Here is a 44,912-nt window from a genome sequence, read left to right on the forward strand (position 1 = left end):
CCTGACGCCGCCGACGAACAGATACCAAATCCTGACGCGCTAAACCCCATTGTCACCGGGGAAGACGCCCACATCGTCACCCCGGGAGACGTTCAACACCTGGTGAACGGATGGCGGGCCAGCTTCTCAAGTCCTTGACGCCCATCCACGAGTCCCGGCTCCAGCTGTCCCTACGTGTTCGTAAGAGGATCGTTCAACGAATGCCACAAGTTGTTTGCGCCGGCTCCGGAAACACGGGCCTTAATGCGGTTCAGTAAGGCTGTCCTTTAAGAATCCCGTAGAGGGGTGCCTATCTGATACTCTCTCAGGAGAGTGAGTAAAGAAAGTTAGGGGAGCGCACCGTGTTGGTTGGTTATGCCCGTGTATCCACGGTGATGCAGGATCTTGAGACGCAGATCGGAAAGCTCACTGCGCTTGGTGTCGACCCGAAGCGGATCTATACCGACAAGGGCTTCACCGGCAAGAATATGACTCGTGATGGGTTGGAAAAGGCACTGGCTGCCTGTCGCGCCGGCGACACGCTTATCGTTCCTAGCCTCGATCGACTCGCACGCAACGCGCTCGACACGTTGGAGATCATCAAGGAGCTTGGTGAGCGCGAAGTTATCTTGAGCAATAACGGCATGGTTTATGACCCGAAGGACCCGATGGCGAAGATGATCTTCACCATGCTTGCTTCCGTTGCCGAGGCTGAGGGCGGGTGGATTAGTCTCCGCACGAAGGAGGCCATGGCTAGGCCGAGCGTTCGGAGGAAATTGCGGGGGAGACAGCCGAAGCTCACGCCGAAACAGGATGCCGCTGTTGCGCTTCACTTCGCTGACCCGAAGACTGATATTTCGGAAATTGCGACGATGTTTAATATCTCGCGGAGCAGTGTGTACCGGGCAGTTGAACGGCACACCCGCCGGGAGGCAGCGGCCATAGACGCCATTGTCGAGCCTTCGAAATCGGGGGCATGATCATGGGCGCCGCGTGCCCGCGGAATCTCGCGGGTCTTGAGTGCTCTCGAATTGTTGAGTTGTTGCCAACGCTGTTAACCTCCTCGAAGCGCCCGTTTGGGGTGCAGGGGAGTGTCTTATGGCTGGCAAGGGCTCAAAGAGGAAAGTTTCAACCGCTCAAATCGAGTTCGACTTGTGGGGTGTCGATGAGAGCAGTGCGGATGCGCACCTCGAGGCTGTACGAACCGCTGAGCCGTCGCCGGTTGAGGTTGCCCTGGTCAGTGGCCAGCTGAGTTTTGATGACTTTTGGAATGAACAGGATGGTGGGACCGATGAACAAGTACGGGGCGCAGGCCAGGGATCACTGGGTCAAGGTGGCCCCGAGCCGGTACGCGGCGTTGCCGAACCCGGAGCAGTTCTTCGAGGAACTGGGCGAGCAGGTGCTGAGCCAGGTCGACGCCCTGAGCCAGACGATCGCCGGACCGGACCCGGCGGGGGAGAACTACCTGGAGAAGGCGGGCCGACTCACGATGGCGCAGAAGCAGGCCGAGGAGATCGTGCTGGCCGATCTGGTGTGGATCACCCCGGAGCTGTCGCCGAGCCAGGAACGGGACGAGTGGGAAGCCACCCGGCCGATGGACTCGGCACTGGCACGATGGGCGGACAGCGTGCAGGACAGCCCGGAGGGGGCGACCTCGACCTACGAGGAGGAGCTGGCGGCGGAGGAGTGGGCCGTGCCGGTGACCTTCATCCAGCAGCTGCTCGCGGCGGCGAACCCGAGCCGGTTCTTGACCGCGAACGCCGACACGATGAAGCGGGCGGCGGATATCCGCTACGAGAAGATCGCCCAGGCGCACCCGGAGTAGCCGCACCGAGCTTTACCCCGGGGAGTCAGGAGAGCCTCGCCCCCTCGGGAGCGAAAGCGCGTTTCGGCGCAAACGTCGCCGCGATCCGGCTCTCCCAGCAGCTGCGCGCCGAAGGCCGGCCCGCCACCGGAGACGAGCACCAGGTGCTCGCCCGGTGGTCGAGCTGGGGCGCCGTGCCCGACGTCTTCGACGAATACAAAGACAGCTGGGCGAGCGAACGCACCGAACTGAAATCTCTGCTCAGCGACGACGCCTACGCCGAAGCGCGCCGCACCACGATCAATGCCCACTACACCGACCCGGCCTACGTGCGCGAAATTTGGGCGGCCCTCACCGACCTCGGCTTTGACGGCGGCCAGGTGCTGGAGCCCGGTGCGGGATCCGGCACCTTCATTGGCTTGGCGCCCGAAGGCGCCCGGATGACCGGAATCGAACTCGATAGCACGACGGCCCTGATCGCGAGCGGCCTCTATCCGCAGGCGGAGATTCGCGCCGAGTCCTTCGCCGACAGCCGGTTCCCAACCGGATACTTCGATGCCGCGGTCGGCAACGTGCCGTTCGCGGACGTGCGCCTGCACGACCCGGCGCACAACGCCGGCCGGCACTCGATCCACAACCACTTCATCATCAAGGCCTTGGCGCTCACCCGTCCCGGCGGGCTGGTCGCCGTGCTGACCAGCCACTACACGCTCGACGCGCAGAACCCGTCCGCCCGCCGTGAGATGAACGCGATGGCCGATCTCGTCGGTGCCGTGCGGCTGCCCTCCGGGGCGCACCGCCGCGCCGCCGGTACCGACGTCGTGACCGACCTGCTGGTCTTCCGCCGCCGGGAGATCGGCGAGCCGGCCGTCTCCCAACTCTGGGAAACCGTCACCGCACAGCAGGTCGATGAGCGCATGGTGAAGATCAACTCCTATTTCGACCAGCGTCCCGAAAACATCCTCGGCGACGTGCATGTCGGCACCGGAATGTACGGCAACGACACCCTCACCGTGACAGCCGCTGACCTCGCAAACACCCCGGTCGACCTCCGCACGGCCCTCAGTGGTGTCGTCGCCGATGCGACCGCAGCCGGCCAACGGATGACGGCGCGCAGCGCTCACTCGGAGCGCGCGCTGGCGACCTACCGGCCCGCGGAACCGACCCAGTGGGATGGCACCATCGTCGACCAGCACGACGGCACCTTCACCGTCGTGCGCGCTGGCGTGCACACCGCGCTCAAAGTTCCGAAGAATGCGGCCACCGAACTGACCGCGCTGCTCGGCCTTCGCGACGGCACCACAGCCCTGCTGGCCTTGGAAGCGGCGACGGTCGATGACACCGATGAGATCGTCGACACCCGCGCCATCCTCCGCACCCGGTATGACGACTACCAGACCCGCTACGGCCCGCTCAACCGCTTCACCCTACGTTCCACCGGCCGCGACGACCCGGACACGGGCGAAGCGGGGACGGCTCGCATCACCCCTACCCCGGCCCGTTTGCTGCGCGCCGACCCGTTCGGGCCCCTCGTGATGGCCTTGGAACGCTTCGACGAGGAACGGCAGACCGCGTCGCCGGCCGCGATGCTCAAACAGCGTGTCGTCGCCCAGCGTCTCATCGCCCAGGGCGCCGATACCCCCGCCGAGGCGATCACTCTGAGCCTGGATCGCACCGGCCGCATCGACCTCGACTCGATCGCGCACCTGCTCGGTCAGACCGAAGCGGATGCCCGGGCCGGCCTTGGCGAGATGGTCTACGACGACCCCACCACCGGAAACCTGATCCACGCTCCCGAGTACCTCTCCGGGGACGTACGGATCAAGCTCGACGCCGCGCAGGCCGCCGCTGAGACCCAGCCCGAGCGGTTCGCAGTGAACGTGGCGGCCCTGCAGGCGGCCATGCCGGAGAAGCTCACCATGGAGCAGATCCAGGCAAGGCTCGGCGCGGTGTGGGTCGACGCCGACACTCACCAGCAGTTCCTCCGGGAGCTCCTGCGCGATCGCAGCATCCGTGTAGAAAACCCGATGCCGGGAATGTGGGAGGTGCGCGGCAACCGGCAGACACTGCGCGCCACCAGCGAGTGGGGCACCGTGCGCCGGCCGGCGACCATGCTCACTCAGGCGCTGATGGAGCAGAAGCCCATCACCGTCTTCGACGAGTACGAAGAGATGGGCTCGAAGAAACGGGTCGTGAACGCCCTGGAGACCACGGCGGCGCAGGAGAAAGCCGACCAGCTGCAGGAACGATTCGGCGAGTGGGTCTGGGAGACCCCGGAGCGGGCGGAACGCCTCACCGATGAGTACAACCGCCGTTTCAACTCCATCGCGCTCCGCGACTACAGCCATGAAGGCGACTACCTGACGTTGCCCGGGGTTGCGTTGAACTTCGTCCCGCGACCACACCAGCGCGCCGCGGTGGCGCGGATGCTCTCCGAACCCGCCGTCGGGCTGTTCCACCAGGTCGGAGCGGGCAAGACCGCAGAAATGGTGATGGGCACCATGGAGCTGGGCCGAATGGGCCTGGTCACCAAACCGGTGGTCGTGGTGCCCAACCATATGCTCGAGCAGTTCGCCCGCGAGTGGCTGCAGATCTACCCGCAGGCACGCATCCTGGCCTCGTCGAGTGACGACCTCGCCGGCGACAAGCGCCGCCTGTTCGTCGCCCGCGCGGCCGCGAACGACTGGGACGCCATCATCATGACGCGCACCGCGTTTCAACGCATCCCCCTGTCGCCGATCGCCGAAGCCGGTTACATCAGCCGGGAACTCGACACCCTGCGTGCGGTGTTCGAGGAGGCGACCGGCGAGGACGCGATGAGCGTCAAGCGCATCGAAAAGAAGCTGCTGTCACTGGAACAGACCTACAAGGACCTCACGGACAAGCCCCGCGATGCCGGAATCACCTTCGAGTCGACCGGAATCGACTACGTCGTCGTCGACGAGATGCACGACTATAAGAACCTCGCCACCGAGTCAAGCATTCAGGATGCCCGCATCGCCGGTGCGGGCCGGGCCACGGACCTGCACATGAAGCTGGAGTACCTGCGCTCCCGGCACGGTGACCGCGTCGTGACCGTGGCCACGGCCACACCTCTGGCCAACAGCATCACCGAGGCCTACGTGATGCAGCGCTACCTGCGCCCGGACCTGCTCGAGAACGCCGGCATCGGCCACTTCGATGCCTGGGCGGCAACGTTCGGACAGACGGTCACCGAGATGGAGATGGCACCCACCGGCGGCGGCAACTTTCGGCTGAAGACCCGGTTCGCGAAGTTTCAGAACGTGCCCGAAATGCTCCGGATGTGGCACGTCTTCGCCGACGTGAAAACCGCCGAAGATCTCAAACTGCCCACCCCGTTGTTACGGGAACGCTCCGACGGGCAGCGGGTGCCCGAGAATCTCGTTCTGCAGCCCGGGCCCGAGCTTGAGGCCTACATCGCCGACATCGGCGAGCGTGCCGAACGGGTGGCCAACAAGTCGGTGCGCCCCGAAGAAGACAACATGCTCAAGATCTCCACAGATGGCCGGAAGGCCGCCCTGGACGTGCGGATGGTCGGCGGAGACCGTCCGAACGGGCCGACGAAGATCGACGCTGTCGCGCACCAGGTGCTGCGCATCTGGAACGAGACGAAAGACCTCTCGTATCTTGATGACGTGACGAAGGAGCCGTCACCGACGCCGGGCGCGTTGCAGCTGGTGTTCAGCGACCTGGGCACGCCGAAACCCGACCGGTGGAATGCGTATGACGAGCTGCGACTGAAGTTGGTCGACGGCGGGATGCCGGCCGAGGCCATCCGTTATATACACGAAGCGAAAACCGACCCCGACAAGGCGCGGCTGTTTGCGGCCGCGCGGGCCGGCCATGTGGCCGTACTCGTCGGGTCGACGGCGAAGATGGGCGTCGGGACGAACGTGCAGGCGCGCGCGATTGCGCTGCACCATATGGATTGCCCGTGGCGGCCGGCCGACATTGAGCAGCGCGACGGGCGCATCGTGCGGCAGGGCAACCAGAATGCCGAGGTCGGGCTGTACCGGTACGTCGTCGAGCGCAGTTTCGACAGCTATATGTGGCAGACGGTGGAGCGGAAGGCGAAGTTCATCTCCCAGATCATGCGCGGTCGGCTCGACATGCGCGAGATCGAGGACATCGGCGATGTTGCGCTCGGCGCGGCGGAGACGAAGGCGCTGTCGTCGGGGAACCCTCTTCTGATGGAGCAGTCCGTCGCGAACAATGACGTGTCGAGGCTGCAGCGCCTCGAGCGGGCCTGGCAGCGCAACCAGACCAACCTGGTGAGCATGCGCGTGAACGCGAGCAGTCAGGTCGGGGCGCTGGACCGCGACATCGGCCTGCTGACGGCCGCGCTTCCGAGCGTCGTGGACACGAGCGATGACCTGTTCCGGATGACGGTGGCCGGCCGGCAGTACGGCAAACGCGCTGATGCTGGAATCGCGATCGGGGAGTGGGCGGCCCGGAACGGCGTGCGGTACCTGCCCACGAACGCCGATCGGAAGCTGGGCGAGTTGGGCCAGGTTGGCGGATTCCCAATCGACGTGGCCTCACGTACGTCGCTGGGTCAGGTGCACATTGTTGCGGAGCTGCGCGGGGTTCCGGGGGCGAGCGTGACCGTGCCGAGGAACCAGTTCGCCGAGGCGGGGGTGGGTCTCGTGCGGCAGCTCGAGAACCGGGCCTCGTCGTTGCCCAAACTGATCACCGAGACCCAGCAGAAACGGGTCGATGTCGAGGCGACGATCACCGAGGTGGACACGCGTGTTGGTGACCCGTTCAAGCACGGTGCCGACCTCCGCGAGGCGCAGGAGCGGCAGGCCCGAGTGGTGGCAGGTCTGGCGGCCATGGCCACTGAGCAGAACCTGCGGGCCGAGGGGACGGATGCGCCGGGTGTAGATGGTGCCTCGGCTGCGCGCGAGCGCATCAAGGAACTCGCCGCGCGAACCCGTGCTCAAGCCGACGAGTATCACGTCGACCCGGATTCGGCACCGCGCATCGGGCCGATCTCGCAACGACCGCGGGTGTAACCGCCGAGCGTTATCCCCACCGCACGCGCCCGGCCCGGCGCGTCACACATCAGTGACGTCCGGGCCGATAGACCTACGAGGTTGAAGTCTGGGGGAGAGCGGGAGCCGCTGGTGTCGCAGTGGCGAGGGCGCGTATCCGCTTTACTTCTTTGGCCGGGAGGGCCGTGAGATCGGCGACCCGGCTGGCGTTTTCGCCCAGATCGAAGAGACTCGTCAGGGTGTTGCCCATGGTGTTCTCGAGGGCGGCGAGTTGGACGATCAAAGCCTCGCGCTCGTCACCGGCGGTGAAGAACTCCGCGAGCGTTGCTTCGATCTTGTTGTCCCGCTCTGCGCGTACCTGGTCGACCCGGGTGCGGGCGAGGCGTGCTCGCTCCCGAGCGTCAATCTTCTTGCCAGTCTGTCCAGTTGCCATATCAAGCACTCCCATCGAACGTCACGTAGATCAAACTTTTCACAGATCTCACTAGCTCCAAAACGACACGCCAAAACCAAAGCAAGTAGACACACCTCTTGCACTAATAGTGTCTGGAGAGGATTCAGGCATTAACCTGTCTGAAAGGAGGTGGTTTCGCCATGATGACCGTGCATGTTCTTCACGCCGGTGATGGCTACACCTACCTGACCCGCCAGGTCGCGGCGGGGGACCATTCCGTGCGCCGCGGTGAGGATCTCACCGAGTATTACACCGCCGAGGGCAACCCGGTCGGCCAATGGCTCGGGTCGGGTTTAGCCAACCTCGGCGTCTCCGGTGTGGTCTCTGAAGAGCAGATGCAGGCCTTGTTCGGCGACGGACTGCACCCCGATGCGGAGGTCGCCATTCGGGCCGCCGTCGCCGGGGGAGCGACCCCGGAAGACGCCGTGCAGGCATCCCGGCTGGGCCGCCGGTTCCCGCGCATCCAAGCGATAGCGGACGGCTGGGATGACGCCGTCGCCGACGCGTACACCGAGTTCACGGCCACGAACGGGCGCAGTCCCGAACCCGGCGTCGAGCGGGATCTGATCCGCTGGAACATCGCTGCCGACCGGGTCGCCACCACGTTGAAGAGGGCGGCAACGGATGCCGAAGTGGCCACGCATCTCTCACACATGGGCAAGGCGCCGCGGCAACCCGTCGCCGGATACGACCTGGTGTTCACACCGGTGAAGAGCGTGTCCGTGCTCTGGGCGCTCGGCGACTTGGAGACCTCCGCGCGAGTGCGGGAGGCCCACAACGCCGCATGGCAGGCCACCGTCTCCTGGCTCGAAACTGAGGCTGGCGTCACCCGGGTTGGTGCTGGCGGGGTAGCCCAGGTCGACACCCACGGCTTTGTCGCGACTGCATTCGAACACCGCGATTCCCGCACCGGGGACCCCAATCTTCACACCCATGTCGCCGTGTCGACCAAGGTGCAGGGCCTTGATGGGAAGTGGCGTTCGCTTGACGGGCGGGTGCTGCACGCGCTCGGTGTTGCGGCATCCGAACGGTACAACACCCTCGTCGAGCAGGAGGTTCGGAACCGTCTCGGGGTGACCTTCGTGGATGAGACGCGGGGCCGGAACAAGCGCAGCGTGCGGGAGATCGCCGGCATCAGCCGGGAGCTGCGCGACTCGTTCTCCTCCCGCCGTGCGGCCATTGAAGACGCCTACGAAACCCTCGTGCAGGAGTACGTGGCCAAGCACGGGCGCACCCCGCCGAAGCCGGTACAGCTGAGCCTCGCCCAGCGCGCAACCCTCGAAACCCGGGAGGGCAAGAGCGCTCCGAAGAGCCTGACGCGGCAGCGCGCCGAGTGGCGGCTGGCCGCGATCAGGATCATCGGCGAGGTCGCCGTTGACACGATCGGGACGACGGTCCTGCAACGACAGCAGCTGTCGGTGCAGGACGAGATCCTTGCGGCGCTGAGTGTCGACGAACTGGCCGATCGGGTGCTGCACACGGTCGAGGACAGCCGGGCCACGTGGCGTCGGTCGCACGTCGCCGCGGAGGCCCAACGCATCGCCCGGGCGTTCGCGAACGTGCGCCCCGGCGTCGACGCGCAGCAGATTGCCGATGCGGTCGCGCACGCCGTCATGGTCCGCGTGATCGCCGTCACCGCGCCGACGCTCAACCCGGTCCCCGAGGCTTTGCAGCGTCAAGACGGCGAATCCGTCTACCGCGTACACGGGACGGAACGGTTCACTTCGGCGCGCATCCTCGCGATTGAAGACAGCCTGATCGACGCGGCCCGCACCGTCGCCGGCTTCACCGTTGACCCGGCCACCTTCGCCGCCACAGTGGAGACGTTGAACGCTTCGAGCTCATATCCGTTGGATGCGTCCCAGATGGAGCTGGCCCGCCGTTTCGCCTCCGGTGGCCGCCTCCTCGAGGTGGGAATCGGGCCGGCAGGAACGGGCAAGACCACGGCGATGCGGGCGTTTGCCCGCGCTGTCGAAGCCGGCGGTGGCCGGGTCCTGGCGTTGGCCCCGACTGCGGCCGCATCGACGGTGCTGGCCGAGGAAATCAAGGTAGAAGCGGAGACGGCGCACAAGCTCGTCGACGTGCACCGTAACGGGTCACCCGAGCAGCAAGAGTCCGACCAGTTCCGCATCGACCGCAACACCGTGCTGCTCATTGATGAGGCCGGTATGGCCTCGACCCCGTTGCTGGCCGACGTGCTGGCGCTCGCCCAGCAGCACGGAGCCACGATCCGCCTCTTGGGGGACCCGGCGCAGCTGGCCGCAGTCGAATCCGGTGGTGCCCTGCGCCTGATCGAGCAGCGCGTGGGCGCCAGTTACCTCGACCACGTGCACCGCTTCATCGACGCCGACGAAGCGGCCGCGTCCCTGCTCCTGCGCGAGGGGGCCAGCAGCTCGCTGGACTTCTATGTCACTGCGGATCGCACGCGGGGCGGCATCCGTCAGAGCATGCTGGAAGAGATCTACGTGGCATGGGCGGCCGATCGCGCCGATCACCAGCACTCCATCATGGTCGCGGGCACCAACGAAGAGGTCGCCGCGCTGAACGCGCGTGCTCGCCTGGACTTGATCGGCCAGGGCTCTGTCGGAAAGAGTGGGGCGTTGCTGCATGACGGGAACAAGGCCGGCCTGAATGATGTGATTGTGACGCGGCAGAACGACCGGAAGTTGCGCTCCAACCAGGGCAAGGACTTTGTCGCCAATGGTGATCTGTGGACGGTTTTGGGCGACGAGGGCGGCGACCTGAAGGTGAAGAGCCTCCGGCACGGGGGAGTGCTGACTTTGCCGGCCGAGTATGTGGCCACGCACGTTGAGCTTGGTTATGCGGCCACGATCAACCGGGTGCAGGGCATGACCGTGGATACCTCACACATTCTTGTGGACCCGCAGTCGACTTCTCGCGAGCAGCTGTATGTTGCGGCGACTCGGGGTCGTGAATCCAACCGGATGTATGCGGTTGTGGAAGAGACTCTCGAGGTGGATGCCCACGCTCCCGACCACCTGCGCACTTCGATCATCGATGCCCTCACCGCGGTGCTCGCGCGCGAGGGTGCAGAGAGGTCTGCGACCGAGGAAATCCAACGCGAGCAGGATGCCGCGGCGAGCCTTGCCACGTTGTTGCCAGCGTATGAGGATGCGCTTGTTCGGGTCTACGACCCGGATCAGATTAGGCGGATGGAAACGGTCCTCCGCGAGGTGCTCGACGCCGATATAGCCGAACGCATCGTCAACGACGATGCGTGGACACATCTCGCGAGCCGGCTCGCGGCACACGAAGCGCGCGGTGCCGACGTGCGCGCGCAGCTGGCCGCGGCCGTGCGGGCCGAGGATACAGAGCTCGACTCGACCGTTGAATCGTTTGCGAAGATTTATCATCACCGCGTCGGAGTGCCCGTGGCTACGAAGGGCGATGGTGCGCTGCCAGCATGGGTGGCCCCGCCGCCTGCCGGGGTCGCCGGGGACAACCGCGAGGTCCGCGACTGGCTGCACGCCCAGGCCGGCCTCATCCAGGATCGAACGGCGGCGCTCGTCGATGCTGCGGTCGCGGCGCCGGAACCGTGGAGTGCGACCCTTCGACCCCAGCCAGATGATGCTTCTCTGCTGAGAGCGTGGCGGCGTGACCTCGGTAACGTGCTCGCCTTTCGCGACCTGAACCAGGTCGCGGATGCCGAGTCACCGCTCGGTGCGGTCCGCCCCGACGACGATGCATATGCGGTCGCGGCCGTATCCCTCGAGCGCCTTCGCGTGATTGATGACCATGCGGCAACCGAAGCAAGGCATCGAACCGCCGAACTACGGCAGCGCCTGTCCGGATCCAGCACTACAGAGGGCAACGTTGATGCCGCCGAACGCGTCCGGCGGATTCGCCAGCGCGAAATTGACCCCGACGAGCAACATGACGTGCACGCTGCCCGGTTACGGCACGGACCCAAGATTTAGTCCGAGTCCTGCGGCTCCTCAGATTTGTAAGAAAGTTACCCCTTCGGGGGGAAACTGTCATCGCCATACGTGTTTTTCGCCCCGATCGTGCCGTCGAGTTTCGTGATCACGTGTTCGACCCCTCGGTCTATGGCCATGTCACGGCCCACAGATTGTTGCTCCGCTTTTGTACCCCCAGAGTGAGCGGCGCGCGAACTGCCCTCGACCTTGCTCTTCCACACGCCGTCCTCGTTGTAAGTGCGAATGTCGCCTTTTGCCATTTTCAGAACCAATCTGTTCGAATCCCGGACGGTAAAAGTTTGCCGATTCCATGATGGCATCCGGGTCCGACAGTGCTCTGACCTCGACGAGCGTCGTTGGGTGTTGTACGTGTCCCGGGGTGACGACTTAGGCGTCTTCCCTGTTAGGGCGTGTCTCCTAATGTGTTTAGCCGGAGTAATGGCCCGGAGGACGAATCCGCCTCCGCTCTTACTCCTTGGGGAAAGCGCATTGCCGGAGTCCGCATCCAGCCCCTCTTGACTCGATACGTGTCATGAAAGATATGATATAAATATCATTTATCGACTCAGAATGGAGACAGCGATGCCACGAACTCCCGGCGCGACGAACAAGACCCCGAGAGAACTCAGGGCAGAGGCGAAGCGTCTCACCGAGAAGGCCAAGTACATCGAGAAGCTTGCCGCATCGAAGAATAAGAAGTAAGCCATCCCGCAGCAACTCGGAGTGCCGGAAGCGGCCGTGGTACGCTTTCAATATCACGATCAGCCCGCTCGCCTCACGGCTCGGGCTGATTTTCTTTAACTGGGGGACTCGTGGCTGAGTACACAAAGAAATGGTTGTCGGTCGACGAACAGGTGGACAAACTCAAGTCACGCGGCGTTGAGGTGCGAGACCTGGAGAGCTGCCGCGGGCTACTTCAGGCCGTGGGGTACTACCGCCTCACTGGCTATCTCTACCCGTTCCGCGAATCGGAACCATACGTGGATGACGCAGGTCGGAGCCGTTTCCATATCCTCAACCGCTATCGCGCGGGCACGTCGGTCGACGATGCAGCTGCTCTCATCGATTTTGATCGTCGTCTGCGGATGCTCGTCCTCGAGGGTATCGAGAGGATTGAGATCTCTTTTCGCATGCAGGTCGGGTACGTGCTGGGCAGGCAATCGGCGTTCGCGCACGCTGACCCCGCTAACTTCGTCGATTCGTTTACGGAGGCGCCGATCGACAGTGTGACGGGCGAAACTTTGCCGAGTAAGCATGAGCAATGGCTCGAGCGCGTAAAAGCGCGCCAGGCAGAGTCTGACGAAGCGTTCGTCGCCCACTTTCGCCAGAAATACAACGACGAGATGCCGATCTGGGCCTTGACGGAAATCTTGGAGCTCGGGCATCTGGGCCGGCTCTACTCAGGGTTGAACAACTCGTTCGCGACGGAGATCGCGGCAGCTTACGGGGCGCCTTCGAAGAAAGTGATGGGCAGCTGGATCTCCAGCCTGAACTATGTCCGGAACGTCTCTGCACATCACGCCCGGCTCTTCAATCGCAAGTTAGTCAGCGCGCCGGCCCGCCCCAGTCATGGACAGGTTCCTCTTCTCGGCCATCTCAAGGATGCGGCGTCCGCGAAACAGGTGTTTGGCCTGTACAACGCTCTGGCGGTGATGTCGTATCTGCTCCGGTCGATCGACGCGAATAGCGGGTGGTCGGCCCGCGTGGTCGACCTCATGGGTTCATTTCCCAGTTCCGCCTATCTAACTACCGAGTCGATGGGGGCGCCTGAGGGCTGGTCGGACCTCGAGCTCTGGCGCGCGCAGTAGACGGCGCTAGCTAACGAGCTGCGACACACCAACCTTGTTCAAGAATCCCATCCTCAATCGAGGTAGACTTTATTGAACCCAGGCGAGGAGTTTTCCCATGACCGTTATCCACGAACCGCGTTCGCGCGAGGAACTCGATGCTCTCCTCCTTCCGCGACATCTAAACAGCCACTGCGTCGAGGTTGCGCTCGGACAGGGCGCCGCGGAAGCTAGTACGTGGGGCGCTGGCGCTCCAGCATCCGCTCCCGAGTATGCCCGTTGGGCACGCACCGTCGAGCACCTGCATAACGAGCTCATGGCAGCCGGAATGAAAGTCCAGCGCCGCAACCCTCAGAACCTTCCGGTGTGGATCCATGTTGACAGCGGTCACGGGCTTGTTGTCAGCAGTGGGGACCCCTACACGGGGCTGTCCGAAGGCAAGTCGCCGAAGACACGTAATCCAAAGGGGGCGCGGTTCCTGCAGTCTGTCAGCCCGTCTGGGCAGGCATCTTTCTTCAGTGTGGTCGCAGAAAGCGGCGACACCGTGGACCTAGACGACATGTGGGTTTTGCTCTATCACGAGGCTGGCGGACGGGTGAACGCCGAGCTCTCGTCTCCAATGGGCGTTGAGGGTGAGCGCATCGTCAGCTGGACGACCCGAATCCTGATGCCACCCTACGACCTCGCCACGAACGCATTCTCATTCGAGGATGGTCGAGACGAGCAAGACCTCGGCTTCATCGTCACGCGCCGCGCTTAGTCACGCATCCCCCTCCCCCGACCTCTCCCCTTACGGACTTTTATCGTGTCACGCAATTTTCAACACGAGCGCCTCGCGGCAGCTCGTGACATCCGAGGGCGAACAGGCAAGAGCATTGCCGAAGCCGCCCAGATCTCCGACGAGTGGTTCTCGGCGATCCTTCGAGGTCGTAAAACCCCTCAGCCAGAAACGGTCGCCGCGTTCGCCAAAACGTTGGACTTCCCCGAAGACTTCTTCTTCCGCCCGATCGAACTCGAACCGCCAGCGGATGCCTTCCATTTTCGTGCCTCTTCGCGTCTTGCCAAGAAGGACGAAGGCGCAGCGCGGGGCCTCTCGGTCATAGCTATGGAACTGTGCGAGTGGATGGATGAGACCTACAACCTGCCCACAGCGGCCGTTCCGGAGCTTCAGGATCTTGTAGGCGGCGACGTACCTCTTGAGCCCGAGCAGGCTGCAGAAAGCCTTCGCCTTGAATGGGGCCTCGGCTACCGCCCCATCAAGAATCTCCTCCAGCTCATGGAAGCTAAGGGAATACGCGTCTTCTCTGCGGGCGGCCCGATCAAGGCGATCGATGCGTTCTCCTTCCGCAACGGGGCGACACCAGTCGTTTTCCTGAACGTGCACAAGAGCCTGGAGCGCATTCGTTTCGACCTCGCTCACGAACTGGGGCACCTGGTTTTGCACAGTGGGTCGTTCAATGTGGACGCGGGGCGCCAGAAGGAACAGGAAGCGAACGATTTCGCGGCTGCATTCCTTATGCCGCGAAGCGACGTTTTAGGTTCCGTACGCGGGAATATCTCAACCGAGCGGGTGCTTGACCTGAAATCGCGGTGGGGGGTCAGCGCGATGGCACTTACCTTTCGCCTTCACAAGCTTGGCGTTCTGTCCGAGTGGGTTTACCGCATGCAGTGCCAGCAACTTGCGTCCCGCGGCTTCCGCAGCGGTGAGCCGACGTCCATCCTGCGCCCCGAGCAGTCGAGCCTCTTGACTCAGCTCCTCGACGATCTCCGAGGTCGCGGAAGCGGGTTTCTCGAGATCGCACAAGCAGTCAACGTGCGAAGCCAAGATATCCGGGATCTCACGCTCGGATTAGTGCCGCCCAGCACTGGGCGACCGGAACAAGCCCCAGGTATCGTTCACCTGAGCGCCGTGAGAAATCTCGCCTAGATCGTTCCGACGCGCGGATTGTTAAGAAGCTCCAGCCGTTCGGGGTCAACCGAACCCGTCGAATTCGCTTTCGACAGCAAAATCGACGTTTCGTCTGCGGGTGTCAGCTTCGACAGCCAGAGCGTGGGAGTGATCAGGTGACGTACCGCAGGTAGTCCTCGGTTACCTTGAACGCGGCCGGGCCGGCGTGGGGCTCGCGGTGGTCGTCGCGGTCTCGGCAGCCGGCCAGGCCGGCGTGGAGCTTCAGAGAATCGAGGGTGGGCCAGAGGGCTCGCTGATGCCAGTCGACAAGGGCAGAGGACGCCTTGGCCGATCGGGTGTCGTAGGCCGCGCGGTGCGCGACCATAAGGGCGGTGAGCTCTTCGATGGCGATCGGATGCCGGTACCAACAGGCGGGCAGCCTGTAGCTGGGATCGGAGAGATTGGTGAGATACCGACCGTCGAGCCAGGTCACAAACTTCCCGAGCTCCTCCCAGAGCTTCACGGCCTGGTCGTGAGGCAGCGTCGCCCAATAGTAGGGACCACCGGCGGCGCGGAGCTCGTACATGTCGAACAGATCGGGCAGGATCGTCTCGACGTTCACCAGCCGGGCGTCGAGACCCTCGATGCTCATCGGGTCGAGCTCATCCTCGCTCATGCCGTGATCCCCTCGAGGCGCAGCGACCAGCTCTGCGACTCGCGCAGCTCGTCGGCATCTGGGCGGGTCCACCAGGGGGTGAGCTGCACGACGGCTTCCTTCTCCCTATATAGAAGGAGTGCTTTTCCCTCGGGTATTTTGCGGATGTCTTCCACCTTCATCCGTCGTTCCTCACGTTCGCTGGTGGAGGTGGAAGACGTGTCCCGACCGGTGCCGCGCTGCACGGACGTGCTGGTTTGCGTGGTGTGGTGGGTGCCGATCAGCCGGGAGATTTTCTCCAGGAATGACTCGTCGGCGAGGCCACCGAAGATGATTTTCGCGGCCGACGATTCGAAGATCGTGGTGGCCGCTTCGGGGCCCCACTTGCCGACGAGCTGGGACATCGACTGGGCGAAGATCCAGGTGTGCAGGCCGCGGCCGCCACCGTCGCTCATCAGGTTTGGTAGCTGCGGCAACGGCGACACGTTAGCGACCTCATCGAGCACGAGCGTCATCGCCGTGGGCAGACGGCCGCTTGTTGTGTGCTGGGACACAGTCTTGGCCTCCTCGATGATCGCGGAGACCAGCGCGGTGATGATCGGCGCGGTCGAGGATTCGCGGGAATCATCGATCAGGCAGTAGACGGTGTCGGTGGAGAGCACGAAGTCCTGCGCCCGGAACGGGGCCACGGGTTTCGTGTCGTCGCCGTCATCCGTGGACCGAGCCGGGCAGAGCAGGTCGAGCACGCGCGCATCCGTCAGGGATGCGGTGATGCGCGAGAGGGTGGTTTTGGTGTTGCCGATGGTTTCGGGGGCGTCTTCTCGGCACCACTGGTCGAGTTCGCGGGCCCAGATTGCCCCGTTGGGTGAGAGGTCGCGGAGAATCGCGGAGGGTTCGTGATCGTTGAAATCCTGCGCCCAGCGCACGACGTCGCGCATGTCTCCGCCAGGGATGAGCGCGGCGGCATGCAGGAGCGACCGGAGGATGATCTTCACCCCTTCGACGAAGTGCGCGGAATCCTTCATCCCGGCGGATCCGGCCGGCCGGGCGTTGACGATCGCGGCGGCCCGGGACTGGGCGGCGTCGGGCCGGTCGCAGCCAGCGACCATGTCCCAGCGAGCCTGGTCGGGCCAGCGGGTGATTCCGTCGAAGTCAAACACGAACACACGCCCAAGCTCGCTGCGCTTCTTCACGGTGACCCGGAAGACATCCGCTTTGGTCGAGGTGGCCACGACGGCGCCGGCGGCGTCGACGATGCGCCCGATCGCGAGGTACGCGCTCTTGCCGGCGCGGGGTGGGGCGATAGTGCAGGAGGTGTCTTCTTCGCGGATGGTGACGGGCTTCCCGTCGAGGTGGGCGAACGGGGCGACCGCGGGAACTCCGTGACCGGTGACGCGCTTCCGCAGCTCAGCGCCGGTCGAGAGCTCGGCCTTCTGAACGGTCTTCCGGCGGTCCCACAGGATGAAGGAACCACCGAGTACCACGCCGATGATGACCGTCCAGGCACCCACCCAGATACCGAGCAGCTTCAGGTCGGGCGCCGTCAGCCCGCGCTGTTGGAAGCCATCGTCGTTTCCCGTCGTCGTTATGACCAGGGCCTGCAGGGTCTGGTCCAGGCGCAGCGCCCCGATCCCGGTGCCCGCGCAGAGAAAAGCGAGGTGCACGATGAGGATCATCGCCAGGATGATGCCGAGCAAGGGCCACGGCGGCTGGTTCTGCTGAGCGGTGCGCGCCATCTTTAGAGCCCGTCGGCGACGGCCGCGCCAGCGCTCAGCCACGCGGCGCGCGTCGCCGGTCGCACCGCGTCATAGCGCAGCGCTCCCCCGTGCAGCGCTCGGTCGAACGGGATCGTCACCGCGATTCGGGCCAGCCCGGTGAAGCCGCCGGCGACCCGTTTCGCGTCGGACAGGGTGCTGTTGCGTTCCGATTGCAGCACGACGACGACGGCATTGCGGGCCAGGGCGGCCGAATGTTCATCGCGCTCCGACAGCGCCTCCAGCAGGAGCGCACCGGACTCGGCGGACTCCCCCAGGGCGGTGGTAGCCACGACGAGCTGGTCGGTGTGGTCGATCATCCGTAGCCACCGGGGCGCGGACTCGTCGTTGCCGGAGTCGAAGAACACCAGACGAAAATACTTCGCGGCCACCTCGTGCAGAGCGTCGAAGTCGTCCTGGGTGATGCGCTGTTTGGTCGCTAGCAGCTCCGGGTTCGAGCGCAGCACGTCGTATTTGTCGCTGGTCTGGTGGTGCACGAATCGGGCCAGATCGGAGATCTGTGCTGAGGGCGACAGCAGCTTCACGGTGTCCGGGAGGAGATCCTGCACGGTGGCGTCGTGCGGGCCCTTCTCGGTGCGCCAACCGAGGGTTCCGCGGGTGTCGTTGTTGTCCCACGCCAGTACACCGGCACCACCGTGCCGGGCGAAGACCGCCGTGAGCATGGCTGTCGTGAGCGTCTTGCCGACGCCGCCCTTGCCGTTGACTACAGAAATCTTGCGGGGCCCGGGCCAATGCTGGCTGACTGTCTGCACGTGTCGGCGGCGCTCGCGTTCCAGAACGGATGCCGGGACCTGCAGGCCGGTCGTGCGGGCGAGCAGCCCCCGCCATCCGTTGGTCGCCGCCGGCTCGCGGCGCTCATCGATGATGAAGGATGCGCGTGCTGCCTTGCGGGTGGGTAGCTCCTCTCCCGAGACTTCCGCAGTCTCACTTGCCTCCGCGGTAGAAGCGTCATGGAGTGGCGAAACGGCCGCAGTCGCAGCCGCAGCCGCTGTCGGCTCGGAGAGGTGGGGGGACAGCTGCTCCGCCGGGAGGGAGGGCGACTCGATCTTTTGGGCGACCGGTGCAGGTTCCTCCTCCGTCAGCGGGAGTGGTTCGTCTTCGCGAAGGTGCCCGTCTGGACTGGCCACGAGGTGCCACTGACCGGCGTGGTCGTGCACCTCGAGGCGCACGTCGGTGCCGAGCCCGCTGGCGAGCTTCACGACTCGGCTCATGATTTTGGTGCGTAGCTCGGCGGAGGTCGAGGCGGTGATGGTCTCGGGGTTGCCGAGGACGCTGAGCTCCACGGTCGTGTCGGTGACGACGGCGCGCACGTCGGGAAGAGGGACGGTGGTGGTAATGCTCATTCGCGGTGTCCTATCTGTTGTACCAACTGGGGGTCGCCGGTGGGCCAGAGCCGATCCAGCATCGATTCATCGAAAACGGGTTCGTCCTGGTTCGGCATGAACTGGGGGAAGCGTTGGTCGCTCGCGGAACCGGCTTCCACGGCCTCGTCGGTTTCGAAGAGGTCGCGTTCCCATTGGGTTGAGGTGGCGAACGCGTCGACGATGTAGGAGAACCGGCCGACGTAGGCGAGGAACACCCCCGACTGCAGCGTGAGCGACAGGCGGGCGTGCGCGGGCGAGAGCTTGAGCCGGGCGGTCAGATTGTGCTCTTCCTGGGTGTTCTGGCGGAAGATGAACTTGTTTTCCATGTCCCCGGCGATCGAATATGCGAGGGTGCGTTCCTTGGAGCCCTCGTCGCCGACGGCGTCGAAGTCGCTCATCTTGTGCAGGATGACGATGTTGGACACCCCGTAGTGGCGGGACAGCTTCAACCACTGCTGGTAGGTGCGGAGGGCCTGTTCGGTGGCCATGTCGCGCCACCCTTCCTCGCGCACGAGGTAGCGGGTGCGTTTAGCGGAGCGGTCCGAGATGACGGCCTGGATCCAGCTGGAGGTGCAGATCTGCGTGAGCTGCGCCGCGAGTTCGCTGCGGTCAAAGAGAGCGGATGTGTCCACGACAACCATGGGGGCATCCGGGTCGAACGCGACCGTGCTCTCCCCTTCGAACAGGCCCTGCAGGTCTCCGGCGACGAACCGTTCCAGAACGTGCCGGGCTCGTTCGCCGTTGCTGGCCATCTCCGGCCGGTAGCCCTGGGCGCTCTGGTCCGGGGACACGAGCGCCTGCCAGACATGGGTAATGGTAGGCCGGTCTTGGGTGACCATGATCGCGTGCTCGAGAGCCCAGTTGATGGCGGTGTGTTCCATCGGGGACAGTTTCGCCTGCCCCTGAATGGTGGCTTCGATGACGCTCGTGAGGGTCGCCCGGCGGCGGTCACGAACCATGATCTCGTCGACGTCGTCGGACACCCCCGTCTGCCGTGGTCCCCGGTCGAGCGGGTTCAGCCGTGCGGTGGTGTTCTCGCCGCCGATCGCGATGACCTGGCCGCCGACGGCTTCGGCCACGATCACCCACTCCCCCTTGGAATCCGAGGGGACCACAACCTGGTGGCCGAACGCGAGCGACCGGGTGCACAGCTGTTTGATCGTGCCTGACTTGCCGGAACGGTACGCGCCGATGACGAGGATATTCGTCGACAGGGCCGCCTTCGCGGTCGTGTTCATGTACAGATCCCAGGGCGAGAAATGCCACAGCACGTCGGCGTTCAGATCAACGCCGAGCAAGGGCCCCTCATGACCGAGGCCATCATCGGCGACGAACGGATAGATGCCGGCGAGGTTGTGGCTCGTGGCCTGGTGCGGCGGCTGGGCCAGCTGCATCCAGTTCCAGTACTCCCCCGTTGAGACACCCGGGCCGAGCGGGCCGGCCGCGGCGGCGGGGAATCGAGTGTCGCAGTCTGCGGTGTTCTGTCCGTCACGGGGCTGTCGGAGCTGGCTGACCTGCTGGCGCAGCTCCTTACGCTGGCGGCGCGTGCGCTTCCCGGGCGGGGTGACGTTGAAGACTTCCTGAGCCATTACTTCATCCCCTGTCCGAGCGGGAGAGCACTGACCATGAGCGCTTCGGCCTGCTGGCAGTACAGAATCTGCGGTTCCATCCCGGCGCGGGTGAGCGCGTTGCGCATCCCGGCGAGCGATGAGTTCAACTTCTCCTCGCTGGTTGCCGACACGGTCAGGTAGGCGCCGTACCGATACTCGCCCTCACCCGCGACGATGCTCTGCTCCTGATCGATCAAGGCGTCCCAGTCGGCGTTGTCGGCCGCGCTGTCTTGCTGGTTGCGTTTGGCCTTGACTCGTTGGTTGGTGCGCCAGGTGCGCTTTTCGTCGTCGATGCGCTTGAGCGCGGAGCGGGTCTTCACCGGGGTGAGGACCAAGGAGAAGATGTGGGTGACGGCCTCGCCGGAGTTCGGGTGCCGGGCGAAGACCAGCGGTTCGATGAAACCGACGTGAGTTTCGGTGCGCGGCCATTCGTGGATCCACATGGTGGAGTGCCAGCCCGAATCCGAGCGGACGATGCCGTTCTTCCCAGCCGGTTCATCGAGGGCCATCGGTCCGATTGCAGCCAGGTCGACGCCGGCATCGTCCTGCAGGCGACTCTGCGTCGCGGAGAGGTATTCCGGGTCGAACGCGGTGCGTCCCAGCGCCGCCCATTCGCGCACGCTGAGCCACTTGCGCACGTCGAACCGGGCCGAGCGGAGGGCGTCCGTCACGTTGGCGGTCTCGATGCGGGCCAGCGCGAGAATGCCCGACTTGCCGCCGCCGAGGTTCTTGATCTGGCCTTGCAGCTTGACCAGATCGAAGGTCAGCGTGACGTAGTTCTTGTGCGATACCGCGAAGGATTCGGACTGGTCGAGGACGTCTCCGTAGTTACGGGCGACCGCCGACTCGGGGTCGAGACCGCGACGGGTGACGGTCTCGGCGTAGAACTGGCGGGCCGGCAGGATCGTGGTGGGCACCGTGCGCTCCTGGAGCGAGACGCGGGTGATGCCGTCGCGCTGGGTGAACCCGGCCAGCACCTGGCCCCAGTTCCGGGCGAGCTCGTTGCGTTCGGGCATTTCGAGCATCAGGAACCCCTGCACCTCAAGCTCCGCGGTGATCGAGATCGTCTTGGAGAACGGGTTGTACGCGACGGCCTGCCCGTCCGCATCCCACACCTGGATGCTCGCGANGACGGCCTGCCCGTCCGCATCCCACACCTGGATGCTCGCGAGCCGGCCGGGCAGGTTCAGGGTGCCGGCGATCTGTGGGCGTTCGGGCCGGAACCTGGTTGTCGTGCCGCCGAGCGCTCGACGCACCTGCAGGGAGACCCACTGCGCGGCAATGCGTGGGAACGCGACCCCGTGATACTGGGCCAGACCGGCGACGGCCAGCGTCAACCAGATCGGCATCGAGACGAAGAATGCGGGGAATCCCCACCGGTTGATCGAGACGATTGCGATTCCCGCCGCCGCCGCGAGGGTGACGAGATTCCACATGTCCAGGCCGGCGATGATGCCCTGAGTGTTTTTTCGGGCCAAGCGGATGGGGCGGTCAGTGGAATGGGTGCTCATGCGAGATCCTTTCGTGCCTATCGGGCGGAAGACGGTGCAGCGGACTTCGACGGCGCAGGAGACGGCCCGGCCGCCGACGCGGCCGGTTGTCCGGCGGGTTTACTGGCCGAGGGCGTCGGCTTGGTGGCGGACGGGCTGTGGCCTGGCGTCGTGCGCGCGGTGGGGCCGCCGCCGCTCGGCGCCGACGGGGTGCGCCGGCGTGCTGCCGCGGTCCGGCTCGCGACTGCGGAACTCAGGCTCCGTACCGCGCGGCCACCGCTCTGCTTGGCGGTGGACCCACCGCGCGAGGCGATGTTGTCGATCGCGGACGTGGCGCCCGCACCGACGAATGAAAACAGGCCGAACACGGCGATGGGGGCGAAGGCGATCATGATCATGCCCAGCGCCAAGGGGATGGCTTGGATGCTCCACATGCTGTCGACCTCGGCGAAACCGCGGAGAACGAGCATGAGAAATCCGAGTGTGAGCGGGGTAGTCAGGATGAGGGCGATCACGGCGGAAAACCAGCGCACGACCCACTGCACACCGATCTTCATCGGAAACAGCATGAACGCGACCGGTCCCAATGCGACCAGCGCGGCGAGGGCGAGGTTGCGGAAGCTGAACACGAAGACGAGCACAATCACGCCGATGGTGAGGAACGTCAGCACGATCTGGGCCAGAAAGATATTGCCGCCACCGCCGCCGAAAATGATGTTCTCGATCGTCCGGTAGAGACCCTCGCCCTGGCCACCGCGCGTGAGTAAAGGGTCAACGAGTTGGTCGACGACGTTGACGATGTTCCCCACGAGCCAGAGCGAGCCCGCGGAGAGCGGCACCGCGAGGAGGAACCGGATGATGGCGGCGGTCAGTTCGGCGCCGTCGCGTGACCACAGCGCCGTGATGATCGCCACAATGCCGGCGATCAGGATGACGAGGAGCACGACCCAGCTCCACCAGGCCCACTCGCTGATCGCGGCGCTCCACAAGCTGGAGCTGGTGTTGAACGAGGTGTTGTCGATCACCGACGCGATGCCGCCGGTTATGACGGATGCCAGGCCGCGGGAAATCATCTCGCCCACGGTGCAGACGGCGTCGACGGGGCCGCAGCCGTACTCGAGTTTGAGCTCTGTGCCGCCGGCATCCGTCAATGCGCCGACGTTGTCTTCCGTCTGCGTGCAGACGGTGACGCTCGCTCCGCCATGCGGGATCTCGGCAAAGCAGCGCTCGGAGGTGCTGTCGGTGACGTTGTCCGGCATGCAGGAGATGCGCGCCGTGCTCCCCGTGCACGTGACCGGAAAGGCTGGCCCGCTCCAGGTTTTTCCCTCGACCGTGGCCGAGGGGGCCGCCGCGGGCTCAGGTGGGGCGGCGTTTGCGGGCGCCGCGCCGATGGTACCGAGTGTTCCGACGAGGATGAGAGCGGCGCTGACGCCGAGAACCCAGCGCCGGTGAGAAACTCGCATGTTAGAAACCGAAGTCGAAACCGACGGCGAAGGCGAAGATCGCGTTGACCGCGCCGAGGCCGGCCGCGACGGCGAGGATTTTGAGGATCCATTCGCCGGACCAGGACTGGAATCGTTCGGAACCGCCACCCTTGGAGATCACCCCGACGAAGGCGATGATCAGCATAATCAGGACGAAGATGAGCGCCCCCGCCAGGATGAAAGAGCCGATGTTGGTCAGGCCGGAGATGAAGGGGGCGTTCCAGTCCGGGGTGATGTCGGGGACATCCACGGCGGAGGGGGTTGCGCTGAACGCGGTCCAGAGGGGCAGGTGCAAGGTGTGCCTTTCGGTTGGTGCGATGGGTCAGAGCGTGAGACCGCGCTCGAGGAAGAACGGGATGGGATTGATACGTTGCCCGTCGACGCGTGTTTCAAAGTGCAGGTGGCAGCCGGTCGATTGGCCGGTGGTGCCTTCCTTCGCGATCACGTCGCCGACGGCAACCGGGTCGCCGGGCGCAACCGTCGCGCTCCCCCGCGTCAGGTGCGCGTAGAGGGATTGAAAGCCGCCCGGATGGTCGATCATGATGCGAAAGCCGTAGGTGCCCTCCTCGCCGACTTTTGAGACGGTTCCGGAGCTGGCCGCGAAGATGGGCTCGCCACATCCGCTTGCCAGATCCATGCCCCAGTGCACGGTGGAGCAATACGCACAGGGCGCGTCGCGGGGCCCGAAACTGTCGGTGATCGTGTAGCCGGCCACCGGTACCGTCCACCCGTCGCTCGCAACGGGCGGGGGCACGCCGGCCGCGGGTGGGACGGGCGTCGCTGACCCCAACGTGGCCGCCATCGCGACGGGCAGCCCAATCGTCGCCACGAGGGGCGCACTGATGAGTAGCAGCAGGACCAGTGCCGCCTTGAGAATTCGCTGCGGCCCCAGCACTTTGACTGCGATAGCGAGGGGCGCGGCCATGGCTACTTTCGCGTTTCGGGGAAGAAGCGGATGAGCTTGCAGTCGGCCGGGACCTGTCCGGAGTTGGCGGCGGGGGTCGAGCTTCCGCAGTTGACCTGCACGCTGACGGTGTATCGCTCCTCGTAGCTGACGTCGCCGCGGCCCGTGTAAGTCGCGAGAATGTCCGTGGTGACGAGGTGGTAGCCATCGGCGATCAGGTCGTCCAAGGATCCCGGCTGCGGGCTCAGGTGGTCGTAGTCGACCAGGACATCACCGTCAACTGCGGCGGTTACGGCGATATTGCTCTCGGCCTGGGTATCCCACGTCGACGCAGGAACGACGACCCGACGATTGAGTTCGTCGAGCTTGCCCTCGAGCGCATTCTGTTGGTCGGCGTCCAGGTCGTAGCGAGGGTCGAGGGTATGCCAGGTCGCGAGGTTGTCACGGAACTGATTGCGGGTGGCGAGCGTGGTGTCGTACGTCGATCCGGCGATCGCGGCGGCGACCCCATAGTCGCGCGCGTCAGTGGTGATCGGCTCGGGCGACCAGCCCAATTCGGCAACGGATGCGTCAACCACGGACCCGGGCTCTGCGGGTTCCTGAATAGCGGACGGCGTCGCGGCTGGGGCCGACTGTGACTGGTCGGCCTCATCGGGCTGCGACAGGAGAGCCCCCACCAGGCCGACGACGCTGACCAGCACGGTGGCCCCCGCCGCGCTGATCCATATCGTTTTGCGTACTTTGCGCTGATGGTCCGTCAGCGGGACGCGCCCTCGTTGTGCCATGTCAGTGCCTCCCGGTCGAGGGCGGCAGCGCCGAGCAACGATCCGAGACTCCCCCGTTATTGCTGGTCGCTCCCGCTCTTCTATTTACGTCGGCGGGTTTGTCTAACCCGTTTAGGGGTACTGTATCGGCTGCCACTGTCGCTTCCGTGGGGCGGGTCCCCGCGGTCGGTGGCCGGCGCACTCGATGCGTTGCCATACGGTGTGACCTCACTGCGCCTCCCTTATTCGCTCAGTATGTGAAAGTATACTGCCATATTATGAGAGCTTAGCGATTGCGGTCAATGACCTCACGGCTGGCGCACAGATGTTGCGTTACCGTGGGCCACAATGGACAGGTGGATCCCGTCAATCAATCGTCAACTCCCGAATGGAGCAATGACATGACGGCGATCGAGCAGATTTTCGGTAATCGCGCCCGCAACGACATCATTCGCGTGCTCGCGGCTGAAGAGCAGATGACATATGGGGATCTCCGCGACCGTGTCGGGATTCGCGACAGCACCCTTCACCGTCACCTACGCGCGCTGGAAGAGTACGGCGTCATCATCGCCGATCTCCCGCCCGGGAAACGCCAGGGTCGCGGCGTGCGGTACTCGATCCAGAGATCCCGCGTGGAATCACTCGGACAAGCGTGGATGCGCTATCTCTTCGGTCGGGGATCCGAGTAGGACCCTCTATCGATGTGTCTCGTCTGGACTCGTAGTTCAGGCTTTACGAGTCCAGACGAGACAATCGATTGGGTCAAGCTCGCTCCGAAGCCCCGATATTGAAAGGCGGCATTTCTGATGTTGAAGCATCTCGAGGTCGGCGCGGTCATCTCCGCTGTCTTTATCGACGGAGTGGCTGATACTCCGTATGCCGTTGGAACTCTTGTTCTCGACCCTGAGCGAGGAGTGCGGGTTTCTGTTCCTTACGTCACGGGCGAGGAACAGTTCACCACGACGCAGGACTGGATCACAGGCGAGACCCCGCCTTCGCATCTCTCGGCGAGAGGGGTAAACGTTCGATTCGAGTTGTTTGGTTGTCACTTCAACGGAGTGCATGACAACGCAGGAATCGGTATGGCTGAAGGACATATCGGGGTAGAGGATGCCGTGCTGGGTGCGCGTGACGGCGACCACAACGACCCATTGACCATGACTGAGGTCAGTTCCGAGATCGATGGGCTGTATGAGTGGTCGAGGCTGAGGAGCGTCACGTCAGATCACACCTCCGAGGGGGAGGGCATGGATAGGGTGAACACCTTGCATTACACGGTCAAGACTGCAGACGGTCTCTCGTGGAAGCAGGGCGATGCCACTCTGAGTATCTCCACGACGTTCCACTCCGAAGGTGGTAAGGGGATCATGCTCAACGAGCGGGCTGTCCTCAAATCCAGCTTCGAAGTTGCTCGTCCGTTCGCGGATCACTTGGCTGAACAGCGCAAATTCGTTGCCTTTATGTCATTGATGTTTGGCGCGCCGATTGCATTCCGTAAGCATCTGTTTCGGGACGAGCGCTTCACTATGCGGACGTTAGACGGGACGGTTCAGGGCTATGACGTGGTCGAGCTGATTAGTCGGCAGACAATCCGAGACTTCGGCGTTGTGGCTCCGAAGAACCATGCCTTCGATTATCCGATTGTTCGCATGCCCAACATTGATGCGTCCGCGCTCACAAGGTGGTCGGACAGATTCGCCTCATGGGAGCGATTTCTTCTTCCAATAATCGGGGTCTACCGTCTGCGTGAAAGTTTCGTGGAGAACATCGCCATCAATTCCGCGATGAGCCTCGAGGCTCTTGGGTCGACGCTAGTCGATTACGTCGATGGTGAGGAGAAGACATATCGACGGGGTAAGGGAAGTCAGACATGGGTAGACAAGGTGAAGGATCCTGCAACCTCCGAGTCGGCAAGCAAGGCGTGCAAGACCGTCGCTACGGACATCTATCGAGGGTTGAAACCTCTCGGCTTGTCATGGGGTGGCATCGCTAAATCGGAGGTCGGCCTCGCACGCGCGATCGCGAACAACTACAACTCGATCAAGCATCCTGATAGGGGCGGATTCCCCGATGTCCTCCACACGAAACTCCTGAGCGTGATCTCCTCGAGCATCGTCAGACTTAACGCATTGAGGCTGGTATCCGATGATGCGACTTTGCTCAATGGGCCGAATGCCAACCAACAGTTCAGACAGGTTAGGCAGATGGTCGAAGACGAGGGGATCGTAATCAGCGAGGAAGGGGAGTTCGTCGCTCGTCCTTTTCCTCCGGTAGAGGCTTAAGACGGTGCAGCCAATCGGAGAAAGTGGCTTCCCAGCGCTCGGGGCTTCTGTTCCATTCGAGGGTGTGCGGCGCCGCGGGTAGCTCGACGAGCTCGACCAGCTCTTTGTGTGCATCCGCGAACGCCCTTGACATGGCGATCGGAACGGATCGGTCGCCGGAGCTGTGTAGCACCAGCGTTGGGACATGGAGGTCGGCGCCGTTCGTGATCCAATCGAGGTTAGAGAGGCCTATCGACTCCTGCAGGCCGGTGGCTCGCCGCGACAACGGGCTGCCTAGCACTCGCATCGCCAAGTGCGTCACGAATGCTGGCACGCGCGCTCGACGGCCGGCGGCGAGGATCGTCGACCGCCAATCCGTGACCGGGGCGATGAGGCACAGCCCGGCGATTCGCTCCCGATGCCGGGAGGACCGGGTGAGCTGCAGCGCGATCATCGCGCCCATTGACCAGCCGACGAGGATGATGTTTTCGGCGCCGTGGGCCATGGCGTAGTTGAGGGCCGCGTCCACATCGCGCCACTCGGTCTGGCCCAGCATCGACTTTCTATCGCGCGAGCTCGGGGCCTCGTGGTCGTTCCGGTACGAAACCACGAGCGACGAGAGGCCGGCACGGTGGGCGACCGGAACGCCGCGCAACGGGCCGGCCCGGGTCGCGCCCTGACCGTGGATGTGGATCGCCCACATCGAGGCCGGCGGCCGGTCGGAGGCAGCATCGAAGCGGTAAGCCGGCGCGGGACCGAGCGCGGTCGGGACGGTGACGGCGGTGAACGGCAGGCCGACATCCGTTGCCAGAGACGGCACGACGCCGCTCCACCGCGCCGATCGGCCTGCTCGAAGCGGAGTACCGCGGGAGCTGGTTACCTCGCGCGTGACGAGGGAGGCGACTCCATTGACGGCGATGATCCGCCCGAGCTGCGCATAGCCGCGGCCGGAGTCGAACCAGATGGCGTATTGGCCGGGCGCCCGCGTCGCCGCGTTTGAGGGCAGGGTCACGGCCCGAGGTGCAGCGACGTCGTCGACCGCGATCACGCGGAGCGGTTCGCGCCTCGGCGCATCCGTTCTTACGATCTGTTTGACGACGGCCAGGCTCGCAACAGCGATGCCCCCGACGGCGAGAGCGCCCGCGGTCAGGACGTAGCCGAATTTCACGCGGATGCGCTCTGCGCGCCGATGTGGGTCTCGGTCGCCGTGAGCAACGCGAGATCCTCATCCGTGAGCCGGTCACGAGCCCTCGGGTCGAACAGTAGGGCGTCACGAATTTCGACCAGCGTGCGGTGCACAACGGTGTCGACGTCGCGCGACGCCGTGCCTGGGGTGTGTCGGTAGGTCTCGTCACCCAACTCGACGTGCTGGGCAGACACGTCGTTCCAGATTCGGGTGAGGTCGGGAAGAACGCCCTGCAGATTCCGCCGGTCGATCCTCTTGCTGACCCACCCCAGAATCGGCGGGAGGGACAGACCGAGGCAGAGGAGCAGGATCGCGGCCGTGTTCAGCACGTTGTAGGCACTCGCGAACAGTGCCACGAGGGGCATCGCCCCGAAGACGTGCGCGAGGTCCATGCCCACCACACTGAGAACTGTGAGGACGGCCGCGCCGCAGCCGGCACCCACGATGCGGAAGCCGAGCCGACGAGCGGGGGTGCTCATCCGCCCTGCAAAGCGCAGGCAGATCGTTCCCGTCAGTGCGACCACGATGCCCAGGTAGGTGAACTGGATCACGGAGTAGGCGGCCGCTGCGGGTTGGTGGCCAAAGTCCTTCATAAACGAGCCCGAGCTCGTGGGTGCGTCGATGAAGACAAAGGTCGTCACCATGAGGCTGGCCGTGACAATGGCCCCGATCAGAAACGGCCTGTCCGCCGCGCGTGCGCGCTTGGGCGACGATGCCCGCAGGATGGCCCGGGAGAGGAAATAGACGCCCAGGAGAAGCAAGAGGTTGGCGGGCAAGTCCGCGTAGTTGCGTCCCCCGAGGAGCCCGTCTGTCGCGAAGTACACAGCATCGATATTCAGAGTCAGCGAGACCGCAATCATGACGGCGGCATAGAGAATACTCTGATCAGTGCGTCGGCGGGTGCCTATTGCCAGCGCGCCCACGAGTCCCCAGAGGGCCAGGGCGATGATCAGTTGCATTATCCGAAGACTCCCTCGAAGCCCTCGGGCTCTTTGGTGCTGGTGCGGATCGCGCTGGTCAGGAGATCGGCCAGCGCTTCGGCGGCCAACTCGAATTCATCACGAAAATCCGAACGGCCGAACGCGCTCACCGGGCCATTCGCTTCGAGCAAGACACCGTGCAGCGTCGGGCCGGCGACCTCGTCGTGGCGCAAGATCATGTGGGACAACTCATGGCAGACAATTTGCTGCCGATGATGTTCCGAATCCGTTTCGGCGTGGAAGATCAGATCGTCATTTTCGCGGGGCAGCCAGAGCCCGCAGATTTCGGTTCCGTTGAGCAGCGGCGAGGTTGTGATCGAGATGTGCGTCTTTCTCGATTCCTCAACGAGGGACACGATGCTCGGGATCGACACCCGATCGGGGAGGGCCAATGCCGTGAATGCGGCAGTGGCTCGTTTTCGAGGGGTGCGGCTATCCCCGGGAGCCGACGCGTCAGTTCTTTTTTTCACTGGCCGGTCCATCGATTACCTGGTTCAGAATCTCCGTTATCGCTCGCAGAGTGGGTGGTGAAACCTCGCCCAGCGTTCGAGCGGCAAAAGTGCGCACCTTGGCCGCACGCATGGCCGCAATTAGTTCGTTAACTGCCGCGATTCGATCGGGCTCGGCAACATCCGGTCCGCCGAGAAGATAGTCGGGGTCGACTTCAAAGTATCCCGCGAGGCCCCGCAGAAGTGTTTCGTCGGTGACCAGATATCCGCTGCCACTGAGCATGTACGACCACCGGGCACGGGACAGGCTCACCCCGCGGTCGTCCAGGGCTGCGGCGATCTCCCGGTAGGTCAGAGGCTGACCCCGTTCAGCAGCGACGGCATCCAGAAGCAAGTTCAGCTTGCTCGCCAGCGCACGCCGAGCGTTCTCGTCCGGGATTGCCGGGTCGTCGGAGCGGTGTTCAGTCAATCTGGCCTCTCGCGCGTTGGTGTAATTTACACGACCGACCCGTCGTGTACGGGGTCACCGTGACGTGCACAATCAATTTTACCCCAGCTGGACATGCCTAGCTAGACGTGCCTAGAGTGTTAGGCATGCCCAGCACCTCGAAGACAGTGAAGAGTGACGAGCGCATGATCGAACCCATCGCCCGGCGATCGGTCGCGAACATCGTTCGATCCTTGGCGTTGAAGGGCCCGTTGACCTGTGGCGAGCTGACGTCATGGACACACTCATTGGAAAGCGCGGTACTCCGCGACCTTGCCGTATTGACGCAAGGCGATTTCGTTGCCGAGGTGCACAGCGATTGCACCTCCGAAGCCACGTACGTGCTGAACGATGCGGTGCTGGTCGCTGCGGCAACGGCGCACGTCGATTGTGTTTTGGGGCGATGACGGATGCTGGCCTCTGCCTTAATTCACGCCTCACCCGCGGCTGGGTGGTCGGCATCCGCATCGATAGAGCGAGCCGAAAGACAGGGCATCAGGTGTTTCATTTCGACACGCCGACCCATCTTCACAGTTTCTGTTTCAGGGAGCCGATATGGTCGGGTCATGCCACCTCAACGGACTTACGGCGGGCGCAAGAGCAAAGGCGATCGCCAACCACTGCTTTCCCGTGTTCCGTCGCCGATCGCGGACGCAGTCCGCGACTGCGCTGAAGAGCGAGGAATGACGCTGAGCGATTACATCGCTTCAGTTCTCGCGCGAGACGTCGGCTTGTCCGCGCTCATGCCCCAGGCATCCGTTCACCATGACGAGGAGCTGCCCATCAGCCAGGTCGCTTAAACGAAAGAGCCCGTCGCTTTCGCGACGGGCTTCATAAGTTTCGTAGCTCAAACCCTCTCAGCTTCCCGGCAACGAGGTTAGAGCTAATCCAGATCAACAGCCCTTACGGGAGGTTTCTCTATGCCACAGAGCATAGCGCAAGTGACGCTCGATGCACCTGAATTGGTGTTCGGCGTGTCTGGCGTGTCCCCCGAAGCGTGGACAGCTTGGGCTTTGACGCGCCGGATGAGTCCGCGTGATCAGGTGCGCGTGATGAAGCGCGACGCGTATGGGCGTCTTGATGAGAACAGTTACCCCCTGATCCACCGGGTGGGGCCGGCGGAACCCACGACGCCGTGGGCGATGAACCTGGCCGATGAGGCCGGGTTATTCCGGGTCCTCTGCTTCGACTTCGACGGCAAGGATAAGCACGGTGTCGACGCCGAGCTGATGGAGGAAGCCGTCGACGAGTGTGATGTGCTCTCCGGCACCCTGGAGTCCCTCTCGATCGAGCATGTCGTCTGCCAGTCGTCCGGGACCGGTGGCCGCCACATCTGGCTCGCCCTCGAGGGCGGCGCCCCCAAGCTCGCCGTCGCCCCGGTGGCGAGTGCTGCCCGGGCGAATTTCCGCCGGCTGGACCACGGCATGCTCCTCAACGCCGTCACCGGTGCCGCCCGGCCTCCGCTGTCCCCGCACCGGGACGGCAGCCACTCCACGGTCCTCCGCGGCAGCCTGGACACCCTGGTCGCCCCGTCGACCACGATCGCCGACCTCGCCGCCCTGGCCGCGGTGCTCGAGGCGCGGAAGCCGTCTCTCCGCGCGGAAGACAGCGCCCCGTCGGGCCCGGTCGCCGCGGGGCACCAGGCGCACCGGCGACTCAGCGCGGCCGGCACCGCGCATATGGCCACCGTCGACGGCGGTAGCAACCCGAGCTGGACTGGGTTCATGTGCCTGCTGTCGGCCGCGAACGCGGGCTGGCAGCTGGTCGACGTCGAGCACGCCATCCAGACCGCCCCCGGCATGGAGCATTTCCGGACGAAGAACACAGGCCGAGGCGAGCGCCGCCCCCGCAGCCCGGGCGAGGCCCGGGCACGGCTTAGCCGGCAGTGGGACAAGGCCCAGCAGTACGCCGCGCTCCGGCGCCCGCTGCTGGCGGTCCGGGGGCCGCAGGACCTCTCGGAGCTGGACGCCATCGTGTCCGACGTCGATGCCCTCCTCACCCGGTTCCGGGTCAGCCCGGGCCGGTGGGGCCGCACCGAGGCGTCCTCGAACCAGCAGACCATTCTCCGTGCCCTGGCCTACCTGACCCTGCAGACCGGCAAACGCACGGTTGCTGCGGCCATCCGGGACCTGGGCCCGATGGGAGGACTGGGTCGCACTACCGCGGCCGACGCCCTGATTGCCCTGGCCGAGGCCGGGTACGTGGAACGGGTTAGTGCCAGCGATGACGGTAACGCCGCTGAATGGCGCCTAGCCTCCACGTTTTCCACAGGTCCTGGTACAGTCCGGTCACAACCACTAGATAACCCCCGCCCCCCGCACGAAATCCCATTGTCGGCGGCTCGTTCTACAGCTGAGTTGTTCAACACCCGCACCCACTTGGTCGCCCTGCTCGAGGCGCAACTCACCGACCAACGTCACGATCTGTTCACCCGCCGGGGCTTGGGGCACCTGGCCGGCAAGCTCTACGCCCTGCTGCGTCAGTACCCGTCCCTCACAGTTGACTTTGCAGCTCGTCTGTTGGGTGTCACGCCCCGGCATACCGCCACGATCCTGAGTCGTCTTCGTCGCCATAAGCTCCTGATCGTTCACCGTGACGGGTGGGCCAGATCCAAGCAGGATCTGCGGAACCAGGCGGCGCTGGCGCTCAACGTGCTGGGAACCCTGGCGACTCGGGCGGAGCGGTATCGGATCGAGCGGGAGGTGTGGGCGTGGTGGCAAGCCGAGCTGACCACGATGACGTCAGCGCCGAGGAGCCGGCCGCGGCGCCCACATGTGTCGAGCCGGCCGTTGTTCGTGTCGAGCCGGCCGGGTGAGCGGGTGTGGCCGCGGTATCCGCGGTCCAGCACCAACTTGGCTGATCATCGGTCCGCGCTCGAGCTGGTGGGGGCCGGGCTGCTGAACCCGGAGAACCGGTGGCAGTACCTGGGCGAGGTCGCGTAGTTGGAACCGTCCGGTGAGATCGTGGGCTCGGTGTACCCAGCCAACGACATTGGTGCCACTTCGCGGCTTGTGACAAGGGAGAGAACCTCCGGATTTAGTGGAGGTATCTCACATCTTCACAAGTCACGGAGGTACTCAGGAGCCACGTTAACGCCCTTGTAGCCTGTGGTGGGGAATTGCTCCACCTGGCGTAGTCAGAGGAAAGCTCCGCCCCCTGCGCCGACCCGGAAACTCTTAGCGTGTTATTTATTCCGTTTCGTGAGCTGACCCCTGCTTGACCGCGAATAGTCACGAAAGCTGACCGCGCCAACGGCAACGGAGGGTGGGAACCGGGCCTACCCTCCACCTCATTCAGCAGCGACATGCCTGAACGATGCTGGATAGTCGCGCCCTGATTCCCCTTTGAGCGGGACGCGTCCCGCTACGCTGAGCGCCATGGACTGGACACGCGAATGGTTCGAGCGTCAGCGGTTCGAGGGCTGGAAAACGTTCGGCGAGCTAACCCGCGACGACCTGCCCAAGACCCGCGGCGTGTACGTCGTATTGACGGAGCTGACCAACGCAGCTCCGGAGGTTCTGAGTGAATCCGTCGGCGGGTTTCACAAGCACAAACCGCTCACCGATGACCCCGCGAAAGTTACCGCAAATTGGCAGCACGCCGCTGAAGTTCTTTACATTGGCATGGCGGGTTCGGAGCAAGGATTCCATGACCGGCTATGGGCCTACTCACAACAGGGGCGTGGGTTCAGGGCGGGTCACCGCGGAGGGCGCTACGTCTGGCAGTTGCCAAAAAGCGAGCAGCTCACCGTGGCGTGGAGGGCGACAGGGAATCTCGATGCGCACGACGTCGAGGACGCCCTGCTCGCGATATACATCGAGCGATGGGGTGACCGACCCTTCGCGAACCTCAGGGACGGGCACCGGTTTACGCCGAACGAGGCGCGGGAGCTGCTGGACGGATGGCTGATCACCCGATAACGCAGAAAATCACATTGAACCGTCTCTGATTTCCGGCCGCTTCATGTGTAGTGAAACGATGCAGTTCGGGGTCTGAGTAGCAATGGAACGGAAACGTGCGCTAACAATAACTGCGCCGACCCGGAAACTCTTAGCGTGTTATTTATTCCGTTTCGTGAGCTGACCCCGCTATCGTCGGATATTTCACTTTTTCACAAGCCACCCCTGCATCAGGGCGAGGGCACTGCCGCAGGAATCGATCTGACGAGCATCAGCGTGCGAATCCGATGTGGATGTAGAACTATTTTGGTGTGCCTCCCTGCGTGGTTTGGGGAGTCTTTGGGCCGGCAGACTTGCGGGATTTCGTCGCGGTGCCAGCCAGCTCGATGGGCTGAGCCTCGGCCTTGTCGGCGCGTGTGTGCTGCTCGCGGGCATCCTGTCTTGCTTCCGCCAGCTCGGCACGCAGCTGGGTCAGCTGCTGATCCTGAGTCAGGCGCAGATCGGCGACGCGCTGGTCGCCGTGCGACGTCTCCCGTTCGGCGTCGGCCCGGGCCGCGTCACGCTCAACGGTCACAGTGGCGACCTGGCTGCGGAGGGTGCTGGTTTCTTCTCTGAGTTCGTCGCGTTGTGCACGAGCTTTCTCGAGCTCCTCCCGAACACCGACCGCGTTGGCCTCGGCTCGGTGTGCGCGCTCGGCTTCCGCATTTGCGCGGTCAACGGCTCCGCGGGCCCGCTCATCGGCTTCCGCTCGTGCCGTGGCCGCAGCCTCAGCACGTGCCACTGCGGCCTCGCGGGCCTGTTCCGTTTCGGCGAGTCGTGTTTGACTGAATGTGAGCTGCTCACGCAGCTCGGCGAGGTCGGCCTGAGCCTTTAGATCGCGGGTCTCCCCCGCGGTTCGGGTGTCAGCGAGTTCAGCGGCGACCTGGTTCAAGACCTCCCCCTGAGTCTCGAGCTGCTCGATGGCCCCAGCGAGACTCGCCTTCTGCTGGTCGGCAAACTCTGAAGCCTCCACGGCAGCAGCGTCGGCCTCAACCCGTTCGGATTCTGCCTTGCGTTGCGCCTGTTCAGCCCGGCTCGCTCGAGCGGATGCGGCCGCCACCTGTTCCGCAGCATCCGCAGTGACGGACTCGATCTGCGCCTCGGCGGCATCGGGGTCGGCCACGGTTCGCAGCTCCTCGACCAGCGCGTTTAGCTGCACACCGAGGTGCTCGACCATTCCAGCGACCTGGCCGCGGATCTCGCTTGCGCGTTGGCGCGCAGCGTCGACCGGGCGCTTGTCGTCGTCGAGGTTGCGGGTGGGCTCGGCGGTGAGCTTGCGTCGGGCACGCCATGCCGCGGCCCGATTGTGTCCCTCGTCATCGCAATATTCGGGCGGCCGGCCGGTGCCCGCTTCGGCGGCGATCGCTGGGCGGTCGCAGCCCGGGAATCGGCACGTGCGCTGTTCGGTCTGCGTCTGCTCCTGGTCGCTCATAGCGTCAGTGTAACAGAACGAAATACTAAACAACAGAACGTAACTGAATACGAAACGAAACTAAACTTTTTATAGCAATACGTATAGTACGTGTTATAGCACTACGTATTGCAGCACTAAAGATTGGATGCAAAGCGATACGTAAGGCTATCTGGTGAGCTATGCTGGTAGCAATCGTTATTGCAGTTTGCACAATAAGGGAGTCCACTATGGCTATTGCACGAACTGTCGCTGTTGAGCAGGGCAAGGGCGGAGTCGGAAAGACCAGCCTCGTGGCCAACGTCGGCGGCCTGGCTGCGGCAGCGGGCGTGCGTACCCTGATCGTGGACCTCGACCCCCAGGGCAACATTGCACGGGACCTCGGCTTCGCGCCGTCCGACGGGCAGGAGCTCTTCAACGCTTTCGCGACCGGGGGAAGCCTGCCCGTACTCAAAGACGTCCGGCCCAACCTCGACGTTGTGCCCGGAGGCCCAGCGGTCGGTGACATCGCCGGCCTGAACTTTTCCTGGCAGCAACGAGGCGCCGGCGACTTCGGGGTCCAGCTTGAACGCACTCTCGGCGCGATCGCGGGGGAGTACGATCTGATCCTGCTCGACACGCCACCTGGGGACCGCGTGATCGCCGAGGGCGCGCTGGCCGTGGCGACATCCGTTGTCATTCCGACGCGGTCTGATGAAGCCAGCATCGACGGTGTCGCCCGAGTCGCGGAACGGTTCCAAAACGTGGCAGCGCGCAACCCGCAACTGCGCCTCGCGGGTGTGGTGCTGTTCGCGGTCGGGTCTCGTTCCGTTCGCCTCGAGCGGGACGTGCGCGCGGCACTGACGGATCTGCTCGGCGGGGTCGCGCCGGTGTTCGAGACTCGCATCCGTCACCTCGACAGCGCCGCCGTCGACGCGCGCAGCCGGGGGCTGTTGATTCACGAGCTCGAGCAAGCTGCACGGGATGACCGCACGGCCAGGCTTACCGCGCTCAAAGCCAAGGAGAAGCCGGCCGATGGATTGTTCGTGCGCGATGCGAGCGGTCTGGCGGAGGACTACGAGAACCTGACCCGTGAGATTCTCACGGCACTGAGCCAGATCCAGGACGAGGTCGTGACCGCATGAACGGCATGATCAAACGCTCCAGCGTCGGCACCAGCTTCACGACCCCGAAGACCAGCGGGGGAGAGCCCAAGGACCGGGCTGCTGGCCTGGCTGGGCTCCTGCCGCCGCGACCGCCAGCATCCGCAGTGCCAGAGCCTTTAGTCAAGGACGCACTTGAACCGGAAGCGGCTCCTTCTCCGACAATGGTGCCTGTGCCGCAGTCATCGACCGTCACTCGGCCCGTCACCTCCAGCGCAAGCGGGGGAGGGGTCGCCACCATCGGTGTGTATCTCGCACCTCTTACCCTCGATCGGGCTCGGGAAGTCTCGCTGGAACGTCGCATCACGTACACCGATCTTCTGGTGGAGGCCTTCGACTTCGTCACGGATACCCAGCTCGCTGCGGAATTCCTTCCTGTCGAGCCGCTCGTTCAGGGCAAGGCAATGCCGACCCGTGCGCGTCGCAGGCGCGGGACCGCGGGGATTCAGATGAATCTCAGGCTCAGCAGCGAACAGCGTGAGTGGCTCGATGCCAAGGTTCAAGCTCTCGGCGCACCGTCGCGGTCTGCCCTAGTCGCTGAAGCCCTTCGGCTGCACCTCAACTAGCCGTCCTAGCCCTTCGATGGATCCCCTCCGTGTCCGCATCGACGGACCGTGCTGTGCTCGTCGAATCGCAGACCGTGGGTGGAGGAGTAACTCGACCTTGGGAATGAGCGTTTAGTTGTCCAACGCAAAAGACCCCGCCTGATGCCAGCGCCCGATCGCCCTGGCCTTCAACCGAGGACGGACTTGAACCCCGTCCGGGCTGAGCGTGAAGCCCAAGAGTGGTTTCATTAATGGCTTCAGTATCCCCTCCATATCGAATAGCCTGCCAACCTCCCGCTGTCCTCATATACCTTGACAAATTCCGACCGCCCGCGTCTCGGTCGGAATGGATGCAAGGGTGTGCCTGTGGATAGTTCAAGCGGCGTGGCAATCGGTGGGGCACACTCAAGGCATGGATGACGATGACGGCCTCGCTTGGGACGGCCCTCCATGCCCCGCGTGCGGCCTTGAGATGAACTCCGACGTTATTGAGACCGCCCACGGTCTCAAGGTCTGCCAACGGTGCCCGGCCTGCGGCCTCGTGCTGCTCGTGCCCGACCCGTTCGCGGCCGACTGAGCAGCTCTGTCAAGGGCCGTGAAGAACTGGCCACTGGTCCCGAGAAATGCCCGTTGGCCATGAAAACTGCCCACACGCGACCTGAATTACTCAGGAGCGTGCAAACGGTAACTCGCGCACGGATGTTGCGGACAATCCAGTCGGCTTGAACATCCGAAAGTACGAGTACTCGATGTCGTGCCAGTAGTCGGACATTCCTGCCTCGGCCAGCATAAGTAGGTCTACCTCGTTTGTCAGCTCGCGCAGCTCCGGAACGGCGTAGTTACCGACATACTTGCCACTGTTCATATCCCACGATCGCGCGGTGGGCATCGCTTCCCGGATGAGCTCGCCCAGCACGGCAATCTCTGACAGACGTTCTGGCGAAGTTGCTCGCAATGAGAATGGGACCGAAACCATTGTTGTCTTGGTTACGTTGAAACAGTCACCCGTCAAATTCCACCAGAGGAAAGCCAGTTTCGAGACCAGTATCGCAGATGCGGCTAGCTGGTCCTTCTCAGTCGCAAACGACAGTGAACCCTCGAGCGTCGGCTCTACTGATTGTTCCTTGACGCTGTAGGTCGTTGGTGAGTCGACATAAGCGCTCAGATAGTAGGTCGCCGTCTTCTTATACTGAACTGGCGTGATGCTGCGAGTCACTAGGCTCTCCCCGAGTACACCGCGCTTGCGCAACACCCCCAGCAAGTCAGCTATGCGTGCGTTCGGAAGCCGAATCCATCCCTCCGAGCTCAGTGAATCAGGTCGTTTCGTGTAGGTCAGCGTTGCAAGGAGGTGTGGACGGTACGCCTCGATCCAACTGTGCGTCAGAGTCGTATGGAGGGCGTTCATCCTCCCCATACCACCGGCGGTCAGGATCGCACTGCGAACCTTCACCGAGAACAGCCGGGAGGGCCGTTCAGCGAAGGTGCTCACCCACAAGTTCTTGAACCGCTTCTCAAAAACCGCACGAAGCGGCTTGAACTCACTACTGAACTGACTGGACACAGGGAGGATTAGAGAGAGCCGGCCGTCGGACCGCGTTATCTGCACCGCTCTCTCGGTACATGGAGCATAGATATCCGGAAGTGCATCGGTGGCGAAACCCTTGTACTTGTAGGACGTGATCTTGGACTTCTGCACGTAGGGAGGGTTGCCTACTACGACATCGAAGCCACCGTTGCGCATTACTGCCGGAAACTCGATGAACCAGTGAAACGGTACGTGCGATTCCACCCACTCATCGAGCTTGTTGTTCAGACCTTGTGCTGAGTGGTACTGCTTATTGACTTCTTCACGCACGTCGCGGAGTAATGACCGAAGTTCGGCACGACTCGCTGCGACAGCGGATGTATTCCGATTCTCTTGCGCATCGCGAAAGCGTTCGAGGGCCTTCGAAATTCGGTCAGCAGACTGACGAACCTGGCCGGATGACTCTGCGCTGAATAGGTCGTCACTGTGCATTTCGATGTCGTCTTCATCGAGCGCTCCAACTAATGCGTTCCCGGCTTTGATGTTGAAGTCGAGGTCAGGCAGCGGCTCAAGCTGCTCCTTGTTATCGATGGCTGCGACCAGCTTGAGGAACAGACGCAGCCGAGCGATCTCGACGGCTTCCTTCATGATGTCGACGCCGTACAAATTAACAAGTGTTGCGTGCTTGAGAATGAAATAATCCTGGTTGGCGTGGTCGTGAACCCTCGCCAGGAGTGCGTCACCCTCAGGCAGGCTTACCGTTTTGAGGTGCCGTTCCAACGAATCGAGAACCGCGGAGTACATCGGCTGGAGGATCTTCAACGCCGCGAACAGGAACGCTCCGGAGCCGCACGTCGGGTCGATCACCCGGATCTCTTGGAGGATGCGCCACGCGGTCATCACCTGTTCGGGGGAGTTCAGGCGGTCGATAGTGTCGATAGCGAGGTTTTCGAGGTCGAGATTGAAGGTGACTGCTTTGTCTACCGAGTTAATCTGGTGATTCTGCGCAGCGTCGAACACCGCGCGATAGTTCGCTCGGCGTTGCTCCAACTCCCACCACGTTTCCCCCGGCAACGCAGCGTCAGAGGTAGCTGCAGAACCCCAACTTGGGCGAAGTTGCTCTTGTCGCTCCGCTTCGATTTCAACGGGGAGAGGAATGCCGGCGCCGTATTTCAGGCTCTCCCAGATGTATCGATCGGGATCGTCCGATAGATACAACCAGGGGTTTACACCCGTCTGATTTTCTAGCCGCTCAAGGAAGACCGGCACGAGGGTGGAACTCGTCATAAAGTGAGTGACATCCTCCTTCGTGTAATAGGCGCCCTGCTGCTTTTGGTTGATGAATTGCTCGAAGATGTACCCGAGAACATCCGGGTTGATCTCGTTGCCATTCGAAGTGGCGCTGTCATCGAGATGCCATTGATAGCGGTCAAACAAGTCAAAGATCCGGACGAATATGTCATCGGGGACCTCGATGGTGTTCACGCTTTCAAGCTCATGCTCCGCAAATATGCCACCGTTTATGTAAGGAATATCTCCAACGAGCGCCTTAACCTCGTCGTTGGCAAAATCGTGCGCGTGGTCGCCCAGGCCCGTGTGGAACATCGGGATGAGAAAGTCACGATAGAACTTAAAAAATTTGCCGTCTCCGGCCATCGCGTGGAGCCGATTCAAGCGGTTGCGGAGGTAGTCCGCATCTTCATCCATGAACATTTTGCGCTGCATGAAGTAGATGAACATGAGGCGGTTCATTAGCAGCGCGGAGTACCAGTCGCGATCGCTGTCATCGTCGATGCCCTGGATGGACTCGCTGAGGTCTCGTTGCTTTGCGATGAATTGGTCGTAGAACGCCTTTGTGATGCGGTCGGCATCGAATGCCGAACGCATCCGTCGCAGCACATCGATGAGGGTGACCTCTTCGTCCATACCGATCGAGATCATCTGTAGCCGCTGGTTGAGGGCGGGGTTGGCCGACCCTACGACATGCCGGTGCAGCGCGAGATGAGGCTGTCCGACACCTTGTGGGTCAGGCGACTGCAACCACCTCCACTCTTGCACGGTGTCATCAGCGAAGATCAGTAGACGCTCGTTGGAGATCTTGCGCACTTCTCTGTCGATGAGACGCTGCGTTCGACGGTCTGGAATGACCGGGCAGAGCCAGACGCGCAGACCCTTGTAGTTGGCGATTTGGGTGAGCGTGAAGTCTTGATCGTCCACCACGACCGAAATCGGTCGGAGGTCGGGGCGGTTCCAGAACAGCTTTTCTAGAAAGAGCGTGCGGAAGTCACCAGCGTTGACCAGGTCCATCCAGCTATCGTCGGTCACTGCGCAATTCCCATCGAGCACACGACGCGAATCGGGTCGTCGCCGGCAATTTCCGCTCGCACGAGTCGTTTGTCGCGGTGAAGCAGAACCAGCAGATCAGCAAGATCTTCAACGTCAGGTCTAAGACGGAAAGCGGAAGCGAAGCGCTGTTCGGCTTCTCTTGTGAGTGATGCTCGGAAGATTGCTTCGAGCGCTTCCGCGACCTCAAGCTGGCTCGCCACGAGAGACCCATTGAGTTTCGTCCAGATGCGCTTGCGCACACCTCTGAGTCGTCCCTCCACGGTGTTGGACTGCGTGAGCGGTCCTTGTGCGAGAGACAGCACAAGGGGGAAGTGATTGGCTTGGGCCGGCAAGGGAGCGGTGTCAGGCTCACAGGCGAATCGAGCGACTGCTTCTTGCCCGGTCAAGAGGCCGAGCTCTGTGGTGCTGCCGAAACCAAAACTGTCCATTCCGGTTTCCGTGCGGATGTAGCAAAGCACCCCAGTGACGTCTTTCGGAGTCAAGATCCCGCGCGTAGCGTAAACCATGTCGGGGAGGTTGACTACCTTCTCCGTAATCGCCTTATAGTTCGCCTCGGCATTGTTCCAGACCTCATATGCGAGGCTCGAAGCATCCACGTCACTGTCCACTTGCGCGTCATCCAAGTGGCCTTTGTAGAGGTCCTCGATGACCTTCGTTTCTTCCGCACTGCCAAAGAACTGCTCGTCGGAGCCAAACACCTCAGCGTTGGTATGGAGGCGCTGCGCGATACGGCTACGAAGGTTGAGTACATTCTCGACGTTTTCATGGAAAAATGAATAGATCAGCACCTCGGATGATTTCTGACCAACGCGATCCACTCGTCCCGCTCGCTGAATGAGCCGGATGATCGCCCAAGGCAGGTCGTAGTTCACCACGATGTGCGCGTCTTGGAGGTTCTGCCCCTCAGAGAGAACGTCAGTCGAGACAAGAACGCGGATCTCGTTCTCAGGAGCAATGAGCTTGTCCAACTCGGATTCCGAAAGAGTTGCCGAATGGATGGTGTTCGACACTGGTGAAAAACGGCGAGCAACGTCAGTCGGATTGTCGGTTTCGCCTGTGGCAACGCCAACATTCGATACGCCGCGTTCCTTCAAGCTCCGAGCAACATAGTCGGCGGTGTCCTTATACTCCGTGAACACAAGAACCTTGTCGGTCGGATGGGTCTCGGCTGTCAGCTTAACCAGGGCGTCGAGCTTTGAATCGACTTGCTGTGTCCAATCTCCGAAGGTGTTCATGAGGTCCCGGAGCGCCTTCGTGTCCGCTTTTATATGCTCAAGGAGCGACGACGTGAACAGCGACGTGCGAACCCAACGAACGTACTTCGGTTTTGCTTTCTTAAGTGCTTCATAGCCGCTCTGGTCGCTTGCAGCGACCTGATCACCCAGCGTCACATCTAGGTCGTTCTCCGCGTCAATATCGACCTCGGCGGTGCTGAGCATCGGATCGAGAAGGGTTCCCAGTGGGAGGTCGAGTTCGTGCTCGATGGCATAGAGGTAAAGCTCATTTCGAGCGATGTGGCGGTTTAGTGACACTTCAAACGAGTACCCGCAGCTAGACAGACGTTTGTAAAGTCCGCTACGCACGAAGCCCAGAAGGTGACCGCTGCCGCGTTCGAGACGCTCGACAATTTCCTTTTCAGGGGCGCTGAGTGGCACGTTCTTTTTGAGGTAGGCGGCGAGGTTATAGCGCGGCAGATGGAGACCATCAATGGTGTCAAGAGTCCCATCGGAAGCCATGATCGCGGCGGGATCACTCGCGCCAAACGAGTGTTCGACGGGCTTCGGAATTCGTGTTGGAAACGTGAATCGAGTGCCGTTGGAGAACTCCAGGTACTCGACTCCGTTCTCGTCTTTCTTTGCATAATTGTTCTTCACGAACGAACGAGTACGACGGATCAAATGTTCGCTCATGAGTCGCTTCCAATCGTCTGGTTCTTCGCTCCTATTGAAAGCCTCGAGTGTGTTCACCTTCCCGTCGAGACGCTCTACGAACCCGCTGTCTTTCGCCATGGCTGCGAGCGGTTGCAAACCAATGTCGTCATCGGGATCGATGTATAGACCGAGTTGATTTCCGACGTCCTTGAAGCGGATGTTGTAGGGCGTCGCGGTCAGCAGCAATACTTTGCTGTCGAATGTCCGGATGTAGTCGTAAATGGCTTGGTAGTCCTGGCGCTTGTCACTGCGCATGGTGTGAGACTCGTCGATGATAACGAACTGATAGCGACCGAGCTTGGGAAGGTTCTTTGCGGACATCGAGTACGACTCGACCTTGTGAGGAATCTCGTAAGCATCTAGGTACTCTTCCCACATTTGTACGAGGTTCTTCGGACAGATCACGAGCGCGCGGTATCCCTCAGCCTCGTTGAGCATGAGCGCCGTGGCGACGGCGGTGATTGTCTTTCCGAGCCCCACCACGTCACCCAACATTGCACCACCGCGGGTCATGATGCGACGGCTCAGCGTCTTGACAGCGCTCTCCTGATATTCCAAAAGCTGGTTTCGCATTGAGGCGGGCAAGCTGTACTCCATAAGCCCCTCTCGGACATCACGAGAGAGATGCCAACACACCTTGAGATAGACCTCATAAGGGGAGAGCAAGTCTTCGCTTGCCCACGACTCGTCGATAATCTCGATCAGATCTGAAGTGATGTCGATAGTGAAGGTGTCTTCCCAACGGGCCATGAACCATTTATCGAGCTTCTCGGCACCGTCCGAGTCCATGACATCAACATTCAGCTCATAATTGTTCGTTAGCCCCGCGACAGTGAGGTTTGAAGAACCTACGAACCCGATGATGGGGTTATTGATGTCCGTTCGATGACAGAGATACGTTTTCCCATGCAGCGGTCGCCTAGTGAAAAGTCGGATGTGTACACGACCATCCGCGAGTTGGCTTCGGAGTTCGCGCAACGCTTCCTGGTCAGATTCGTTTGGTACGCCACGCATGAGTTGCGTCCGAAACTTCAACTTGGCTTGTTGCCGACGAGTGATGGCAATCTCGCGGTCGATCTCCTCTACATCTTTGATGCCTTGGAGTTGTTCCTGAAGGTGCCCGATGACCCGGTCCTCAGTGTCCTGATGGGTCATGCCAACGAGCACGCGAGCTATTGGCTCGCCGATTGCTTGACGGTCGCGGATCACATCGCCGAACAGTTTCCAGCCTCGAAGGTTGAAGTATCCGACAGCTGCATCCATCCGATTCGATGTCTCGAACGTCTTGAGGAGATGGGCACCCATGTGCGTCTCGATGTTGTCGAAGATTCGGGTCATGCTTGTGCTCCGTGATCCCTAAGAGGCGCTAGTGGGCGCAGTGTGCACCATCGTCAGATTACCGTCCGCGAGCAAGGAGTCGAGGCAGCGCGGAAGGTTCTGTAGCTCCAGGCGCTGAGCGACGCGAATTATGACCGCAGGCCAATAACGATGGTTTCTGAACCATTCTTTGAGATCGAGTGCGACGTCGGGCGAGCGGGGTGCGGCGTCCGCCGGCGGAGGGGTCAAAACCCGTGGCCGAAACCAAAACCACCGAAACGCCGCTGTAGCAGTTTTTGATAGCGCCTTGACTGCTCGAGATGGCCGGTGAGTGATGAAGCAGCGGACTCATAATCCGTTGGTCAGGAGCGAGCGTATGCGGCCTGGTGTTGTCCGTCGCGTTATTTGACGGTGGCGGCGTCATCGTCGGTGACGATGTCCGGGTCTGGAAAAGCCCCGCCGGATGATTCCGGCGGGGCTTTC

Annotated in this window: 34 protein-coding genes; 15 read left to right on the forward strand and 19 right to left on the reverse strand. The window is 62.9% G+C overall.

The window, feature by feature from the left end; genetic code table 11:
* The first annotated feature begins 341 nt into the window (after positions 1–341).
* Entirely contained in the window at positions 342–959 is a 618-nt protein-coding gene (locus D6T64_RS04475; RefSeq protein ID WP_119972265.1) for a recombinase family protein, read from the forward strand.
* A 148-nt stretch (positions 960–1,107) separates the two neighbouring features.
* Here D6T64_RS04475 and D6T64_RS22510 read toward each other — a convergent pair whose 3' ends face one another.
* On the reverse strand, positions 1,108–1,278 hold the full coding sequence (locus D6T64_RS22510; RefSeq protein ID WP_158594805.1) for a hypothetical protein: 171 nt from the start codon (positions 1,276–1,278) through the stop codon (positions 1,108–1,110).
* Between D6T64_RS22510 and D6T64_RS04480 the strand changes: the two genes are divergently transcribed.
* Together D6T64_RS04480 and D6T64_RS04485 are read left to right on the forward strand one after the other, a co-directional pair.
* Positions 1,271–1,804 (forward strand): hypothetical protein, encoded by a 534-nt coding sequence (locus tag D6T64_RS04480; RefSeq protein ID WP_119972269.1) that lies wholly within the window; start codon positions 1,271–1,273, stop codon positions 1,802–1,804. The two genes, D6T64_RS22510 and D6T64_RS04480, sit on opposite strands and share 8 nt — an antisense overlap.
* Positions 1,805–1,947: 143 nt before the next feature.
* A complete protein-coding gene (locus D6T64_RS04485; RefSeq protein WP_119972272.1) occupies positions 1,948–6,819 on the forward strand; it encodes a helicase in 4,872 nt (1,623 codons plus the stop codon).
* A gap of 73 nt (positions 6,820–6,892) precedes the next feature.
* Here D6T64_RS04485 and D6T64_RS04490 read toward each other — a convergent pair whose 3' ends face one another.
* Entirely contained in the window at positions 6,893–7,231 is a 339-nt protein-coding gene (locus D6T64_RS04490) for a hypothetical protein (RefSeq protein ID WP_147364462.1), read from the reverse strand.
* Between the two features lie 161 nt (positions 7,232–7,392).
* On the opposite strand from D6T64_RS04490, the gene mobF reads away from it, so the two are divergent.
* Positions 7,393–11,190, forward strand: a complete 3,798-nt coding sequence (gene mobF / locus D6T64_RS04495; protein WP_119972279.1) for a MobF family relaxase — start codon at positions 7,393–7,395, stop codon at positions 11,188–11,190.
* Between the two features lie 35 nt (positions 11,191–11,225).
* On the opposite strand, the gene D6T64_RS04500 is transcribed toward mobF, so the two are convergent.
* Positions 11,226–11,450: a DUF2188 domain-containing protein gene (locus D6T64_RS04500; protein ID WP_119972282.1), complete on the reverse strand. Its 225-nt coding sequence runs from the start codon at positions 11,448–11,450 to the stop codon at positions 11,226–11,228.
* 552 nt (positions 11,451–12,002) lie between these two features.
* Here D6T64_RS04500 and D6T64_RS04505 point away from each other — a divergent pair.
* From D6T64_RS04505 to D6T64_RS04515, 3 genes are all read left to right on the forward strand, one after another.
* The gene (locus D6T64_RS04505; protein ID WP_119972285.1) at positions 12,003–12,998 is read left to right on the forward strand and encodes an Abi family protein; all 996 of its coding nucleotides are present in this window, start codon (positions 12,003–12,005) and stop codon (positions 12,996–12,998) included.
* A gap of 97 nt (positions 12,999–13,095) precedes the next feature.
* Positions 13,096–13,737 carry a hypothetical protein gene (locus tag D6T64_RS22180; RefSeq protein WP_147364463.1) on the forward strand — a complete coding sequence of 214 codons (642 nt, stop codon included), beginning with the start codon at positions 13,096–13,098 and terminating at the stop codon, positions 13,735–13,737.
* Between the two features lie 45 nt (positions 13,738–13,782).
* Entirely contained in the window at positions 13,783–14,904 is a 1,122-nt protein-coding gene (locus D6T64_RS04515) for a helix-turn-helix domain-containing protein (RefSeq protein WP_119972291.1), read from the forward strand.
* A gap of 133 nt (positions 14,905–15,037) precedes the next feature.
* Here D6T64_RS04515 and D6T64_RS04520 read toward each other — a convergent pair whose 3' ends face one another.
* The 9 genes from D6T64_RS04520 to D6T64_RS04560 all read right to left on the reverse strand — a co-directional run bounded on the left by D6T64_RS04520 (position 15,038) and on the right by D6T64_RS04560 (position 24,932).
* Positions 15,038–15,541 carry a hypothetical protein gene (locus tag D6T64_RS04520; protein ID WP_119972294.1) on the reverse strand — a complete coding sequence of 168 codons (504 nt, stop codon included), beginning with the start codon at positions 15,539–15,541 and terminating at the stop codon, positions 15,038–15,040.
* Positions 15,538–17,256 carry a type IV secretory system conjugative DNA transfer family protein gene (locus tag D6T64_RS04525; RefSeq protein ID WP_119972296.1) on the reverse strand — a complete coding sequence of 573 codons (1,719 nt, stop codon included), beginning with the start codon at positions 17,254–17,256 and terminating at the stop codon, positions 15,538–15,540. The genes D6T64_RS04520 and D6T64_RS04525 overlap by 4 nt, the downstream gene beginning before the upstream one ends.
* Positions 17,257–17,258: 2 nt before the next feature.
* Entirely contained in the window at positions 17,259–18,638 is a 1,380-nt protein-coding gene (locus D6T64_RS04530; RefSeq protein WP_119972300.1) for an AAA family ATPase, read from the reverse strand.
* The gene (locus D6T64_RS04535) at positions 18,635–20,248 is read right to left on the reverse strand and encodes a hypothetical protein (RefSeq protein WP_119972303.1); all 1,614 of its coding nucleotides are present in this window, start codon (positions 20,246–20,248) and stop codon (positions 18,635–18,637) included. Before D6T64_RS04535 ends, D6T64_RS04530 begins: the two co-directional genes overlap by 4 nt.
* A complete protein-coding gene (locus D6T64_RS23505; RefSeq protein ID WP_119972306.1) occupies positions 20,248–21,780 on the reverse strand; it encodes an SCO6880 family protein in 1,533 nt (510 codons plus the stop codon). The genes D6T64_RS04535 and D6T64_RS23505 overlap by 1 nt, the downstream gene beginning before the upstream one ends.
* Before the next feature lie 17 nt (positions 21,781–21,797).
* Positions 21,798–23,222 carry a hypothetical protein gene (locus D6T64_RS04545; RefSeq protein ID WP_119972309.1) on the reverse strand — a complete coding sequence of 475 codons (1,425 nt, stop codon included), beginning with the start codon at positions 23,220–23,222 and terminating at the stop codon, positions 21,798–21,800.
* 1 nt (position 23,223) lies between these two features.
* Entirely contained in the window at positions 23,224–23,538 is a 315-nt protein-coding gene (locus D6T64_RS04550; protein ID WP_119972312.1) for a hypothetical protein, read from the reverse strand.
* A 27-nt stretch (positions 23,539–23,565) separates the two neighbouring features.
* Positions 23,566–24,168 (reverse strand): M23 family metallopeptidase, encoded by a 603-nt coding sequence (locus tag D6T64_RS04555; protein WP_119972315.1) that lies wholly within the window; start codon positions 24,166–24,168, stop codon positions 23,566–23,568.
* 2 nt (positions 24,169–24,170) lie between these two features.
* Positions 24,171–24,932, reverse strand: coding sequence for a hypothetical protein (locus D6T64_RS04560; RefSeq protein WP_147364464.1), 762 nt, complete (start codon positions 24,930–24,932; stop codon positions 24,171–24,173).
* A 335-nt stretch (positions 24,933–25,267) separates the two neighbouring features.
* On the opposite strand from D6T64_RS04560, the gene D6T64_RS04565 reads away from it, so the two are divergent.
* Positions 25,268–25,600, forward strand: coding sequence for an ArsR/SmtB family transcription factor (locus D6T64_RS04565; RefSeq protein ID WP_158594806.1), 333 nt, complete (start codon positions 25,268–25,270; stop codon positions 25,598–25,600).
* 117 nt (positions 25,601–25,717) lie between these two features.
* Positions 25,718–27,193, forward strand: a complete 1,476-nt coding sequence (locus tag D6T64_RS04570; protein ID WP_119972324.1) for an ApeA N-terminal domain 1-containing protein — start codon at positions 25,718–25,720, stop codon at positions 27,191–27,193.
* On the opposite strand, the gene D6T64_RS04575 is transcribed toward D6T64_RS04570, so the two are convergent.
* The 4 genes from D6T64_RS04575 to D6T64_RS04590 all read right to left on the reverse strand — a co-directional run bounded on the left by D6T64_RS04575 (position 27,141) and on the right by D6T64_RS04590 (position 30,256).
* A complete protein-coding gene (locus D6T64_RS04575; protein ID WP_119972327.1) occupies positions 27,141–28,340 on the reverse strand; it encodes an alpha/beta hydrolase family protein in 1,200 nt (399 codons plus the stop codon). The two genes, D6T64_RS04570 and D6T64_RS04575, sit on opposite strands and share 53 nt — an antisense overlap.
* The gene (locus D6T64_RS04580) at positions 28,337–29,317 is read right to left on the reverse strand and encodes a hypothetical protein (RefSeq protein WP_119972330.1); all 981 of its coding nucleotides are present in this window, start codon (positions 29,315–29,317) and stop codon (positions 28,337–28,339) included. Before D6T64_RS04580 ends, D6T64_RS04575 begins: the two co-directional genes overlap by 4 nt.
* The gene (locus D6T64_RS04585) at positions 29,317–29,694 is read right to left on the reverse strand and encodes an ImmA/IrrE family metallo-endopeptidase (protein WP_147364466.1); all 378 of its coding nucleotides are present in this window, start codon (positions 29,692–29,694) and stop codon (positions 29,317–29,319) included. Before D6T64_RS04585 ends, D6T64_RS04580 begins: the two co-directional genes overlap by 1 nt.
* Positions 29,695–29,791: 97 nt before the next feature.
* Positions 29,792–30,256: a hypothetical protein gene (locus tag D6T64_RS04590; RefSeq protein ID WP_233550829.1), complete on the reverse strand. Its 465-nt coding sequence runs from the start codon at positions 30,254–30,256 to the stop codon at positions 29,792–29,794.
* A gap of 125 nt (positions 30,257–30,381) precedes the next feature.
* Between D6T64_RS04590 and D6T64_RS04595 the strand changes: the two genes are divergently transcribed.
* From D6T64_RS04595 to D6T64_RS04605, 3 genes are all read left to right on the forward strand, one after another.
* Positions 30,382–30,681 carry a hypothetical protein gene (locus tag D6T64_RS04595; protein WP_119972336.1) on the forward strand — a complete coding sequence of 100 codons (300 nt, stop codon included), beginning with the start codon at positions 30,382–30,384 and terminating at the stop codon, positions 30,679–30,681.
* A 618-nt stretch (positions 30,682–31,299) separates the two neighbouring features.
* A complete protein-coding gene (locus D6T64_RS04600; protein WP_233550830.1) occupies positions 31,300–33,216 on the forward strand; it encodes a hypothetical protein in 1,917 nt (638 codons plus the stop codon).
* Positions 33,217–33,651: 435 nt separating this feature from the next.
* On the forward strand, positions 33,652–34,194 hold the full coding sequence (locus tag D6T64_RS04605; protein ID WP_147364467.1) for a hypothetical protein: 543 nt from the start codon (positions 33,652–33,654) through the stop codon (positions 34,192–34,194).
* 280 nt (positions 34,195–34,474) lie between these two features.
* Here D6T64_RS04605 and D6T64_RS04610 read toward each other — a convergent pair whose 3' ends face one another.
* Complete coding sequence (locus tag D6T64_RS04610) at positions 34,475–35,644, reverse strand: coiled-coil domain-containing protein (RefSeq protein WP_199719055.1); 1,170 nt, start codon at positions 35,642–35,644, stop codon at positions 34,475–34,477.
* 209 nt (positions 35,645–35,853) lie between these two features.
* Here D6T64_RS04610 and D6T64_RS04615 point away from each other — a divergent pair, with 209 nt between their 5' ends.
* From D6T64_RS04615 to D6T64_RS22515, 3 genes are all read left to right on the forward strand, one after another.
* Positions 35,854–36,747 carry a ParA family protein gene (locus tag D6T64_RS04615; RefSeq protein ID WP_119972342.1) on the forward strand — a complete coding sequence of 298 codons (894 nt, stop codon included), beginning with the start codon at positions 35,854–35,856 and terminating at the stop codon, positions 36,745–36,747.
* The gene (locus D6T64_RS04620; RefSeq protein WP_147364468.1) at positions 36,744–37,331 is read left to right on the forward strand and encodes a ribbon-helix-helix domain-containing protein; all 588 of its coding nucleotides are present in this window, start codon (positions 36,744–36,746) and stop codon (positions 37,329–37,331) included. Before D6T64_RS04615 ends, D6T64_RS04620 begins: the two co-directional genes overlap by 4 nt.
* Positions 37,332–37,722: 391 nt before the next feature.
* Positions 37,723–37,887, forward strand: coding sequence for a hypothetical protein (locus D6T64_RS22515; protein ID WP_158594807.1), 165 nt, complete (start codon positions 37,723–37,725; stop codon positions 37,885–37,887).
* A 90-nt stretch (positions 37,888–37,977) separates the two neighbouring features.
* Here D6T64_RS22515 and D6T64_RS04630 read toward each other — a convergent pair whose 3' ends face one another.
* A complete protein-coding gene (locus D6T64_RS04630; RefSeq protein WP_119972352.1) occupies positions 37,978–41,160 on the reverse strand; it encodes an Eco57I restriction-modification methylase domain-containing protein in 3,183 nt (1,060 codons plus the stop codon).
* Entirely contained in the window at positions 41,157–44,450 is a 3,294-nt protein-coding gene (locus D6T64_RS04635) for a helicase-related protein (RefSeq protein ID WP_119972355.1), read from the reverse strand. The genes D6T64_RS04630 and D6T64_RS04635 overlap by 4 nt, the downstream gene beginning before the upstream one ends.
* Positions 44,451–44,912 lie beyond the last annotated feature (462 nt).

This window comes from Cryobacterium melibiosiphilum (assembly GCF_003602235.1).
GTDB classification, from domain to species: domain Bacteria; phylum Actinomycetota; class Actinomycetes; order Actinomycetales; family Microbacteriaceae; genus Cryobacterium; species Cryobacterium melibiosiphilum.

What these genes read in the sequence shown, in the direction of transcription:
- D6T64_RS04610 (WP_199719055.1), bottom strand. Translation starts at nt 35,644, where the DNA reads ATGAGCGACCAGGAGCAGACGCAGACCGAACAGCGCACGTGCCGATTC.
- D6T64_RS04570 (WP_119972324.1), top strand. Translation starts at nt 25,718, where the DNA reads ATGTTGAAGCATCTCGAGGTCGGCGCGGTCATCTCCGCTGTCTTTATC.
- D6T64_RS04520 (WP_119972294.1), bottom strand. Translation starts at nt 15,541, where the DNA reads ATGAGCGAGGATGAGCTCGACCCGATGAGCATCGAGGGTCTCGACGCC.
- D6T64_RS04560 (WP_147364464.1), bottom strand. Translation starts at nt 24,932, where the DNA reads ATGGCACAACGAGGGCGCGTCCCGCTGACGGACCATCAGCGCAAAGTA.
- D6T64_RS04480 (WP_119972269.1), top strand. Translation starts at nt 1,271, where the DNA reads ATGAACAAGTACGGGGCGCAGGCCAGGGATCACTGGGTCAAGGTGGCC.
- D6T64_RS04595 (WP_119972336.1), top strand. Translation starts at nt 30,382, where the DNA reads ATGCCCAGCACCTCGAAGACAGTGAAGAGTGACGAGCGCATGATCGAA.
- D6T64_RS22515 (WP_158594807.1), top strand. Translation starts at nt 37,723, where the DNA reads ATGGATGACGATGACGGCCTCGCTTGGGACGGCCCTCCATGCCCCGCG.
- D6T64_RS04535 (WP_119972303.1), bottom strand. Translation starts at nt 20,248, where the DNA reads ATGGCTCAGGAAGTCTTCAACGTCACCCCGCCCGGGAAGCGCACGCGC.
- mobF (WP_119972279.1), top strand. Translation starts at nt 7,393, where the DNA reads ATGATGACCGTGCATGTTCTTCACGCCGGTGATGGCTACACCTACCTG.
- D6T64_RS04530 (WP_119972300.1), bottom strand. Translation starts at nt 18,638, where the DNA reads ATGAGCATTACCACCACCGTCCCTCTTCCCGACGTGCGCGCCGTCGTC.
- D6T64_RS04500 (WP_119972282.1), bottom strand. Translation starts at nt 11,450, where the DNA reads ATGGCAAAAGGCGACATTCGCACTTACAACGAGGACGGCGTGTGGAAG.
- D6T64_RS04490 (WP_147364462.1), bottom strand. Translation starts at nt 7,231, where the DNA reads ATGGCAACTGGACAGACTGGCAAGAAGATTGACGCTCGGGAGCGAGCA.
- D6T64_RS04615 (WP_119972342.1), top strand. Translation starts at nt 35,854, where the DNA reads ATGGCTATTGCACGAACTGTCGCTGTTGAGCAGGGCAAGGGCGGAGTC.
- D6T64_RS04620 (WP_147364468.1), top strand. Translation starts at nt 36,744, where the DNA reads ATGAACGGCATGATCAAACGCTCCAGCGTCGGCACCAGCTTCACGACC.
- D6T64_RS04635 (WP_119972355.1), bottom strand. Translation starts at nt 44,450, where the DNA reads ATGACCCGAATCTTCGACAACATCGAGACGCACATGGGTGCCCATCTC.
- D6T64_RS04545 (WP_119972309.1), bottom strand. Translation starts at nt 23,222, where the DNA reads ATGCGAGTTTCTCACCGGCGCTGGGTTCTCGGCGTCAGCGCCGCTCTC.
- D6T64_RS04525 (WP_119972296.1), bottom strand. Translation starts at nt 17,256, where the DNA reads ATGGCGCGCACCGCTCAGCAGAACCAGCCGCCGTGGCCCTTGCTCGGC.
- D6T64_RS04555 (WP_119972315.1), bottom strand. Translation starts at nt 24,168, where the DNA reads ATGGCCGCGCCCCTCGCTATCGCAGTCAAAGTGCTGGGGCCGCAGCGA.
- D6T64_RS04580 (WP_119972330.1), bottom strand. Translation starts at nt 29,317, where the DNA reads ATGCAACTGATCATCGCCCTGGCCCTCTGGGGACTCGTGGGCGCGCTG.
- D6T64_RS04600 (WP_233550830.1), top strand. Translation starts at nt 31,300, where the DNA reads ATGAGTCCGCGTGATCAGGTGCGCGTGATGAAGCGCGACGCGTATGGG.
- D6T64_RS04605 (WP_147364467.1), top strand. Translation starts at nt 33,652, where the DNA reads ATGGACTGGACACGCGAATGGTTCGAGCGTCAGCGGTTCGAGGGCTGG.
- D6T64_RS22180 (WP_147364463.1), top strand. Translation starts at nt 13,096, where the DNA reads ATGACCGTTATCCACGAACCGCGTTCGCGCGAGGAACTCGATGCTCTC.